Origin of the sequence: Streptomyces sp. NRRL F-2664 (assembly GCF_000719345.1) — a bacterium.
Lineage (GTDB): Bacteria > Actinomycetota > Actinomycetes > Streptomycetales > Streptomycetaceae > Streptomyces.
This window is the reverse complement of record NZ_JOFX01000030.1, coordinates 1-56,463: the sequence shown is the minus strand read 5'-3', so window position 1 is coordinate 56,463 and position 56,463 is coordinate 1. Positions and strand designations below refer to the sequence as shown.

At 71.1% G+C, this 56,463-nt stretch carries 50 protein-coding genes, 1 tRNA gene and 2 pseudogenes (1 of these 53 only partly in view); 32 read left to right on the top strand and 21 right to left on the bottom strand.

What is annotated here, in order from left to right; genetic code table 11:
- The 8 genes from IF89_RS0124275 to IF89_RS0124240 form a co-directional block, all read right to left on the bottom strand.
- Nucleotides 1-650 carry the 5' portion of an NAD(P)/FAD-dependent oxidoreductase gene (locus IF89_RS0124275; RefSeq protein WP_030771906.1) on the bottom strand. 562 nt of this gene lie to the left of the window's left edge, so the window shows 650 of its 1,212 coding nt (coding positions 1-650); the start codon lies at nt 648-650; its stop codon lies beyond the left edge, outside the window.
- Between the two features lie 135 nt (nt 651-785).
- Nucleotides 786-1,730: an RNA polymerase sigma factor SigJ gene (gene sigJ / locus IF89_RS0124270; RefSeq protein WP_030771903.1), complete on the bottom strand. Its 945-nt coding sequence runs from the start codon at nt 1,728-1,730 to the stop codon at nt 786-788.
- 60 nt (nt 1,731-1,790) lie between these two features.
- Nucleotides 1,791-2,126, bottom strand: coding sequence for a MerR family transcriptional regulator (locus tag IF89_RS0124265; RefSeq protein WP_030771900.1), 336 nt, complete (start codon nt 2,124-2,126; stop codon nt 1,791-1,793).
- A gap of 679 nt (nt 2,127-2,805) precedes the next feature.
- Nucleotides 2,806-3,204 (bottom strand): CBS domain-containing protein, encoded by a 399-nt coding sequence (locus IF89_RS0124260; RefSeq protein WP_420706960.1) that lies wholly within the window; start codon nt 3,202-3,204, stop codon nt 2,806-2,808.
- Nucleotides 3,205-3,255: 51 nt separating this feature from the next.
- A complete protein-coding gene (locus tag IF89_RS0124255; RefSeq protein ID WP_030771894.1) occupies nt 3,256-4,764 on the bottom strand; it encodes a DEAD/DEAH box helicase in 1,509 nt (502 codons plus the stop codon).
- A gap of 313 nt (nt 4,765-5,077) precedes the next feature.
- Complete coding sequence (locus IF89_RS0124250; RefSeq protein WP_030771891.1) at nt 5,078-5,281, bottom strand: cold-shock protein; 204 nt, start codon at nt 5,279-5,281, stop codon at nt 5,078-5,080.
- A gap of 562 nt (nt 5,282-5,843) precedes the next feature.
- A complete protein-coding gene (locus tag IF89_RS47085; RefSeq protein WP_051807525.1) occupies nt 5,844-7,340 on the bottom strand; it encodes a hypothetical protein in 1,497 nt (498 codons plus the stop codon).
- Nucleotides 7,341-7,436: 96 nt separating this feature from the next.
- Nucleotides 7,437-8,444: a helix-turn-helix domain-containing protein gene (locus IF89_RS0124240; protein WP_043194335.1), complete on the bottom strand. Its 1,008-nt coding sequence runs from the start codon at nt 8,442-8,444 to the stop codon at nt 7,437-7,439.
- 135 nt (nt 8,445-8,579) lie between these two features.
- Between IF89_RS0124240 and IF89_RS46100 the strand changes: the two genes are divergently transcribed.
- From IF89_RS46100 to IF89_RS0124185, 11 genes are all read left to right on the top strand, one after another.
- Entirely contained in the window at nt 8,580-8,723 is a 144-nt protein-coding gene (locus IF89_RS46100; protein ID WP_158717915.1) for a hypothetical protein, read from the top strand.
- Between the two features lie 56 nt (nt 8,724-8,779).
- Complete coding sequence (hemA, locus tag IF89_RS0124230) at nt 8,780-9,997, top strand: 5-aminolevulinate synthase (RefSeq protein ID WP_051807524.1); 1,218 nt, start codon at nt 8,780-8,782, stop codon at nt 9,995-9,997.
- A gap of 39 nt (nt 9,998-10,036) precedes the next feature.
- Nucleotides 10,037-10,891 carry a TauD/TfdA dioxygenase family protein gene (locus IF89_RS0124225; RefSeq protein WP_030771880.1) on the top strand — a complete coding sequence of 285 codons (855 nt, stop codon included), beginning with the start codon at nt 10,037-10,039 and terminating at the stop codon, nt 10,889-10,891.
- Entirely contained in the window at nt 10,879-11,838 is a 960-nt protein-coding gene (locus IF89_RS0124220) for a 3-oxoacyl-ACP synthase III family protein (RefSeq protein ID WP_030771877.1), read from the top strand. The genes IF89_RS0124225 and IF89_RS0124220 overlap by 13 nt, the downstream gene beginning before the upstream one ends.
- Nucleotides 11,835-13,034 (top strand): ATP-grasp domain-containing protein, encoded by a 1,200-nt coding sequence (locus tag IF89_RS0124215; protein ID WP_030771875.1) that lies wholly within the window; start codon nt 11,835-11,837, stop codon nt 13,032-13,034. The genes IF89_RS0124220 and IF89_RS0124215 overlap by 4 nt, the downstream gene beginning before the upstream one ends.
- Entirely contained in the window at nt 13,031-14,071 is a 1,041-nt protein-coding gene (locus tag IF89_RS47080; protein WP_051807532.1) for an MDR family NADP-dependent oxidoreductase, read from the top strand. Before IF89_RS0124215 ends, IF89_RS47080 begins: the two co-directional genes overlap by 4 nt.
- Nucleotides 14,072-14,086: 15 nt before the next feature.
- Nucleotides 14,087-14,665, top strand: coding sequence for a hypothetical protein (locus IF89_RS0124205; RefSeq protein WP_051807523.1), 579 nt, complete (start codon nt 14,087-14,089; stop codon nt 14,663-14,665).
- Nucleotides 14,665-15,960, top strand: a complete 1,296-nt coding sequence (locus IF89_RS0124200; RefSeq protein ID WP_234327854.1) for a PLP-dependent aminotransferase family protein — start codon at nt 14,665-14,667, stop codon at nt 15,958-15,960. Before IF89_RS0124205 ends, IF89_RS0124200 begins: the two co-directional genes overlap by 1 nt.
- 58 nt (nt 15,961-16,018) lie before the next feature.
- On the top strand, nt 16,019-17,845 hold the full coding sequence (locus IF89_RS0124195) for a phenylacetate--CoA ligase family protein (protein WP_030771863.1): 1,827 nt from the start codon (nt 16,019-16,021) through the stop codon (nt 17,843-17,845).
- Entirely contained in the window at nt 17,845-19,122 is a 1,278-nt protein-coding gene (locus IF89_RS0124190) for an MFS transporter (RefSeq protein WP_063831335.1), read from the top strand. The genes IF89_RS0124195 and IF89_RS0124190 overlap by 1 nt, the downstream gene beginning before the upstream one ends.
- A 200-nt stretch (nt 19,123-19,322) precedes the next feature.
- Nucleotides 19,323-19,799, top strand: coding sequence for a cupin domain-containing protein (locus IF89_RS0124185; protein ID WP_030771857.1), 477 nt, complete (start codon nt 19,323-19,325; stop codon nt 19,797-19,799).
- A 396-nt stretch (nt 19,800-20,195) separates the two neighbouring features.
- Here the strand turns inward: IF89_RS0124185 and IF89_RS38240 are convergent, their stop codons facing one another.
- From IF89_RS38240 to IF89_RS0124160, 4 genes are all read right to left on the bottom strand, one after another.
- Nucleotides 20,196-20,396: a hypothetical protein gene (locus tag IF89_RS38240; protein WP_234327853.1), complete on the bottom strand. Its 201-nt coding sequence runs from the start codon at nt 20,394-20,396 to the stop codon at nt 20,196-20,198.
- Between the two features lie 148 nt (nt 20,397-20,544).
- Complete coding sequence (locus IF89_RS0124170; protein ID WP_107047348.1) at nt 20,545-21,639, bottom strand: HTTM domain-containing protein; 1,095 nt, start codon at nt 21,637-21,639, stop codon at nt 20,545-20,547.
- Between the two features lie 58 nt (nt 21,640-21,697).
- Nucleotides 21,698-22,390 (bottom strand): DUF5819 family protein, encoded by a 693-nt coding sequence (locus tag IF89_RS0124165; protein WP_234327852.1) that lies wholly within the window; start codon nt 22,388-22,390, stop codon nt 21,698-21,700.
- A gap of 229 nt (nt 22,391-22,619) precedes the next feature.
- The gene (locus IF89_RS0124160; protein WP_030771848.1) at nt 22,620-23,873 is read right to left on the bottom strand and encodes an ice-binding family protein; all 1,254 of its coding nucleotides are present in this window, start codon (nt 23,871-23,873) and stop codon (nt 22,620-22,622) included.
- A 365-nt stretch (nt 23,874-24,238) separates the two neighbouring features.
- Here IF89_RS0124160 and IF89_RS0124155 point away from each other — a divergent pair, with 365 nt between their 5' ends.
- Nucleotides 24,239-25,156, top strand: a complete 918-nt coding sequence (locus IF89_RS0124155) for a helix-turn-helix domain-containing protein (protein ID WP_063831334.1) — start codon at nt 24,239-24,241, stop codon at nt 25,154-25,156.
- Nucleotides 25,157-25,902: 746 nt separating this feature from the next.
- Here the strand turns inward: IF89_RS0124155 and IF89_RS0124145 are convergent.
- Nucleotides 25,903-25,976, bottom strand: a tRNA-Gly gene (locus tag IF89_RS0124145).
- Nucleotides 25,977-26,154: 178 nt separating this feature from the next.
- Here IF89_RS0124145 and IF89_RS47810 point away from each other — a divergent pair.
- The 3 genes from IF89_RS47810 (at nt 26,155) to IF89_RS0124135 (ending at nt 27,580) form a co-directional block, all read left to right on the top strand.
- Entirely contained in the window at nt 26,155-26,367 is a 213-nt protein-coding gene (locus IF89_RS47810; protein WP_078628471.1) for a hypothetical protein, read from the top strand.
- 128 nt (nt 26,368-26,495) lie between these two features.
- Nucleotides 26,496-27,083 carry a dCTP deaminase gene (dcd, locus tag IF89_RS0124140; RefSeq protein WP_030771835.1) on the top strand — a complete coding sequence of 196 codons (588 nt, stop codon included), beginning with the start codon at nt 26,496-26,498 and terminating at the stop codon, nt 27,081-27,083.
- Nucleotides 27,080-27,580 carry a phosphoribosyltransferase gene (locus IF89_RS0124135; RefSeq protein ID WP_030771831.1) on the top strand — a complete coding sequence of 167 codons (501 nt, stop codon included), beginning with the start codon at nt 27,080-27,082 and terminating at the stop codon, nt 27,578-27,580. Before dcd ends, IF89_RS0124135 begins: the two co-directional genes overlap by 4 nt.
- Nucleotides 27,581-27,668: 88 nt before the next feature.
- On the opposite strand, the gene IF89_RS0124130 is transcribed toward IF89_RS0124135, so the two are convergent.
- From IF89_RS0124130 to IF89_RS0124120, 3 genes and pseudogenes are all read right to left on the bottom strand, one after another.
- The gene (locus tag IF89_RS0124130) at nt 27,669-28,592 is read right to left on the bottom strand and encodes a Yip1 family protein (protein WP_030771828.1); all 924 of its coding nucleotides are present in this window, start codon (nt 28,590-28,592) and stop codon (nt 27,669-27,671) included.
- 764 nt (nt 28,593-29,356) lie between these two features.
- Nucleotides 29,357-31,564 (bottom strand): annotated as a pseudogene (locus IF89_RS0124125) (4Fe-4S dicluster domain-containing protein); the annotation flags it as partial.
- A gap of 110 nt (nt 31,565-31,674) precedes the next feature.
- Nucleotides 31,675-32,211, bottom strand: coding sequence for a sugar transferase (locus IF89_RS0124120; RefSeq protein WP_030771822.1), 537 nt, complete (start codon nt 32,209-32,211; stop codon nt 31,675-31,677).
- 278 nt (nt 32,212-32,489) lie between these two features.
- Here IF89_RS0124120 and dnaK point away from each other — a divergent pair, with 278 nt between their 5' ends.
- From dnaK to IF89_RS0124100, 4 genes are read left to right on the top strand one after another with little or no spacing between them, the layout of a single operon-like run.
- Complete coding sequence (gene dnaK, locus IF89_RS0124115; RefSeq protein ID WP_030771819.1) at nt 32,490-34,337, top strand: molecular chaperone DnaK; 1,848 nt, start codon at nt 32,490-32,492, stop codon at nt 34,335-34,337.
- A complete protein-coding gene (gene grpE, locus IF89_RS0124110; RefSeq protein WP_030771817.1) occupies nt 34,337-34,996 on the top strand; it encodes a nucleotide exchange factor GrpE in 660 nt (219 codons plus the stop codon). Before dnaK ends, grpE begins: the two co-directional genes overlap by 1 nt.
- A gap of 39 nt (nt 34,997-35,035) precedes the next feature.
- Nucleotides 35,036-36,214 (top strand): molecular chaperone DnaJ, encoded by a 1,179-nt coding sequence (gene dnaJ, locus IF89_RS0124105; protein ID WP_030771815.1) that lies wholly within the window; start codon nt 35,036-35,038, stop codon nt 36,212-36,214.
- Between the two features lies 1 nt (nt 36,215).
- On the top strand, nt 36,216-36,686 hold the full coding sequence (locus tag IF89_RS0124100; RefSeq protein ID WP_030771814.1) for a heat shock protein transcriptional repressor HspR: 471 nt from the start codon (nt 36,216-36,218) through the stop codon (nt 36,684-36,686).
- Between the two features lie 94 nt (nt 36,687-36,780).
- On the opposite strand, the gene IF89_RS0124095 is transcribed toward IF89_RS0124100, so the two are convergent.
- On the bottom strand, nt 36,781-37,854 hold the full coding sequence (locus IF89_RS0124095) for a helix-turn-helix transcriptional regulator (RefSeq protein WP_078628470.1): 1,074 nt from the start codon (nt 37,852-37,854) through the stop codon (nt 36,781-36,783).
- Nucleotides 37,855-38,210: 356 nt separating this feature from the next.
- On the opposite strand from IF89_RS0124095, the gene IF89_RS0124085 reads away from it, so the two are divergent.
- Nucleotides 38,211-38,525 (top strand): hypothetical protein, encoded by a 315-nt coding sequence (locus IF89_RS0124085; protein WP_030026718.1) that lies wholly within the window; start codon nt 38,211-38,213, stop codon nt 38,523-38,525.
- A 133-nt stretch (nt 38,526-38,658) separates the two neighbouring features.
- Here IF89_RS0124085 and IF89_RS0124080 read toward each other — a convergent pair whose 3' ends face one another.
- The gene (locus tag IF89_RS0124080) at nt 38,659-39,072 is read right to left on the bottom strand and encodes a pyridoxamine 5'-phosphate oxidase family protein (protein ID WP_030771805.1); all 414 of its coding nucleotides are present in this window, start codon (nt 39,070-39,072) and stop codon (nt 38,659-38,661) included.
- A gap of 125 nt (nt 39,073-39,197) precedes the next feature.
- Here IF89_RS0124080 and clpB point away from each other — a divergent pair, with 125 nt between their 5' ends.
- Both clpB and IF89_RS0124070 read left to right on the top strand, forming a co-directional pair.
- Entirely contained in the window at nt 39,198-41,798 is a 2,601-nt protein-coding gene (gene clpB, locus IF89_RS0124075; protein ID WP_030771800.1) for an ATP-dependent chaperone ClpB, read from the top strand.
- 146 nt (nt 41,799-41,944) lie between these two features.
- A complete protein-coding gene (locus IF89_RS0124070) occupies nt 41,945-42,484 on the top strand; it encodes a YbjN domain-containing protein (RefSeq protein WP_030771797.1) in 540 nt (179 codons plus the stop codon).
- A 22-nt stretch (nt 42,485-42,506) separates the two neighbouring features.
- Here IF89_RS0124070 and IF89_RS0124065 read toward each other — a convergent pair whose 3' ends face one another.
- Complete coding sequence (locus IF89_RS0124065) at nt 42,507-43,655, bottom strand: glycosyltransferase family 39 protein (protein ID WP_078628469.1); 1,149 nt, start codon at nt 43,653-43,655, stop codon at nt 42,507-42,509.
- Nucleotides 43,656-43,873: 218 nt separating this feature from the next.
- Nucleotides 43,874-45,070, bottom strand: a complete 1,197-nt coding sequence (locus IF89_RS0124060) for a pyridoxal phosphate-dependent aminotransferase (RefSeq protein WP_420706959.1) — start codon at nt 45,068-45,070, stop codon at nt 43,874-43,876.
- A 686-nt stretch (nt 45,071-45,756) separates the two neighbouring features.
- On the opposite strand from IF89_RS0124060, the gene IF89_RS0124055 reads away from it, so the two are divergent.
- The 10 genes from IF89_RS0124055 (at nt 45,757) to IF89_RS0124010 (ending at nt 55,803) form a co-directional block, all read left to right on the top strand.
- Nucleotides 45,757-46,302, top strand: a complete 546-nt coding sequence (locus IF89_RS0124055) for a DUF2617 family protein (protein WP_030771788.1) — start codon at nt 45,757-45,759, stop codon at nt 46,300-46,302.
- Between the two features lie 134 nt (nt 46,303-46,436).
- On the top strand, nt 46,437-48,080 hold the full coding sequence (locus IF89_RS0124050; protein ID WP_030771786.1) for a polyamine aminopropyltransferase: 1,644 nt from the start codon (nt 46,437-46,439) through the stop codon (nt 48,078-48,080).
- Between the two features lie 32 nt (nt 48,081-48,112).
- Nucleotides 48,113-48,982 carry an SRPBCC family protein gene (locus IF89_RS0124045; protein ID WP_030771785.1) on the top strand — a complete coding sequence of 290 codons (870 nt, stop codon included), beginning with the start codon at nt 48,113-48,115 and terminating at the stop codon, nt 48,980-48,982.
- 49 nt (nt 48,983-49,031) lie between these two features.
- The gene (locus IF89_RS0124040) at nt 49,032-49,814 is read left to right on the top strand and encodes an aldose epimerase (protein ID WP_030771782.1); all 783 of its coding nucleotides are present in this window, start codon (nt 49,032-49,034) and stop codon (nt 49,812-49,814) included.
- A 21-nt stretch (nt 49,815-49,835) separates the two neighbouring features.
- Nucleotides 49,836-50,399: an orotate phosphoribosyltransferase gene (gene pyrE / locus IF89_RS0124035; protein WP_234327851.1), complete on the top strand. Its 564-nt coding sequence runs from the start codon at nt 49,836-49,838 to the stop codon at nt 50,397-50,399.
- Between the two features lie 238 nt (nt 50,400-50,637).
- Nucleotides 50,638-51,660 carry a class II fructose-bisphosphate aldolase gene (fbaA, locus tag IF89_RS0124030; RefSeq protein ID WP_030771777.1) on the top strand — a complete coding sequence of 341 codons (1,023 nt, stop codon included), beginning with the start codon at nt 50,638-50,640 and terminating at the stop codon, nt 51,658-51,660.
- Nucleotides 51,661-52,102: 442 nt separating this feature from the next.
- A complete protein-coding gene (locus IF89_RS0124025) occupies nt 52,103-52,516 on the top strand; it encodes a DUF3151 domain-containing protein (RefSeq protein WP_030771774.1) in 414 nt (137 codons plus the stop codon).
- A gap of 166 nt (nt 52,517-52,682) precedes the next feature.
- Nucleotides 52,683-53,528 carry a tryptophan 2,3-dioxygenase family protein gene (locus tag IF89_RS0124020; protein ID WP_030771768.1) on the top strand — a complete coding sequence of 282 codons (846 nt, stop codon included), beginning with the start codon at nt 52,683-52,685 and terminating at the stop codon, nt 53,526-53,528.
- Nucleotides 53,521-54,753, top strand: a complete 1,233-nt coding sequence (kynU, locus tag IF89_RS0124015) for a kynureninase (protein ID WP_030771766.1) — start codon at nt 53,521-53,523, stop codon at nt 54,751-54,753. The genes IF89_RS0124020 and kynU overlap by 8 nt, the downstream gene beginning before the upstream one ends.
- A gap of 171 nt (nt 54,754-54,924) precedes the next feature.
- On the top strand, nt 54,925-55,803 hold the full coding sequence (locus IF89_RS0124010; protein WP_030771763.1) for an alpha/beta hydrolase: 879 nt from the start codon (nt 54,925-54,927) through the stop codon (nt 55,801-55,803).
- Nucleotides 55,804-55,997: 194 nt separating this feature from the next.
- On the opposite strand, the pseudogene IF89_RS47805 reads toward IF89_RS0124010, so the two are convergent.
- Nucleotides 55,998-56,463 (bottom strand): annotated as a pseudogene (locus IF89_RS47805) (hypothetical protein); the annotation flags it as partial.

Sequence of the window (56,463 nt, the reverse complement as noted above, 5' to 3'; positions counted from 1 at the left end):
GCGTCGACCACGGCGTGCTCGTGGACCGTGACGCCGAGCCCGTCCACCGTCCTGCGCACGTGGGCGCGGCCCTTCTCCGACAGCCAGTCGCCGAGGCCGCCGCCCGCGGCCAGGGAGACGTCGAGGTCCGGGCGGGCCTCGGCGATCTCCGTCGCGGCCTCCAGCCCTGTCAGGCCGCCGCCGACCACGACCACGGGCCGGCCGGGTCCCAGGGCGGCGAGGCGGTCGCGCAGGCGGAGGGCGCCCGGGCGGCTGGAGACCTCGTGGGCGTGTTCGGCGGCACCGGGGACGCCCCCGTCGTGCCGGCCGCTGCCGAGGGCGTAGACCAGCGTGTCGTACTCCAGTTCCTCCGGCTCGGCGGCGTCCGCTGCGCCTGTGGCGGAGACCGACACCGTCCTGCGGTCCACGTCCACGGCGGTCACCTTCGCGAGCTTCACCGCCACCCCCGTCCCCGCGAACATCGCGTCCAACGGCCGGGGCCGGAGTTCCTGGCCGGCGGCCAGCTGGTGCAGCCGGACGCGCTCGACGAAGTCGGGCTCGGGGTTGACGAGGGTGATCCGGACGTCCTCGCGGTGCAGCCGCCTGGCGAGACGGCCGGCGGCTACGGCACCGGTGTATCCGGCTCCGAGGACGACGATGCGGTGCTCCATGTCCGTGCTCCTGTCTGGGCGGGTCCGCCGTGGGCCGGCGTGGTGTCGCACCTTGAACCGGGCAGCCCCGCGATTCCTGACAGGCTCCGTGTGTGACCTGCGTCACGCCGGCGCGTCGCGGCGTGACGCCGGGCCTCACAGGGTGTGGAGCGGGCCCTCCCCGTGGTCCGCGGCAGCCCACCGTTGGGTCGCGCGCACGAGCTTGTCGGGGTTGACCTGGCTGGTGACCGCCACGATGCCGTCCGCGGTGACGTCCAGGCAGGTGATCCCGACGAGCCGGCCGTCGACGACCGCGGCGATGGCGGGGCCGCCGTTGGCGGTCGTGGCGTAGATCTCGGGCGTGCCGCCGACGATGGCCCGCTTGGCCTTGCCGGGCTTGAACAGGCCGCGCAGGAACGTGGCGACCGCGAGGGCGCCCTCGAACGCCTTCGCGCGGGCCGGGACCTTGCCGCCGCCGTCGCCCACCGCGACGGCGTCCTGGGTGAGCAGCCGGACGAGGGGTTCGGTACGGCCGCTGGTCGCGGCGGCCAGGAACTCCTCGACGATCCGCCGGGCCGCGCCCCTGTCGATCTCGGTGCGCACCCGGCCGTCCGCGACGTGCTTCTTGGCCCGGTGGTGGATCTGCTGGCTGGCGGCCTCGCTGACGTCCAGGATCTCGGCGATCTCCCGGTGCGGGTAGTCGAAGGCCTCCCGCAGGACGTACACGGCACGCTCGTTGGGCGTCAGGCGCTCCAGCAGGACGAGGACGGCGTACGACACCGACTCGCGCTGGGCGGCCGTGTCGGCCGGCCCGAGCATCGGATCGCCTTCGAGCAGCGGCTCGGGAAGCCAGCGCCCCACGTACGTCTCCCGCCGGGCACGGGCCGAAGTCAGCTGGTTGAGGCAGTGGTTGGTCAACACCTTCGTCCACCAGGCCTCGGGCACCTCGATGTGCCCGCCGTCCGCCGCCTGCCAGCGCAGGAACGTCTCCTGCACCGCGTCCTCCGCATCGCCCGCCGACCCGAGCAGCCGGTACGCGATGGCCTCCAACCGAGGCCTGGCGGCCTCGAACCGGTCCACGTCCCCCATGAGCAGCGCCATGCCGCGATCCTAGGCGCCGCACTCCCCGGCGCCCATGGCCCGGGGACGGGCGCACTCGATTCAGGCCGAGGGCGGCGCGGACGACTCGGCGGCGCGGCGGTACTCGGCGTTGATGCGCTGTGCTTCTTCGAGCTGGTCCTCAAGGATGATGATGCGACAGGCGGCCTCGATGGGGGTGCCCTGGTCCACGAGCTCCCGAGCGCGGGCGGCGAGGCGCAACTGGTAGCGGGAGTAGCGGCGGTGGCCGCCCTCGGAGCGGAGCGGGGTGATCAGGCGGGCCTCTCCGAGGGCGCGGAGGAAGCCCTGGGTGGTACCGATCGTGTCTGCTGCCCGGCCCATGGTGTAGGCGGGGTAGTCGTCGTCGTCGAGACGGCCGAACGAGTCGTCTGCTGTCATTGCACCTCTCTCGCGGAACGCATGGAGGGGCCCTGATGCCGTACGGCACCAGGGCCCCGAAGGAACTACTACACCATCTGTCGGCCCTGATACTGCGCCGACCTCGTCTTTCCGCCGACCCGGCCGAGATGCTGCCGGGAGTGCGGGGATCGCGGTTGCTTGACCGGAGACCACCTCACTATCGATGTCCTGCGGTACCCGGGCTCAAGGCTTACGCCCGGGCGATCCTGATGGCGCTCGGCTCCTCCGTTCTTCCCTCGGTGATCAACTGCTCACTGCTGGTACTGCGTACTGCTCGCGGCGGCCCCTGATCACTTCGGGCCGCCCGGTCCGGTCGTCAGCCCCGTCGCCTTCCTTCACAACCTGGCTTCGGGACTCCACCACCGCACCGTTCTGCCTACTACAACTGCGGTTGTTACTGCCCGGCAGTTCGTCTCTGCCGGACCCTACGGTCTCTCTCGGTTACGAGAAAAACCATACCCACGCCACGTCCTGATGTCTACTACGGCCGCCATAGATTTTCTCCGTCGCCGACCAGAACCCATCCGCCGCGGTGGGCTCGGATCCGCGGAGCGCCCTCCATCGCAGGCCGGGTACGCGGGAGGGCCCGACCGGCGCGTGCCGGTCGGGCCCTCGTGCCGGCTCGGGCGCGACGCCCGGCCGAGCCCCTGCAGGTGGTTCAGCGCGTCAGCGCGAGGACGCCCAGAGCGCTGCCCTGTTCGTCGACAACCGGCACGGCAGCGAGCCTGCGGTAGCGCATGGCATGTTCGGCTTCGGCGATCGTGGTCACGGGCGAGGTGACCGGCCCGCGCTCGCCGAGTACGTCGCGCAGACGGACCCGGTCCGTGTACGCCGCGCTGTCCCGGACGGCGGCGAGCCGGCCCTGGGTGATCAGCCCGGTGCACAGGCCGTCCTCGTCGCGGACGAGCAGATGACCCGCGCGGGCGCCGGCCATCACGGCCAGGGCCACCTCGATCGTCATGTCGTCACCGAGCTGCGGACCGGCCGCCTCCATCGCGTCGCCCACCGTCCGGTGCACAGGGTCGGCGTTCACCGAGCGGGGCTGGATCGTGATCATCGTCAAGAGTGCCACCTGGGGAGAAGGGTCGGTTTCGGCGAACACGCGTTCTCAGGCCGCCGTGTCGGAGCCCTGTCGCCCGCTGGTGCGGGGGGTCCTAGGAGCCGGCCGGCGCCCGCCCTGGGGGCGCGAGCTGCGCCGGGGGCGTTCGGCGACGGGGGCGGTGATGACGACCGGGACGCCGGAGGGGGCCTGGGCGCCGGTGATCCGCTTCAGCGCCTCGTCGCCGGAGCGGACCTGGGTCGTCCGCGGTGTGATGCCGGCGGCCTGCATGAGACGCGTCATCCCGCGGCGCTGGTTCGGGGTGACGAGGGTGACCACGCTGCCGGACTCGCCGGCGCGGGCGGTCCGGCCGCCCCGGTGCAGGTAGTCCTTGGGGTCCGTCGGCGGGTCCACGTTCACGACGAGGTCGAGGCTGTCGACGTGGATGCCGCGTGCCGCCACGTTCGTCGCGACCAGCACGGTCACGTGCCCGGTCCTGAACCGGGCGAGGGTGCGGGTGCGCTGGGGCTGCGACTTCCCGCCGTGCAGGGCGGCGGCCCGGACGCCGCTGTCCAGCAGGTCCTGGGTCAGCCGGTCGACGGCGTGCTTGGTGTCCAGGAACATCATCACCCGGCCCTCGCGCGCCGCGATCTCCGTCGTCGTCCGGTGCTTGTCGGCGCCGTGGACGTGCAGTACGTGGTGATCCATCGTCGTCACCGCACCGGCCGAGGGGTCCACCGAGTGCACGACCGGGTCGGCCAGGTAACGGTGCACCAGCAGGTCGACGTTGCGGTCCAGGGTGGCGGAGAACAGCATCCGCTGCCCTTCGGGACGCACCTGGTCCAGGAGGGCGGTGACCTGCGGCATGAAGCCCATGTCGGCCATCTGGTCCGCTTCGTCCAGAACGGTGATCGCGACCTGGTCCAACCGGCAGTCGCCGCGGTCGACGAGGTCCTGCAACCGGCCCGGTGTGGCCACGACGACCTCCACGCCTGCGCGCAGGGCGCCGGCCTGCCTGCCGATCGGCATGCCGCCGACGACCGAGGTCAGACGCAGCTGCACGGCGCGGGCATAGGGGGTGAGGGCGTCGGTCACCTGTTGGGCCAGCTCGCGGGTGGGGACGAGGACCAGGGCCAGTGGCCGACGCGGCTCGGCGCGCTGTCCGGCGGTGCGGGCCAGCAGGGCGAGGCCGAAGGCCAGGGTCTTGCCGGAGCCGGTTCGGCCGCGGCCGAGGACGTCTCGGCCCGCAAGGGTGTTGGGCAGGGTGGCTCCCTGGATCGGGAACGGCACGCTCAGTCCCTCCGCACCGAGGGCAGCGAGCAGCTCGACCGGCATGGCGAGGTCGGCGAAGGACTCGACGGCGGGCAGCGCGGGTGTGGTGGTCTCCGGCGGGGCGAACTCGCCCTGCGCTGAGGCGGGTCGGAGGCCATGGCCGCCCGAGTGGCGTCGCGGACCTGTGGAACGGCCGGGGGCCGACGAGCCGAAACGGCTGCCCCCCTCCGGACCGGCGGCGGTCCCGAAGGCGGGGCCGCCGGTCCGGCTGCGGGAAGAGCGGGCGTTCGTACGTGTGCGGTTCATGCAGAACCTTCCTTGATGCGGATGCGGCACATATCAAGGAATTCCCGGATGAAAACGCGGTGCAGGGAATTACGAGAACAGGCCGAATGGAATGCGAAAAGCGACTCCGGCCCGCGGATATGCCGTGCGGGCGCATGTGCCGCGAGGGGGCGGCGCCATGCAGGCGCTGATCACGAAATCGATGGGGTGGAGGACCGGCGGACTGCGGCCCTGAAAAAATTGGTCACGCCGGCGCCGTCACACCGGGAAACGCGTGCAGCTGGGGCCCGCACCCCGAGGGATGCGGGCCCCAGCTACGCAATGCGCGTCGGAGTCAGGCGAGAACGATGTTCTCGGCCGTCGGGCCCTTCTGGCCCCGCGCGATGTCGAAAGTGACCTTCTGGCCTTCCCGCAACTCGCGGAAGCCGGGGGAGGCGATGTTCGAGAAGTGGGCGAAGACGTCGTCTCCACCGCCGTCCTGCTCGATGAAGCCGAATCCCTTGGCCGCGTTGAACCATTTCACGATGCCGGATGCCATGTGGTGTCTCCTCTTCGGGGCCGTACACCGGAATCCGTGCGTCACGGACACCGTGTCGCCGTGATGATGCCCCGCCGGGAAAACGACCCGGAGACAACGAGCGTTCGAATGTGGCGATGAGGCCGCTGGGAGCTCGAAGTTTTTGGGTGCCAAAACTGCAACCTGGAAACGACAGTAGCACGCTGCAGCGGATTGCGGGGGCGTCTCTTTTCGCCGGGCGCATGCAGGGCACTGATCTTTTTCACCCAGGCCACTGCGCGGGTCCTGCTCATGGGCTGTTTCGCCGCCACTGCCTGCACCGCAGAAAAAAATATCTGTGCAGCCCCTGGCGCCACTGACGACTGGCGCTGCGACCGTCTTGGTGGTGGAAAAGGAGCATCCGGACCCTCCCTGTGGGACATGTTTGCCCATGCGAATCCGGAGATACGTTTATTCCGTGCGGTTCGTGCGCGGAGCGTCGGGGCGGGGTGAACCGACGCCGCGGTCGCGGCCGGCCTGCCTTCTGCCACGGACGCCCAGCCCCGTGGGACATCCGGCGCGGCAGCTCTCCAGCTGCATCCGCCTACGGTTTCTCGGCGGCCTGGCGGAGCAGGGCGACCGGCTGGTCGACCGCCGTCGACCTGGTCTTCATCCCGTACGGTTCCTGCTCGTCCTCGCTGAGGACTTCCTGGCTGTCGGGGTCGCGGGCGATGTGGACCTGCATGGAGGGGATGGTGTCTCCGGGCGCGAACAGCTGTCCCTCGCGCCACTTCGGCATCACCCACCACATGGCTGCCCAGTCGGGTGCCTGGGTCATGTTCATGACCGCGCTGCTGCGATAGATCCTCGACCGGTAGCGGAAGAAGTCGTCGCCCGGGTGCGCGAGCCACGGAGGGGCGTCCCAAAGGTGCTTGCGATCTGCCGAGTCCCTGTCCCACGAGTACTCGATCGACTGCGGGTAGCTGTTGGCGAGCTTGCAGCGGTCGGCCCGGATGAACGAGATCGTCGCGGCCAGCTGGACGCGTCCCTGACCGGCGTCCTTCAGCGGCACTTCGATGACGGCCTGCTTCGAGAAGTCGTCGCCGGGGTCGAGGCGGCTCCCCGCGGAGGTGATCTGTCCTGCCGCGAGCAGGCGGGCCGGAGCATTGAAGTCCTCGTGGCGGTTGGTGTCCCAGCCGTCGCCCAGTTCGTCCCGCCATCGTGCCGGCCCGGTGCCCTCCGCACGGAAGGTGCTCGGCCAGATCGTGGCGGACCACTGGGTTCCGACGACGAAGATGCTGATGGCCCCCTCGTTGCGGAACGTGAGGTGCGCCGGGACGTACAGGCTGGTGCGGGCGGCGTTCAGGGTCGGTTTCCCGAAGGACACCATGAAGGGGACCTTGGGCGGGGCCACGTACGGGGTGTACATGGACGAGTACGCCACGCTGGCGGAACCGATGAGAGCCGACAGGGCGACTCCGGTCGCGAAACTCTTCGGATGCGGAACCCCCCGCCAGACCTTGTGCCGGCTCACTTCCCACAGGGCCCAGACGGACCACGCCACCAGGGCCACCCAGAGCGAGAACAGCCCGGCGCGATAACCGCCCTCCCACTGCAGGATCAGGAACATCAGGCTGGTCACGGCCACGATGACGACTCCCAGCAGCACGCACTGCCCCGCGTACCGGGTGGCCCGCTTGCCCCAGTAGTCGAAGACCGCCGCCGCCGCGACCGTCTCCACCAGCGCGGCAGCCAGGAACACCACGCCCATGACGCGCCCGCCGAAGGTCAGGGCCCTGAGGGTGTCCGTCAGCCCCACGCGGAAGAGCACAGCGGCGGACACCAGGAGGCCGAGCGTCATCAGACCGGCCTGGGCGCGCCTCCACCAGGGTCGGTCGGGCCACAGGGCGGGGTCGGCGCGCCAGCGGACCTGCCCCGGATTGCCGAGATCCGTGTCTTCGGGCACCCCGGCCCGCCGCAGCACCCTGCGGAGGTCCCGCGGTGACCAGGCCCGGCCCACGTCCTCCCCTCCGACGCTGACCTGGCGCAGCCCGCGGCTGTCGGGCGGGTGCACGATGACCTGCGGTCCGCTGGACGTCATGCCCTCAGGATCGACGTGGCACGGGCGGCCCGCAGTCGGCAGGGGCATCCGGGTGACCCTGCTCCGGCCGCCCCGCCGCCGACGCCCATGCCCCGTTCAGGGTCGCCGGGGCTCGGTGGCGGGTGTGTGCAGGTCCTCGTCCAGGAGACCGCTCCTCGCGATGAGGTACGCCAGCTGTGCGCGGCTGCGGCTGCCCAGTTGCTCCGAGGCCTTGCGGACGTGGGTGGCCACCGTACGGGCGCTCATGCCGAGGCGACCGGCGATGGTCTCGTCGGTGTAGCCGTTCACCATGAGGTGCAGGACGGCCCGGCGGGTCTCGTCGGTGAGCAGGGGCGGCCGGTGCTCGGTCGGCGTGTGCCGCAGGGGCGCGGCGCGCTCCCACGACTTGTCGAAGATGCCGACGAGGTAGCGGATCATTCCGGGGTGCTCGACGACCAGGGCGAGCTGCTGGCGCTCCGCGTCGGGGTCGGGCACGAAGGCGACCTTCCGGTCGCAGACGATCAGCCGGTCGAACACCTCGTCCAGGGTGCGTACTTCGGCACCCGCGACGGAGACGCCCTCGACGTAGGCGAGCGTCGGGGCGTGGGAGCGGACGGTGTGCTGGTAGATGGTCCGCTGTCGGATGCCGCGCTCCAGGGCGGCCACGTCGCTGGCGAGCGCCTTCTCCAGCAGTTGCGCCGGCCTGCCGCCGCCGGGCTGGGCGGTCAGGAGCTCCTCCTCACAGGACTGCACGACCGAGGCCAGCGTGGCGCTGATGGAGTCCGCGCCGCTGATCGCGCGGATGCCGCTGCCGCTGCCGCCGCCCGCGTGGGCGCGGTAGACCTCGTCCGCCCGGTGCATGGCGACACGGGCCGCCGCCAGGGCCCGCTGCCTCTCCTCGATGTCCGTCTCCAGCGGGCGCATCACGGCGTTGGCCGCGAGACCCGGGGGCAGGGGCACCAGATGGCCGTCGGGCAGTTCCCGCAGGAGACCCAGGTCAAGCAGGCAGGGCGGGCATTCCCGCCCCGGGAGGTCACCCCGGACGGCTGCCTCGTAGAAGGACAGCCCCTCGTCGCAGAGCTCGACGGGTGGAACACGTACCCCTCTGTCTGTTTTCGTGCACATTTGGCCATCCTTCAAGTCTCTGCATTGCGTGATCATGCTCCCGGATTTCCCTGTTCCCGGCGAGAAGACCGGCACATGATTCCTGTCACGGGCCACAGAAACCTGGCCCGGGCAGAACTCGATCAGGGGGAACCAATGTTCAAGACGACTCTTCGGCAGCTCTTCGGCGCACTCGCCGTGACCGTTCTCGCGACGCTCGGCGTCATCGCGGGCAACGAATCCGCGGAGCGGGAAGAGGTCGTCGTCATCGCCCTCAAGAGCGACTCGCAGTGGGGCTGACCGGGCAGGCTCCCCGCCCCCTCCCCGGATTGCGAAATTCTAGTTACAGGAGAGACATGTCCGCCCTTCCCGTTTCCGCCCGGCCGCTGCCCGTCCTCGACGGGCTCCAGGAGAGGCTGGAAGACCTGAAGAGCTCGGGTCTGTACCGAGAATTCACCCCCTGCTCGTACCTGGCGGACCAGCCCGGGCACGCGATGCACCAGGGGCGCCGCATCCAGGTCTGGTGCACCAACGACTACCTGGGCATGAGCCAGAACGCGCAGGTCATGGATGCGCAGATCGCCTCGACGCTGCGGCACGGCACCGGCAACGGCGGCTCCCGCAACATCGCGGGCACCAGCGAGGCCCATGTGGCGCTGGAGACCCGGCTGGCGGCCTGGCACGGCAAGGACCGTGCCCTGGTGTTCACCAGCGGATATGTCGCCAATGTCGAAACGCTGAGCACCCTGCTCGCGGCCGTACCGGACATGGTGGTCTTCTCGGACTCGCTCAACCACCGCTCATTGATCGAGGGAATCCGTACCTCCAAGAACCGGAGACACATATTCCCGCACAACGATGTCGAAGCGCTGGACGAAATGCTCGGCCAATATCCGGCGGAGCAGCCGAAGTTGATCGTCTTCGAATCCGTGTACTCGATGGACGGGGACATCGCGCCGATCACCGAAATCTGTGATCTGGCCGAACGCCACCATGCTCTGACGTATCTGGACGAGACGCACGCGATCGGCGTGAACGGACCCACCGGCGCCGGTATATGCGAGGAGATCGGAGAACACCGTCCGACCTTCGTCCAGGGCGTGTTCGGAAAAGCGGTCGGTACCACCGGCGGCTACGTCGCCGGCCCCGAGACCGCCCTGGACTACGTCCGCTCCCACGCGCCCGGATTCATCTTCACCACCACCATCCCCCGTTCGAGCCTCGACGCCACCCAGCGCAGCCTTGACGTCATCCAGGGCCCGGCCGGCGCCGAACTGCGCCTGAAACTGCGGGAGAACGCGGCGCTGATGCGCAGTCTCCTGCGCGAGGCGCGCATCGACTTCATCGACGCCCCCACCCACCTGGTCCCGGTGCTGGTCCCGGGCGGTGAGCGGGTCAAGAAGATCTCGCGCCGCCTCCTGGACGAGTACGGCGTCTACGTCCAGCCCATCAACTTCCCGTCCGTGGCGAAGGGGGGCGAGCGCTTCCGGGTCACGGTCGCGCCGTTCCGTACCCGTACGGAGATCGAGGGATTCGTCCGGGCCCTGCGCGCCTGCCTCGACGACATCCGATAGCGCAGCCCCACCACTTCACCGAATCAAGGAGATCCGCTCGTGCAGATCAAGGAAATCACCCCGTTCATCGGCTCGGAGCTGACCGGTGTCGGCTACGAGGAACTCCAGGACCCCGAGGTCTTCGCCCAGCTCGTCGACATCGTGCAGCGCCGCGAACTGGCCGTCGTCCGGGGCCTGGACATCACCCCCGAGCAGCAGATCGAGCTGGCCTCCCGAATCGGCCGGCCCGTGCCGTTCCTCATGGCCAAGTACCGGCACCCCGAGCACCCGGAGATCATGATCTCCTCCAACGCCATGAAGGCGAACCGTCCCGTCGGTGTCGCCCGGGTCGGCAACTTCTGGCACCAGGACTCCTCGTACATGAAGGATCCGGCGCCCTACACGATGCTGCACGGCGTCGACGTACCCGCCACCAGCGGCCACACGCTCTACGCCAGCGCCCTCGACGTCTACGACCGGCTGCCGCAGGAGTGGAAGGACAAGATCGCCGGCCGCACCGCCCTGCACACCGTCAGCAAGCGCCAGCGGATCTCCCCCGAGCACGTCGGGCTCTCCATCGCCGAGCTGAAGGCGCTGGTCGAGATGGAGTACCCGCCGACCGAGCACCCGCTGGTCAAGCACGACCCGGCCACCGGCCGTCCGTACCTCTACGGCGCCCCCGAGTACATGGACTCCGTCGTGGGCTTCGACGCCAACGAGAACGCGGAGTTCTTCGCCCTCATCGACCGGCTCATCCAGGACCCCGAGCACGTCTACACCCACCGCTGGACGACGAACGACCTGGTGGTGTGGAAGACGGCGACGACCTACCACGCGGCCACCGCGGTCGACCCCGGTGCCACGCGGACCGTGCACCGGGTGAGCATCGAAGAGGGCGAGAAGTGGGCGGCATAGCCGACTTCGACGTGGCCTTCCCCTCCGCGAGGGCCGACATCCGGGCCATGTCCGCGGCCTCGGGCGTCCCCCTCGCGGACCTGGCGCGGATCACCCACTGCGCAACCTTCCCGGTGCTCGCGGAGGGCGAGAACGCCTGGGAGCTCGCCCTCGCCGCCGCCCGGACGGTCCTGGACCGCAGTGCGGTGGCCCCCGACCGGATCCGGCAGGTGGTCTACGCCGGGTCCGGCGCCTGGGACCGGCCCTTCTGGTCGCCCGCGGCGAAGGTGGCGCACGCCCTCGGCATCGAGGACGCCCACTGCTTCGAGGTGGCCAACTTCTGCAACGCGGGCATGACCGCCATCCGGCTCCTGTCCACCGCGGGAGCCCTGGACGAGAACACGTACGCGCTGGTCCTCGTCGGGGACCGGCTGAGCCGGATGGTTGACTACCGTGACCCCGATTCCAAGGCTCTGTTCAACCTCGGTGATGCGGCTGCGGCGGTGCTGCTGGGCGGCGGTCCGAGCCGTTTCCGTGTCGTCCACTCGGCGATGCGCACCGATGGCAGCTGGGCCGACTACTACGCCGGTGAGCTGACGGACGGACGCGTGCTGATCCGGCGCGCCGAGCACCGCAGGGGCCTCGCAGACGCCTACGTACGGCACTTCACCGCCCTGGTGGACGAGACGGTGGCCGCACTCGGCATCACGCCGGGGGACATCGCCCACTTCCTGATCAACCACGGCGACCGTGACATGCACCAGCGGCTGTTGGCCCGCCTGGGCATCCCGGCCGGCCGGAGCGTCTTCAACTACGACCGGCTGGCCCACATGGGCGGAGCGGACACCCTCATCGCGCTGAAAGACCTCGAACGCGGGGACCGGCTGCGGCACGGCGACCTCATCATGCTCGCCACCAGCGCGATGGGCTTCAGCTGGGGCATTACGACCTTGGAGTATCTCGGATGAAGATCCTCGTCATTCACCAGGTTCCGTACCGGAAGATCGGCTACGACCGCGGCCTGGACCACGACCGCCACGAGGTGACCTACATCGGGCACCCGCACCGGATGGCAGACCTCCCCGACGGCCTGCCCGCGCGGCGGATCACCCTCGACCCGGACGAGGACCTGGTCGCCGGGATCCTCGCCCGCACCTCGCCCGCCGACGGCTACGAGAAGGTGCTCTCGCTCTCGGAGTTCGGCATCGTCGAAGCCTGCCACGTACGCCGCCACCTCGGCATCGAGGGCCCGGACCTCGCCGCCGTCGAGCGGGTGCGGGACAAGGTGCGGATGAAGGAAGCGCTGGCGGGCTCGGGGCTGCGCCACCCCCGGTTCGCCGCCGGGCCCGCGCCGGACGGCACCCTGCCGTGGACCGGGCGCACGGTCCTCAAGCCGCGCCAGGGCGCGTCCAGCGAGGACGTCACGGTCCACGCGACCGCCCGTGAGGCGCTCGACGCCCACGGGCGGCTGACCGACCCCGGGGAGTTCCAGCTGGAGGAGCACATCGACGGCGACATCCTGCACGCCGACGGGCTGGTGGACGGCGGCCGGCTGGTCGAGCTCGCGGTCAGCCGGTACGTCAACAAGCCGGTCGAGTACGCGCACGGAACCCCGCTCGGCTCGCACCAGGAGCCGTGCACGCCCGCCCAGCGCACCCTCGCCGAGCAGGTGGTGAAGGTCCTCGGCATCGAGGAGGGCTGCATCCACCTGGAGTTCTTCGAGACGGCCACCGGCGAACTGGTCTTCCTGGAGGTGGCCAACCGGATGGGCGGCGCGGCCGTGGTCTCCACGCACGAGCTGCACACCGGGGTGCACCTGCCCTCGCACGAGATCGCCGTCCGGCTCGGCCTGGACCGGCCGCCGGCCGGCCCGCCCAGCGGCCGTCACCACGGCTGGCTCGCCTTCCCCGGCCACCACCTGGCGGCCGACGAGGTGCGGGCGGTCGACGTACCCGAGTGGATCAGGACCCATCCGTGCCTGGACGTCCTCCACGTCCTCGCGCCGGACCAGGAGACCCCGCGCCACATCACCTACCAGGAGTGGGAGGTTCCGGTGTTCATCGAGGCATCGCACACCGACGCGGACGAGCTGCGCCGGTTCCTGGAGGAGTGCACCCGCGCGGTCTCGGTCCGCACCGCCCCGGCCCGGCAGGTGGCGGCATGAGCGCCCCGGTCCGCACCACACGGCTGATCACGCAGCGTCGCCGGCCCCGGGGCATGCCCGTACCCGAGGACTTCGCCGAGGCGGAGCTGCCCCTGGCGGCGCCGGCCGAGGGCCAGGCGGTGGTGGAGAACCTGTGGCTCTCCGTGGATCCGTACATGCGTGAGGCCATGGACGCGGAGTGGGAGCTCGGCGCTCCGCTGGAGGGCCGTTCGATCGGCCGGGTCGTGGAGTCGCGCAGCGCCGGACTGCCCGTCGGGGCCGTGGTGTTCCACCGGGAGGGCTGGCGGACCCACGCCGTGGTGTCCGAAGCCGAGGCGCGCGTCCTGCCCCGGTACGAGGGCGTCGCCACCGAGTCCTTCCTCGGGCTGCTCGGTGGTACGGGCCTGACAGCGTATGTCGCGCTGACCCGTGTCGCCCGGTTGCGGGCCGGTGAGACGGTGTACGTCTCGGCAGCCGCCGGCGGCGTCGGGACGGCGGCCGGCCGGCTGGCCAAGCTGCTGGGGGCCGGCCGGATCGTCGGCAGCGCCGGTTCCCCGGCGAAGGTCCGGCTGCTCACCGAGGAACTCGGCTACGACGCGGCCTTCGACCACCGCGCCGGACCTTCCCTGTCCGAGCAGCTGGCCCGGGTGGCGCCCGACGGCATCGACGTCTACCTCGACAACGTGGGCGGCGACCACCTGGAGGCGGCGATCGGGGCGATGCGCGAGGACGGGCGGATCGCCTGGTGCGGAGCCATCGCGCAGTACAACACGGGATGCGCCCCGGCGGCCCCGCGCAATCTCTTCGACCTCGTGGAGAAGAGCATCCGGCTGGAGGGCTTCCTCGTCTCCCGTCACCGCGACGCGCAAGCAGAGCTGGAGGACTTCCTGGTCCCGCACCTGCGTTCGGGTCGGATCACCGACCGGCTCAGCGTGACCGAAGGCTTCGAGCGGACCGTCGACGCCTTCCTCGGGATGCTGCGCGGCGAGAACACCGGCAAGGCGGTCGTACGGCTGGGCCCGGCCGACCCGGAGCCGGCTCCCGACCACACCCCCTGAGCGAGCGAGGGTTCCATGGCACACGTCCGCACCGGACTGCACATCAGCATCGTGACGCTCGGTTCCGCCCAACGGGTCTGCGCCATCTGGAGCGTACGGGGGACCGCCGCCGAGGAACATGCGTGCGAGTTCCCGGGAGCCCTGCTGCTGCCGCGGAAAGGGGCGGAGCAGGACTGGGCCGTCGAGACGGCACTGGCGGCGGTCCTTGAGCAGTGCCCCGCAGACGGTCCCGTCTGCGTGAACCTCACCACCACGGCCGGCGGCATCGAGGCGGAGGGGCTGCGGACCGGGCTGTGCGCCTCCGATCTGCTGAACCTGGCCCGTACGGCACTCGGCGAGGACCAGCGGGAATGGGCCGAGCTGGCCCGGGCCGACCCGGCGGCCTTCCACGCCACGGCCGCGCAGCCGTACACGCTGCGGCAGCAGGCGGCGTGCCTGATCACCCGGGGCCCGAACGGTCCGCACAAGGACGTCACGCTGCTGCACGCACGGCAGGACACGGTCCTGCGCGACTACACGGTGGGGCTGCTGGCGTCGGCCGGGGCCACCGACGCCACCGAGACCGCCCGCCCTTCCCACCCCAGGAGACCCTGATGCGCCTGCCCATGGAACTCGAACCGGCACCGACCGCGCCGGCGGACCCGCCGACCCGGGCGGCGGAGCCGGGGACGCGGGGTCGCTGCCCCGGTCCGGTCGCGTGGGAGCGCTACTTCTCCCGCAGTGCCCACGCCATGGTGCCCTCCGAGGTCCGCTCCCTCTTCTCCGTGGCCGCCCTCCCCGGCATCGTCTCGCTGGCGGGCGGCATGCCGGACGTCTCCGCCCTCCCGCCGGAGACCATGGCCGGGATCCTCGCCGATGTGGTGCGCGAGCACGGCCCGACGGCACTCCAGTACGGGTCGGCGCAGGGCGACCCCGGACTGCGGGACAGCATCTGCTCCGTGATGGCGGCCGAGGGGATCTCCGCCCGCCCGGAGGACGTCATGGTCACCGTGGGCTCCCAGCAGGCCCTGGACCTGCTGGCCCGGGTCCTGCTCGACCCGGGGGACACGGTGGTGACCGAGGGCCCCACGTACGTCACCGCCCTCGGTACCTTCAAGGCGGCCGGCGCCCGGGTCGTGCAGGTCGCCATGGACCGCGCCGGGGTGATCCCGGACGAACTGGCGGCGGCCTTCCACCGGTTGACGGCCGAGGGGCGGCCCGCGAAGTTCTTCTACACCGTCCCCACCTTCCAGAACCCCACCGGCGCCACCGTCCCGGCGGGCCGCCGCGCCCACATCCTGGAGGTCTGCCGCAGGGCCGGGGTCCTCGTGGTGGAGGACAACCCGTACGGCCTGCTGCACTACGACGCCGCTCCCACCCGGGCCCTGTGCGCCGACGACCCCGACCGGGTGGTCTACCTCGGATCCTTCTCCAAGACACTGGCACCGGGCCTGCGGGTGGGCTGGGTGCACGCACCGGCCGCCCTGACCGCCAAGCTCGTGCTCGCCGCGGAGAGCGCCATGCTCTCCCACTCGGCACTCGCCCAGCTCACCGTGGACCGCTACCTGCGCACCGAGCCGTGGCAGGAACGTCTCGGCGGGTTCCGCGCGGGCTACCGCACCCGGCGGGACGCCATGCTCCGCGCACTCTCCCTCTCGATGCCCGCCGGGGTGTCGTGGACCGTCCCGGACGGCGGGTTCTTCGTCTGGGTGACGCTCCCCGAGGGCCTGGACTCCCGCGAACTGCTGCCCCACGCGCTGGCGGCGGGCGTCGCGTTCGTCCCGGGCACCGGCTTCTACACGGACGGCCGCGGCACCCGGCACCTGCGGCTGTCCTTCTCGTACCCGTCGGCGGAGCTGATCGACGAAGGCGTACGCCGGCTGGCCGCGGTGATCGCCGCACAGCTGTGAAGGACGCGACCGCGCCGAGCGGTACGGCAGTCACCCACCCCTATGACGAGGACATCTCATGAGGCACTACCCCACCGACCTCCTGCTGGCCGTCGAACACGTCGAGCGCGCCCTCACCTCCGGCGCCCTCGCCCCGCTCGACGCGGCCTTGCGACAGGCCGGCGTGGCGGATCCGCTGCGCCGGTTCGACAGCCGGCGGCTCTTCGAAGGGCTGGACCGGCTCCTCGGCGGCGTCAGCCAGTACCCCTGGCAGCCGCTGGCCGACAGCGACGACGTCCTGGAGCTGTCCCCGGTGGGCACCGTCGTCCTCGACGACCGGCTGGCCGAGGCGACCCTGCGCGGTCTGCTGCTCGCATGGGCCCTGGGCAACCGGGTCACCGTACGGTCGGCACGGCCCCAGCTGTGGGAAGAGGTGATGTCGGCGCTGCGGGAGGCCGGGGTACCGCTGCCGACGGGGCAGGTGACCGGGCCCGGCGCGGACGCGCCCGGGCAGCCGTTGGAGGTCCCCGCGCTGCCGGCCGACGCGGACCTCGCCGTCGACTGCGGGGCGGGCTGGGCGTACGGGCTCTTCCAGCGCCGGCACCTGGCGGGCGTGTCCCTGGCCCGCATCCGCAGCGAGGACGGCGACCGGCGGAGCGGGCGGCTCGCGGCGCGCCTGCGGTACCTCGTGGCCCGCGCCCGGCGCACCCCGTACTACGGGGACCTGCCCGACATCACCGAGGACGCCGGTCTCGCCGGGCTCCCCATACTGGAGAAGTCCGAGCTGGAGGCACACTCGCTGCCCGCGAGCCGCGACCTGAGCAGTGGGGATCCGGCCACCGGGGAGGTGCTGCGCTCCGGCGCGACCAGCGGCGAGCCGCGCTACATCGTCTACTCGCGCTCCGACTGGGAGAACATGGTCCGTGAGGCCATCCCCATGCTGTACGCGCTCGGGCTCGCGCCGGGCGACCGCGTCATCAACACGCTGTTCGGCGGCGGCATGTACGGCGGGCTGACCACGACCTTCAGCGAGCTGTCCCGGATGCCCGTCGAGTCGTACTCGACCGCGCAGTTCGTGACCGTGGACGACCTGCTGATGCTCACCGGGCGCTTCGACGCCAATGTGATCCTCGGCATGCCCGCCCTCATCCTGCCGCTGCTGCGCGACGCCAAGAAGCGCCGCCCCGGGCTGCGCGTCGAGAAGGTGATCTACGGCGGCACCCCGATGACCGAGACCGACAAGACCTGGCTGCGCCAGGAGCTGGGGGCCCGTGTGGTGTCCAGCATCCTCGCCGCGAACGACGGCGCGCAGCTCGGGTACCAGTGCGGCTTCCTCGGCGGCACCGTGCACCACGTCAACGACGACTACAACCTCATCGAGGTCGTGGACGAGGCCGGCCGACCGGTCGTGGACGGCGTCACGGGTCACCTTCTCGTCACGGGCCTGCAGAAGTTCGAGGGCCCCCTGATCCGCTACCGCATCGGCGACATGGGGCGCACCTACGAGCACCACTGCGCCTGCGGGGTGTCGGGACGGGTGCTGGAGTACCTGGGCCGTTCCGACGGACTGGTCCGCTTCAAGGGTGAAACGGTTCTCTATGGCGAGGTCCTCGACGCGCTCGCCGCCTTCGAGGTCTCGCAGCTCCAGATCGAGGTGGCCACCGAGGGCAGCCGGGAGATCCTGACCATCCGCACCGAAGCCCCCTGCCCGCCGGAGGCCGAGGCCGTACGCGAGCTGCTCGTCAAGGAGTTCCCGGTGCTGGGCGGTTTCCAGGACTTCGATGCGGCGCTGGACGCGTACGAGCTCAGGATCGTCTGCACGGCAGAGGGCGAGCTGCCGCGCAACTCCGTCAGCGGCAAGGTCAAGAACGTCATCGACCGCCGCTTGGACGGGGTGGCGCTCTGATGCTCAGGAACGACCGGGTCGCGCGCACCATGCTGGGTGCGATCACCCTCTCCAGCATCGGCGTCGGCATCCACACGCTGGCCATGGGGCAGTTGCTCTACGACCGTACCGGCAGCCCGGCCGCCTTCGCGTTCGTACTGACCCTCCAGGGCGTGGCGGCCCTGTGCGTCCTGCCGGTGTGCGGACCGCTGGTCGACGCCCTCAACTCCAAGCTGGTGTACGCGCTGTGCGGGCTGGGCCGGGCCGGCACCGTCCTGCTGATCGTGGGCGTCGCGGCCCTGATACCGGGCACCGCCGCGGTGCCCTGGATCGTGGCGGCGTCCGCGCTGCTGGCCGTCTTCGACAACGTCGAGCGGTCGGCACTGTTCAAGCTGACCGCGCACCATGTGGACCGGGCCCACGCCACCCGCTTCAACAGCATGATCGGTGTGGCCTTCCAGGCCGGAGCGCTGACCGGGATGGCTCTCCTCGGGCTGATCCTGACCTGGGGCACCGCCGAACACGCCCTGGTGATCGACATCCTGATGTCACTGTGCTGCGCCGTGGCGGTGAGTCGGATCCGCCTGACGGTGGACGAGGGCAATCCGCCCCTGTCGGCGCGCCTGCTGTCCCGGGCCGTGGCGGGGACGGTGGGCGAGTGGCGGGGGATGCTGGTCCGCTACCGCGGCGACCGGACCGTCTTCCTCGTGATCGTCCTGTGCGGTGGTGACTTCGTCTTCGCCCAGGGCCTGAGCACCCTCGTCATCCCCCTGACCGCCGAGTTCCACGGGGGCCGGGGCTGGTACGTGGCGGCGCTGGAGGCCACGTTCGCGGCCGGAATGATCAGCGCCTCGTTCCTGACCCGGTACCTGGTCTCGCAGCGCCTGCTGCCGGTGTGGCTGCTCGGCCAGGCCGCGGCGGCTGCCCTGCTGGCGCTGAGCGGGACGGGCGCGGTGCACTTCGCCGCCTTCTTCCTGGCGGGCTTCGCCAATCTCAACAGCCTCACCTGGCTGCTGACCTCGCTCCAGCAGTACGCGGCCGAGGGCGACAAGGCCAAGATGGCGTCCCTGCGGCTGCTCGCCATCGGCCTGGGCACGGCGGTCCTCATGCCGGTCGTGGGCCACTTCGCCGCTGCCTCGCTCGGCGCCGGGTTCTGGAGCGTGGCGGCGACCATGACGCTCTTCGCGCTGGGCGGCTCCGTGGTGGCGCGCCACCACCGGCCGCGGACGACTCCCGGGACGGGGGCGGGAGCCGTACGGGCGGAGGCCAGACCCTCGGCCGAGGCCGCGGCAGCCTGACCCCTGCGCCGTACCGGCCCGCCGTACCGACCGGCCCGGGTCGCCGACCTGGGCAGTCGCGGCGTCCGTCCGCGTCCCGGCGTCACTCGTATGCGGTAGCGGCTCGTGCCATGGCGGTCAGAACGGCCGGCGACTGGGAAGGCTGACACGGGCCGGCGCAGATTCGCCGCCGTACCGCCGCAGTCGACCGGGAGAGACGGATGACCATCAAGGACGTCGGGCCGGACCCGCAGAGCTTCGATCTGGAGAAGGCGACGCTCGAGAACACGGACTACCGCGCGGTCGCCTGGTCCGGGAAGTACCTCCAGCTGACCCTCATGTCCATCCCGGTGGGTGAGGACATCGGCTTGGAGGCGCACCCGGAGACCGACCAGTTCCTCCGTCTCGACGCAGGCCGGGGCCGCGTCCAGATGGGCCGGGAGAAGGACCGGCTCGACTTCGACCGGGAGGTCGAGGACGGCTGGGCCGTCTTCGTACCGGCCGGCACCTGGCACAACGTGACCAACATCGGTGACGAGCCGCTGCAGCTCTACGCCGTGTACGCGCCGGTCCACCACGCCCCGGGCAAGATCCATGCGACAGCCGCCGACGCGGAGCGCGACGAGGACTCGGGCGGCGACGAGCCGGCCAGCTGGTCGGTCCAGCCCGCCCAGCAGCCGCCGGACGAGCACGCCTGACCGGCGATGGCGTAGCCCGTCACCCACCCGCACGGTGGGTATTCCACCGAGGGGGACGACGGCTGGCTCGGGTGGTCGGGCCAACGAGGTTACGGAAGGCCGACGGGTCCTTCATCCGGTCGCCGCGCCGGACTCCGTCCGAGCCGCCTGCCGCATGCCGGCGGGCGCGGTGCCGCGCCGGCTCGGGCGCCCGGTCGAGGAACACCCCGAGCAGTTCCTCCCCGAAGATCTCCGAGCCCCGGCGCTCAGGTCTCGTCGGAGTGGGCGCCGGCGCCGAAGGGGGACAGGCCGGCGGCCAGCCGCACGTGGGCGGGGCCGGCGGGTGGTGCCGTGTCCACAGTGAGGTGGAGGCGGGTGTCGCCGGCAGGCCAACCGTGTGGGCCAGTGGTGCGCCGGTCAGAGCCCCTCGTCGTGCAAGTCCTCCTCGCGCAGCAGGTCGTCCTTGCGGCGGCGCGAGGTCTCCTCGGGGCCGGGCTTGTGTCCCTTCTCGCGGGACGACCTGCCCGGCTGGGGCTGCGCGGGGTCTCCCGGTCGATGGTGTTCCTGCGCTTCACGGCCCTTGCCCGGCTGCTGACGCTTGTCCTGCCTACCATCCATGACGGTGACTCCTCTTCATGCGTGGGGTACGGATTCCTCTCGGATCACGCTGACACGCACTGCGACGGTCCGCATCATGTCGAACGCGAAGCGGGGCACGCGCATGACGCTCCTCCCCAGCGTGGCAGCGTCCGAGGCGGCCGTCCCTTCAGTGCCGGGGAGGGACGCAGTCCCCACCCGGCCCCACCGGCCGTCGGGATGTGGGCGGGTGCTTCCCGGTCGGGCTGTCCGGCCCGGACGGCCCGGACTGAGCGGGCACGAGTGCGGGTTCTCCCCGTACCGGAGCCCGCGTCCTTCCTGAGCCCGGCGGCCGGGAGGTCCGCGAAAACAGACACCTCAGGGACCGGTAGAAGCGGTCCGGAAGGAACACGGCATCCGCGACGACCATCACTCCGGAGAAGACCGGAAGCCCCAAGAGGACTGCGATTCCGAGGTGCAGGCTCACCAGCATGATCAGGACCGGGTATTTGAGCCTGCCGAACAGGACGAACGGGAACGCGACCTGCAGCAGCACCGTCAGGTAGCCGGCGATGGCGACCGCGACCGGGTGTTCGTCCAGCAAGAGGGACAGCGCGGGCCATGGTCGGAAGAGGTCGAGGTTCAGCACGTAGTGGAGGGCGGTCCCGTTCCCCCAGGAGCCGCCCTGCACCTTGTACAGGCCCGCGGATCCGTAGAGGAAACAGACCTGGGCGGCGATGACGAGCATGCCGCAGTTGTGCAGCACGGTGCTCGCGGTCTCGCGGAACTCGCGGAACTCGCGGAACCGGCGCCGGCTGCCGTCCCCCGCCGCTCTCGCCTTCCTGCGTGCGTCCAGGGACCAGCGGCGGCCGCAGGCGGTGAAGACGAGGTACACGGCCATGAGGAGGAAGAGGTTGTCGCCTCCGTCCGTCATGAAGACCGCTCGGGCGTGGAACGACGCCACGATGATCGCGAACAGCACGGACATCACTCTGGTCCGCCAACCCAGCATGAACAGTGCGGACGTCACGACAGCCGACGCGTAGCAGGCCTCGAAGTACGTCCGGCTGTCTGACAGGGTGAGGATGCTGAACCACTCGGTCTGGTCGAACAGCTGCCGCGCCAGCGCGGGCGTCCACGGCGAGCCCGGACCCCAGATCTCGTCGCGATGCGGAAACTCGCGCAGCAGGAAGACGAGGTAGAGCAGCCCGTATCCGATGCGCAGGACCGCCGCGGCGTACAGGGAGACCGGCCGTTCGACCAGCAGGGCAAGGAGCCTGCCCATGCGATCGAACCGGCGCCGCCCCGCCGGTCGGGCGGGCACGGCTGCTGCCGGTGCCGGCTCAGTCTGTTCCATGGGGGGCCACCTTCCACCAGGGCAGGTAACGGGTGTCGATGGGAGCGGTGGGGCGGATGGCGCCCGATGCCTCCGGAGCAGCGACGGGGAGCGTGATCACCCGCAGCTGGATGGAGTCGAAGGAATCGCGCCGATGAGCGGCGACGCGGCCCGCCGCGATGTTGCGCAGGTACGCCTGCATCATCACGGCCCGCTCCGAATGCGGCTCGTCGTCACCGCCGAACGCTTCGAGGTAGGAACTCCAGGCCCGACGCAGCGTGTTCTGCGCCGTGTGGCTGGGGAAGGGGTGGTGCTCGACGGCGGAGGCGTCCACGGCGCTCAGGTCGAACCAGCCGCTCACCCGCACGCTGCCGTCAGGGGCGGTGCGGCTGGTCCTCACCGAAATCTGCCGGTTCACCGACTCCGGATCCGGGGCGAAGAGGCGCCAGTTCTGCTCGAAGAACGGATAGACCCATGCGTTGATCGGCCCGCTGTACAGCTGTGAGACGGCGTTCGCCGGCGCCACGTGCAGGAAGACCACGAGAATGTGGATCAGCGTCGTCGCCAGACACAGGACGATGAAGGCTCCTGCTCCCACTCCCAGCGGGCGGCGCGGCCCGGAATCACCCGAGTGCGACTCCGGAGCGCCGTCGGAGCCCCCCGTCGCCGGCCCGGCCCCTGCGTACTCCGTTTCCTGCACGTCCGCTGACGTGACGCCACCCGGCTGCACGACCCCACCCGGCCTTCCCATCCCGACTGCTCATGTGCCCGCTCCTTCTGGCTTGCGCCAGCGGCGCGCGCCGGACCGAGGACGATCCGCCGCGCGCCGCCCGTGCTCCTCGTGCGCCGTGCGTGACTGCCTGGGCATTCAGACTGCCGGAGTTACGCGCGACCCACCGTTCTCCCTCCACCCCGCGTGCGGAGCGGTGTCACCCGTTCCAGCCGTCGGACTGATCGCCGTCCCCGTGGCCGGGCTCGGGCTGACCGTGGCCGGGTCCTTCGTGATTCCCGTGACCGGGTCCTTCGTGGTTCCCGTGGTCAGGACCCTCTGGGTGCCCGTCGTCGGGCCCGCCGTGATCCCCGTGGCCGGGCTTGCCGGGCGGCTTGGGAAGGTCGGGCGGCTTGGGAATGCCGCCGGTCGCGCCACCGTTGATCCCGCCGGTCGCGCCACCGTTGATCCCGCCGGTCGTCGCGCCCGTTACGCCACTTGTGGTGGTACCCGCAATGAGGCCGCCGCCCGTCGTCACTCCGCCGAGCACGCCGCCGAGCAGGCCGCCATTGGCGCCGCCCGTCGTCGCCCCGCCGAGTACGCCGCCGAGGAGGCCGCCCGTGGTGGTGCCGCCCGTCGTGGGGCTACCCGTGGTGGCGCCGCCCGTGGTGGTGCCGGCGATGACGCCGCCCGTGACCAGACCGCCCGTGGTTCCACCGGTGGTGCCGGCGGCACACGATCCACGGTTGATCACGTTGGTGTCCATCGTCACCGCGCCGTTGCGCGCCAGTGCCCGTCCGTCGATGTCCGCGCCCGTGGTCAGAGAGATGGAGGTCAGGGCCATGATGGTGCCGATGAAGTCCGTCTCGGTGCCGAGCGTGGCCGAACTGCCGATCTGCCAGAACACGTTGCAGGGCGATCCCCCGTTGATGAGGGACACGCTGCTGGAGCTCGCCGTCGTCAGACTCGAACCGACCTGGAACACCCACACGGCGTTGGGATCACCCTGGGCGTCCAGCGTGAGGGTGCCGGTGAGTCCGAGAGTGGACGGGGCGGTGTACACACCCGGAACGAGCGTCAGGCCTCCGGCGTCCGGGGGAAGAATCGCGTCCGTGGACTGTCCAGCGGCGTTGTTGTACGCCACGACCAGGTCGTTCTTGGCCTGGAGTCCCACAGGGTCGACCGGGCCGGAATGAATGGTGCCGTTCACGATGCCGGGCGGGAATCCGCTGATGGCCGTTCCCGGACTCACTCCGAGGTCGCCGGTGATGACCGTGGGGCCGGTATTGGTGATCTCCGAGCCGGCCAGCACGGCAAAGCTGGCGGCTGTGCCCAGAGGTACGGGTGTTGCAATGGCATGTGCCCGGGTCGGCGTCACCGCAACAACGGCAGAGGCAATCACCGCGGCGAGTGCCGTCGCGATCCAGGCCGGTGTCGTGCGTCTTGGCGCAGAGCCGGAGATCTTCAGCGTCATCAAGGGCAAACTCCCGTGAGTGGATGGTGGCGTATTTGACGGCCTCGGCCGCACAGGATCGCCTCGCTGTCGCTGGCATATTACGCAGAAACCTGCAAGGGGCTGGGATTTGCTTGCCATTTCCGTGTCGCGGGCCATTTGCGACGCGGCCGGTAATACAAATAGTGAATGACTTAATCGGCCTTGTGGGGGAAGTGGATATTTCTGTGCATCCTCGGTCCGGGTCGCGAGAATCCATGAGGCGGTGGCGGAACCGAACCGGGTCGAAGGCAGGGCGCGACACGGCCCAAGACGGATCCAACTCCCCCTGGGGCATGGCAGTCTGCCGTGCGGAACAAGGTTCTCGGAGCGGAGGAGCGCACCCCGTGGGCGTCGACATCAATCCCACCATCAGCAGGCGCAGGTTGGGGGCGGAGCTACGCCGGCTCCGGGAGGCCGGCGGTATGACGACGCAGCAGGTGGCGGAACGGCTCCTGATCTCGCAGCCCAAGATCAGCCTCCTCGAGAACGGCCGCCGTCTCATCAAGCCCCGCGACGTGCGCGACCTCTGCCTGCTGTACGGAGTCCGTGATCAGCAGCTCGTCGACGACCTGATGCGGCTGGCCCGGGAATCGGGCCGACTCGGCTGGTGGAACACCTACGGGGACATCCCGTACGGCGCCTACATCGGTCTGGAGGCCGGGGCTTGCGCGAGCCGCACCTACGAGCCCCTGGTGATCCCGGGCCTGCTGCAGACCCCCGCCTACGCCCGGGCGGTCATCGCAGGAACGATCCCTCACGCCGCCGGCGACCAGGTCGCCACACGCCTCAAGGTACGGCTGCGACGTCAGGAACGGCTGGCTGCCCCCGACAACCCGCTGCGCTTATGGGCCGTACTGGACGAAGCGGCGCTGTGGCGCGTCGTGGGCAGCCGCGAGATCATGCGTGAACAGCTGGAGCATCTGAACAGCCTCGGTGCCCAGCCGCACATCACCGTGCAGGTTCTCCCTTACGAGGTGGGGGCGCACCCGGGCGTCTCCGGACAGTTCTCCCTGCTCGAATTCCCCGACGCGACCGATGTGAGTGTGGTGTATCTGGAGAGGTTCACCAGCGACCTCTATCTGGAGAAACGATCCGATGTGCGGCTCTACGGCGACCTGTATGCGCATTTGCAGGCCCAGGCGTTGAGTCCGGACAGTAGCCGGCAGTTCATCGCCGAAACCGTAAAGGCATATGTCGGCACGGAATTCCCGGCGACGCCTGAAGAGCAGGCAGCATGCCTTCCGCGATCGCGGTCGCGATGACGAGCCGGATCGCGCGCCGAGCCGGCTGGTGGTCACGGCACAGGATGGCGGACGTGGAAGTCGAGGGCGGGCCGGGAGAAGCGGCCGTTGGTGAGCATGACCAGGACGTCGCCGCCGTGTACCTGGCGGCCGGTGCCGTTGAGGACCTGGAGGTCAGGGGTGCCGACCGCAGACCCTTGCCGGCCGGCCCGAGGTCCCGTACGGCGAACTCGAAGTCGTTGTGGTGGAGACTGTCGAGGTATTCGACGGCGTAGCGCAGGCCCTGGGCCCGGACCTGGCCCCCTCGGGTGGTCTCCTGGCGTCGCCGCAGCCACAGCGCGCCCGCGGCACGCCACAGCTCCTCCGAGCCGGTGGCCTTCGGCGCCGCGATGTGCTGGTGCGCCTGCGTCTCTTCGCGGGTGGGCGGGGGCTCACCCCTGAGCCTGCTCCGGCCCCCGGCAGGGAGCCGGACGTGGCCTTTGGCCCGAGTGCCGCCTACCCGGAAACTCCGGGCGAGCTCGCCTGCGCTTCGGTAGGGAGCGCCGTCGGGGCCTCGGGAGGTGCAGGAGGAGCGTTTCACTCCCGCCACACCGGCCGGCTAGCCGGGAAAGTTGGGAGTGCGTTCAACGTTGCGACCGGTCGCATGAGGGCGCGCCGAGACCCTTCGTGCAGGACGTTTCACGAGGTGGAGCACCCGGAGGGCATGGCGCAGGCTGAGAGGTCTGGACAACGAACAAGCCCCAGGTCGCTGACCTGGGGCTTTGCTGTGGAGCGGATGACGGGAATCGAACCCGCGCTATAAGCTTGGGAAGCTCATGTTCTACCATTAAACTACATCCGCGCAGAGGGCCAGTTGCCTGGATCCCTACCGTTGCACACTCTACCTCATGATCGACCCCCGGTGTACGAGCCGCGGGGTCGTCGGTGTCTTTCGCGTACACCGGGGCATGAGAGGGCGGGAGTTGGGCGTACCGTGGGTGCGGAGCGCGGCGGCTGGAGCGGGTGCGGATCATCCCCTAATGTGGCGATTCATCGCAGTACGGCTCGTTGGGGAAAGGGACTCGATGGAGCACACCGTCGTCCGTTGTGCCGAAGGGCACGTTTTCAGTACCGCCTCCTTCCCGCTGCAGCACCTCGGTGCCGGCCGGATCGGGCCAGGACGGCTCCTGCGGTGTCCGCGGTGCGCGCGGCTGCGGCAGGCCGTGCCTGTCGGCGGAGCGCCCAAGCGCTGACCGCCGACCGCTGACGGATGGCCGCCGGGCGATGGGCGCCGAGCGCTGATCGCCGCACGTACGGCCGGGCGCGCGGGCGTGCCCCTCTCGATTGGGGGTGGCCCGCGCGCTCTGCGTATCCTCGGGACGTGCTTCTCTCTGACAAAGACATCCGGGCCGAGATCGACAGCGGACGGGTGCGCATCGACCCGTTCGACGAGGCGATGGTGCAGCCCTCCAGCATCGATGTGCGTCTCGACCGCTTCTTCCGGGTGTTCGAGAATCACCGCTACGCCCACATCGACCCCGCCGTCGAGCAGCCCGACCTGACCCGGATGGTCGAGCCCGAGGGGGACGAGGCGTTCATCCTGCACCCCGGTGAGTTCGTCCTCGCGTCGACCTACGAGGTCATCACGCTGCCCGACGACATCGCCTCCCGTCTGGAGGGCAAGTCGAGCCTGGGCCGTCTGGGTCTCGTGACGCACTCGACCGCCGGGTTCATCGACCCCGGTTTCTCGGGGCACGTGACCCTTGAGCTGTCGAACCTGGCCACGCTGCCGATCAAGCTCTGGCCGGGCATGAAGATCGGGCAGCTGTGCATGTTCCGGCTCAGCTCGCCCGCGGAGTTCCCGTACGGCAGTGAACGGTACGGCTCCAGGTACCAGGGCCAGCGCGGGCCGACCGCCTCGCGCTCCTTCCAGAACTTCCACCGCACCCAGGTGAGGCACGAGGCATGAGCGACGCAGTACGCGAGAACCTGACCTACGACGGCTTCGGAGCCGCCGTGCGCGAGCTGGCGCAGACCATCGCCGACGACGGCTACGAGCCCGACATCATCCTGAGCATCGCCCGCGGCGGTGTGTTCGTCGCCGGCGGCCTGGCCTACGCGCTGGACTGCAAGAACATCCACCTGGTGAACGTGGAGTTCTACACCGGCGTCGGCACCACGCTGGAGATGCCGGTCATGCTGGCGCCCGTGCCCGAGGCGATCGACTTCACCGACAAGAAGGTCCTCATCGCCGACGACGTCGCCGACACCGGCAAGACGCTGAAGCTGGTGCACGACTTCTGCCTCGGCCACGTCGCCGAAGTGCGCTCCGCCGTCATCTACGAGAAGTCCCACTCCCTCGTGAAGTGCGAGTACGTGTGGAAGAAGACCGACGAGTGGATCAACTTCCCGTGGTCGGTCGAGCCGCCCGTCGTCCAGCGCGAGGGCCAGGTCCTCGACGCCTGACCGGCGCGTTCACGTCGTGACGCGGAAGGGGCCCCCGGCGACAGCCGGGGGCCCCTTCCGCATGTGCGTGCAGGTCCGCGCAGGTGCGTCAGATGGTGCCCAGCTTGATGATCGACAGCAGTGCGATCAGCTGGATCGCCGAGGCGCCCAGCGCCTTCGGCCACGGCAGGTCGTGCGACTTGCTGACCAGCGAGGTGAAAAGCGCGCCCGCGGCGACCCAGGTGGCCCAGCCGAGCACCTGCACGACCATGTTGTCGCCGCCGAGGAACACGGCGAAGAGCAGGCGCGGGGCGTCCGTGACGGACATGACCAGCATCGACAGGCCCACGGTGGGCTGCCAGCTGCCGTCGCCGCCCATCTGGCGGGCCAGGGTGTGGGTGACCGCGCCGAGGAGCAGGCCGCAGATGACGAAGGCCACACCGGCGGACAGCACGATCGGGACGGCCTGCGACAGGGTCGCGTTGATCACGTCCTGGCGGGCGTCGTCGAGCCCGAAGACCGCGAGGAGGCCGTAGAGGAAGGTCACGATCAGCGCCGGACCCCAGACGGGGTAGTCGCGCATCTGCAGGAAGGTCTGCCCCGGCCGCGTCACGATGCCGCGGAGGAGCTCCTTCCACGGCAGCCGCGGACCGGCCGGGGCCGCCGCGGCAGCGCCCGCGTGGTAGGTCGCGCCCTGGCTGTACGGGTCCTCGCCGACGGCGAAGACCTGCGTGTGGCCGGGGTTGTCGTTGTTGTAGTTGCCGCCGCCGTAGTTGCCGCCGTCCCCGTGGCCGTACGGGGGCTGCTGCGCGTGCGGGTGCTGCTGACCGTACGGGTCGAAGTACTCCGGTTCGCCGTGGCCGCCGGCGTTCGGCTGCGGCCACTGCTGCTGCGGTGGCGGACCGCCGACGGGCGGGTACGGCGGACCGCCGTACGGCGGCGGTTGCTGCTGACCGTACGACTGCTGCTGCTGCGGGGGTTGTTGCGGAGCGCGGTTGTCGTCCCGGCCGCGTCCGATCCTGAATCCAGCCACGTGATCGAACGTACCTGGTCCGGCGGGCTCCGGTGGCCGGGCAGCCGGAAGAGGCGGTGTTTGCGGCTGACCTGTGACATCCCTTAGGGGATCCCCGGGGGGTTGTCCCCACCTCACGGGACGGCAGGGACGGACGACCGTTCTGCACAGTTCCGTGGCCTTCTGTGGTTTTTTATCGCTTTGTCGACAGAATGCGCCCAGGTCGGGCCTGTGGCCCCCGCCCTCCGGGCAAGGCCCGGGCCGACGGGAAACGCCGGAACGGCCGGCCCCCGAGTGGGGACCGGCCGTTCCGGTATGTGCTACTTGGCGTCCTCGGCCTTCGCCTTCGGCTCGGCGTCGGCGTCAGCCGGGGCCTCCGCCGCGGGCTCGGACTCCTGCTCGGCGTCGACCGCCGACTCCGACTCCGCCGCGGGCGCGCTTGCCGCCCCGGTCTCGGGCTCGCCCTTGGTTTCGGCGTCCGCCTTCGCCGCAGGGGCGGCTTCGGCTTCGGTCTTCGCCTCCGCGGCGGCCTCGACCTCGGAGTCGGTGGCTGCCTTCGCCTCGCCGTCGGTCTTCGCCGCCGTCTCGGCCTCCGCCTCGGCCTCGGCCTTTGCCTCAGCGTCCGCCTGGGCCTTTGCCTTCGCCTCAGCCTCCGCCTTCGCCGCAGCCGCCGCTTCCGCCTCGGCCTTCGCCTTCGCTTCCTCGGCCGCCTTGGCCGCGGCCGCGGCCGCCGCTTCGGCTTCCGCCTCAGCCGCCAGCGCGGCCAGCTCGGCCTCCGTCGGGCCCGGGGCCTTGACCGACTCCAGCAGCAGCTGGGCCACGTCCACGACCTGCACGGACTCCTTCGCCTGGCCCTCGTTCTTCTTGCCGTTGACCGAGTCGGTCAGCATGACCAGGCAGAACGGGCACGCGGTCGAGACGATGTCGGGGTTCAGGGACAGGGCCTCGTCGACGCGCTCGTTGTTGATGCGCTTGCCGATCCGCTCCTCCATCCACATCCGCGCGCCACCGGCGCCACAGCAGAAGCCCCGCTCCTTGTGGCGGTGCATCTCCTGCTGCCGCAGCCCCGGCACGGCGGACATGATCTCGCGCGGCGGCGTGTAGACCTTGTTGTGCCGGCCCAGGTAGCACGGGTCGTGGTACGTGATCAGGCCGTCGACCGGCGTCACCGGCGTCAGCCGGCCCTCGTCGATCAGGTGCTGGAGCAGCTGCGTGTGGTGGATGACCTCGTACTCGCCGCCCAGCTGCGGGTACTCGTTCGCGATGGTGTTGAAGCAGTGCGGGCAGGTCGAGACGATCCGCTTCGCCGACTTCGGCTTCTTCGTCGACGGGTCGTCGTCGTCCTCGCCGAACGCCATGTTCAGCATGGCCACGTTCTCCTGGCCCAGCTGCTGGAACAGCGGCTCGTTGCCCAGGCGGCGCGGCGAGTCACCGGTGCACTTCTCGTCGCCGCCCATGATCGCGAACTTGACGCCCGCGATGTTCAGCAGCTCCGCGAAGGCCTTCGTGGTCTTCTTGGCCCGATCCTCCAGCGCGCCGGCGCAGCCGACCCAGTAGAGGTAGTCGAACTCGGAGAGGTCCTCCGCGTCCTTGCCGATGATCGGGACCTCGAAGTCCACCTCCTTCGTCCACTCGACGCGCTGCTTCTTCGCCAGGCCCCAGGGGTTGCCCTTCTTCTCCAGGTTCTTGAGCATCGTGCCCGCCTCGGACGGGAACGCGGACTCGATCATCACCTGGTAGCGGCGCATGTCGACGATGTGGTCGATGTGCTCGATGTCGACCGGGCACTGCTCCACGCACGCACCGCAGGTGGTGCAGGACCACAGCACGTCCGGGTCGATGACGCCGTTCTCCTCGACCGTGCCGATCAGCGGGCGCTCGGCCTCGGCGAGCGCGGCCGCCGGCACGCCGGCGAGCTGCTCGGCCGACGCCTTCTCCTCGCCCTCCATCGTCTTGCCGCCGCCGGCCAGCAGGTACGGGGCCTTGGCGTGCGCGTGGTCGCGCAGCGACATGATCAGGAGCTTCGGGGACAGCGGCTTGCCCGTGTTCCAGGCGGGGCACTGCGACTGGCAGCGGCCGCACTCGGTGCACGTGGAGAAGTCGAGGATGCCCTTCCAGGAGAACTGCTCGACCTGCGAGACGCCGAAGTTGTCGTCCTCGCCCGGGTCCTCGAAGTCGATCTCCTTGCCGCCGCTGGTCATCGGCTGGAGCGCGCCCAGCGCGGACGCGCCGTCGGCGTTCCGCTTGAACCAGATGTTCGGGAAGCCCAGGAAGCGGTGCCAGGCGACACCCATGTTGGTGTTCAGGGAGACCACGATCATCCAGATCAGCGAGGTGCCGATCTTGATCATCGCGGTGAAGTAGATGGCGTTCTGCAGGGCGCTCGCCGACAGCCCGTCGAAGACCGTGACCAGGGGGTACGAGATGGCGTACGCCGGCTCCCAGCTGTCCACGTGGTGGATGGCGCCCTCAAGGCCGCGCAGGCACAGGATCGCGAGGCCGATGGTGAGGATGATGTATTCGACGAAGTACGCCTGCCAGGCCTTGGAGCCGGCGAAGCGCGACTTGCGGCCGGCCCGGGAGGGCAGGCTGAGCAGGCGGATCGCGATCAGGATGAGGATGCCGACGACCGTCATCAGGCCGATGAACTCGATGTAGAGCTCGAACGGCAGGAAGCCGCCCAGCACCGGCAGCGTCCAGTCGGCCTGGAAGAGCTGGCCGTAGGCCTGCGCGAGGGTCGGCGGGAGCGTCAGGAAGCCGATCGCGACGAACCAGTGGGCGAAGCCGACGATGCCCCAGCGGTTCATGCGGCTGTGGCCGAGGAACTCCCGGACGAGAGTGATCGTCCGGGCCTTCGGGTCGTCCGTGCGGCTGCCTGCCGGCACGGGCTGACCGATCTTCACGAAGCGGTAGATCTGCGCCACGGCTCGTGCGAGCAGCGCGACGCCGACCACGGTCAGGACCAGCGACACGATGATCGCGGCGAGTTGCATGGGAGGGCTCCTCGGGCGGCACTTACTAAGCGGTAACTTATGAAGTCAAGGCTTGAGGTTACCCATTCCCGACGCCGCAATGTAGCGGAGCGTGCGGTGATCTGTGTCGCTCAGGCGAGCCTTTGTCGGTAGGCCGCCCGCGGGGTCCGCGCCAGGATCGCCAGGTCCATCCCCAGCCAGTGGTTCTCCACATAATGCCGGTCGAGCAACCCCATCTCCTCCCAGGGTAGGTCGGAGCGAGCACTCACCTGCCACAAACCCGTCATTCCGGGACGTACGAGGAGCCGGTCGGGGCGGTCCGTACCGGCCTCCGGGCGCGGGCCGACCAGCGACATCTCGCCGCGGACCACGTTCAGCAGCTGGGGGAGCGCGTCGAGGGCGCACCGCTCCACGAGGGCCCCCGCCCGCCCCGCCGCGGCGGTGTCGAAGCGCCAGGTCCGAAACGGCCGCCCGGCCAGGCCCGTCGCGGCCGCCCGTACGAAGGGGCGCCGGCGGGTGGCCGCGAACAGCAGGGCGGCGGCGGCCGCGAGGGGCAGGGTGAGGGCTGCGAGCAGGAGGGCTGCCCCGACGAGGTCCAGCACCCGCTTCGCCGGTGGGGCGGCCGGCACCCGGACCCGCAGGCGGGGGGCGGTGAGCGTGAGGGGCATGCCAGCACGCTGCCGCATCGCTCCGGCGGCGGTGCGGTGGCGCGCGGCCCGGGTGCCCCGTTCGGCCGTCGGGGCCGCCCTCGGAGGACGCCCCGCGCGGCATGCCCTCAGGAGCGCCGTCAGGCACTCCGCCCCGATGCCGCGCCGGGGCGAGGGCCTATGGGTTGCGCGTAAGACCCACCTAAAGGTTGAGTCGACCCGGCTCAGTTCTGTTGACGCGCGCGCACCGATGCGGCATGGTTGAGTCTGTTCCACTCAAGTCAGCTGGAGGAATCGAAATGGCACGTGCGGTCGGCATCGACCTGGGCACCACTAACTCCGTCGTCAGCGTTCTGGAAGGCGGCGAGCCCACCGTCATCACCAACGCCGAGGGCGCCAGGACCACGCCGTCCGTCGTCGCCTTCGCCAAGAACGGCGAGGTCCTCGTCGGCGAGGTCGCCAAGCGCCAGGCGGTCACGAACGTGGACCGGACCATCCGCTCCGTCAAGCGCCACATGGGCACTGACTGGAAGATCAACCTGGATGGCAAGGACTTCAACCCGCAGCAGATGAGCGCCTTCATCCTGCAGAAGCTGAAGCGCGACGCCGAGGCCTACCTGGGTGAGAAGGTCACGGACGCGGTCATCACCGTCCCGGCCTACTTCAACGACTCCGAGCGCCAGGCGACGAAGGAGGCGGGCGAGATCGCCGGCCTGAACGTCCTGCGCATCGTCAACGAGCCGACCGCCGCCGCCCTGGCCTACGGTCTCGACAAGGACGACCAGACCATTCTCGTCTTCGACCTCGGTGGCGGCACCTTCGACGTGTCGCTCCTGGAGATCGGCGACGGCGTCGTCGAGGTCAAGGCCACCAACGGTGACAACCACCTCGGTGGTGACGACTGGGACCAGCGCGTCGTCGACTACCTGGTGAAGCAGTTCCAGAACGGCCACGGCGTCGACCTGTCCAAGGACAAGATGGCGCTCCAGCGCCTGCGCGAGGCCGCCGAGAAGGCGAAGATCGAGCTGTCCTCCTCCACGGAGACCACGATCAACCTGCCGTACATCACGGCGTCCGCCGAGGGCCCGCTGCACCTGGACGAGAAGCTCACGCGCTCGCAGTTCCAGCAGCTCACCGCGGACCTGCTCGACCGCTGCAAGACCCCGTTCCACAACGTGATCAAGGACGCCGGCATCCAGCTGTCCGAGATCGACCACGTGGTCCTGGTCGGCGGCTCCACCCGCATGCCGGCCGTCGCCGAGCTCGTCAAGGAGCTCACCGGCGGTCAGGACGCCAACAAGGGCGTCAACCCGGACGAGGTCGTCGCCATCGGCGCCACCCTCCAGGCCGGTGTCCTCAAGGGTGAGGTCAAGGACGTCCTGCTCCTCGACGTGACCCCGCTGTCCCTCGGCATCGAGACCAAGGGCGGCATCATGACCAAGCTCATCGAGCGCAACACCACGATCCCGACCAAGCGGTCCGAGATCTTCACGACGGCCGAGGACAACCAGCCGTCGGTGCAGATCCAGGTCTACCAGGGCGAGCGCGAGATCGCGGCGTACAACAAGAAGCTCGGCATGTTCGAGCTGACCGGCCTGCCGCCGGCCCCGCGTGGCGTCCCGCAGATCGAGGTCTCCTTCGACATCGACGCGAACGGCATCATGCACGTGACCGCGAAGGACCTCGGCACGGGCAAGGAGCAGAAGATGACCGTCACCGGCGGCTCCTCGCTCGGCAAGGACGAGGTCGACCGCATGCGCCAGGAGGCGGAGCAGTACGCGGAGGAGGACCTGCGCCGCAAGGAGGCCGCCGAGTCCCGCAACCAGGGCGAGCAGCTCGTCTACCAGACGGAGAAGTTCGTCAAGGACAACGAGGACAAGGTCCCGGCCGAGGTCAAGACCGAGGTCGAGGCCGCCGTCGCCGAGCTGAAGGAGAAGCTCAAGGGCGAGGACACCGGCGAGATCCGCACCGCGACCGAGAAGCTCGCCGCGGTCAGCCAGAAGCTCGGCCAGGCGATCTACGCCGACGCGCAGGCCGCGCAGGGCGCCGCCGGTGCCGCCGGTGACGCGGGCCAGGCCAAGGCCGACGACGACGTCGTCGACGCCGAGATCGTCGACGACGAGAAGCCGAAGGGTGGCGCTGCCTGATGTCGGAGGAGACCCCGGGCTTCGACGAGAAGCCCGAAGTCCCCGCCGACGCCGCTCAGGACGACGCCGAGCCGAAGGCCGCCGACTCCGCCGACACGGCGGAGGGGGCGGCCCCGGCCGGGGACAGCGCACAGGATGTGGCCCTGCTGGCGCAGCTGGACCAGGCCCGTACCGCGCTCGGCGAGCGCACCGCGGACCTCCAGCGGCTCCAGGCGGAGTACCAGAACTACCGCCGCCGGGTGGAGCGGGACCGGGTCACCGTCAAGGAGATCGCGGTCGCGTCCCTTCTGACGGAGCTCCTGCCGACGCTCGACGACATCGGCCGGGCGCGCGAGCACGGTGAGCTGGTCGGCGGCTTCAAGTCGGTGGCCGAATCGCTGGAGACGGTCGCCGCCAAGATGGGCCTGCAGCAGTTCGGCAAGGAGGGCGAGCCCTTCGACCCGACGGTCCACGAGGCCCTGATGCACTCGTACGCGCCGGACGTCACGGAGACGACCTGCGTGGCGATCCTGCAGCCCGGGTACCGGATCGGCGAGCGTACGATCCGTCCCGCACGGGTCGCGGTGGCCGAGCCCCAGCCGGGCGCGGCCCCCAAGTCCGAGTCCGCGGAGGGCGACAAGCCGTCCGGCGAGGACGCGGATGCAGCCGACCAGGGCTGACGCAGTACACGTAGAGGCACGGGAGGAGGGACACCGGGGATGAGCACGAAGGACTTCGTCGAGAAGGACTACTACAAGGTTCTCGGTGTCCCGAAGGACGCGACCGAGGCCGAGATCAAGAAGGCGTACCGGAAGCTCGCGCGCGAGTTCCACCCGGACGCCAACAAGGGCGACGCCTCCGCCGAGGCGCGCTTCAAGGAGATCTCCGAGGCGAACGACGTCCTCGGCGACGCCAAGAAGCGCAAGGAGTACGACGAGGCGCGCGCGCTGTTCGGCAACGGCGGCTTCCGCCCGGGGCCGGGCGGCGGCGGATCGTTCAACTTCGACCTGGGCGACCTCTTCGGGGGCACCCAGCAGGGCGGTCAGGCCGGCGGCTTCGGCGGCGGCCTGGGCGACGTCTTCGGCGGGCTCTTCAACCGCGGGACCGGCCCGGGTGCGGGAGGCCGCACCCAGCCGCGCCGCGGCCAGGACGTGGAGTCGGAGGTGACCCTCTCCTTCACGGAGGCGGTGGACGGGGCCACGGTCCCGCTCCGGATGTCCTCCCAGGCCCCCTGCAAGGCCTGCTCGGGAACCGGCGACAAGAACGGCACGCCCCGGGTGTGCCCGACCTGCGTCGGCACCGGCCAGGTCTCGCGGGGCAGCGGCGGCGGCTTCTCGCTGACCGACCCCTGCGCGGACTGCAAGGGCCGCGGCCTGATCGCGGAGACACCCTGCGAGGTCTGCAAGGGCAGCGGTCGGGCCCGCAGTTCCCGCACCATGCAGGTCAGGATCCCGGCGGGGGTCTCGGACGGCCAGCGGATCCGGCTGCGCGGCAAGGGCGCCCCGGGCGAGCGCGGCGGCCCCGCCGGTGACCTCTACGTGGTCGTGCACGTCGGGACCCACCCGGTGTTCGGCCGCAAGGACGACAACCTGACGGTGACCGTCCCGGTGACGTTCGCGGAGGCGGCGCTGGGCGCCGAGATCAAGGTCCCCACCTTGAACGGGCCTTCGGTGACGCTGAAACTGCCCCCGGGCACCCCGAACGGGCGTACGATGCGGGCCCGCGGCAAGGGGGCGGTCCGCAAGGACGGCACCCGCGGGGACCTGCTGGTCACCGTGGAGGTCGCGGTTCCGACCGAGCTGTCCGACAAGGCACGCGAGGCACTGGAGATGTACCGCGAGGCGACGGAGTCGCAGGACCCGCGCTCCGCGCTGTTCGAGTCCGCGAAGGGAGCATGACATGGACGGCCGCCGACGACAGCCCCGTCCGGGAAGCGGTGCCTACCAGCTCACCGACGAGACCCCGGTCTACGTGATCTCGGTGGCCGCCCAGCTCTCCGGCCTGCATCCGCAGACCCTGCGCCAGTACGACCGCCTGGGCCTGGTTTCCCCGGACCGCACGGCCGGCCGCGGACGGCGTTATTCGGCCAGGGACATCGAGCTGCTCCGCACGGTGCAGGCGCTGTCCCAGGACGAGGGCATCAATCTGGCGGGCATCAAGCGGATCATCGAACTGGAGAACCAGGTGGCCGCGCTCCAGCAGCGCGTCGCCGAGCTCTCGGCCGCGGTGGACGGCGCCGCCGCCACGCTGCGGGCCCGCGAGGCCCAGGTGCACGCCTCGTACCGGCGCGACCTGGTCCCGTACCAGCCCCCGCAGCCGGGCAGCGCCCTGGTCGTCTGGCGCCCGAGCCCCAAGCGGCCCAAGGACTGACCGGTCGGACGCGCCGTCCTGGGACGCCCGGACGCACGCAGGCCCTCGGGCCCCGCCCCCCTCGGGCGGGGCCCGAGGGCTTTCTCCGGTCCTTCTAGAGCCCTTCCGCGTCCAAATGGGGGTCGTGGCCCGCGCCGGCGTGTTCGCAGTCCTGGGGGGCCGTGGGGCGGCCCAGGATGCCCGACTGGGCGATGAGGTAGCCGAGCTGGGCGCGGCTGCCGCTGCCGAGGGTGCTGGCGAGTTTGGCGATGTGGGCGCGGCAGGTGCGCACGTTCATGCCGAGGCGGCGGGCGATGGCCTCGTCCACGTGCCCCTCGACCAGGAGCTGGGCGATGGTGCGCTGCACGCCGGTGACGCCGCCGGGCGTGCTGCGGTACGTCACCTCCTCGGTGAGCGGCACGGCGCGGTGCCACAGCTGCTCGAAGACCTTGATGAGGTAGTCGACGAGGCCGGGGTGGCGCAGTTCCAGCGCGACCCGCCGGTCGTCGCTCACCGGGATGAAGGCGACGGTGCGGTCGAAGATGATGAGGCGCTCTATCAGCTCTTCGAGCGTGCGGATCTCGACCTTGCCGGTGGAGATCCGGTCCACGTAGGCGAGCGTGCCCTGGCTGTGCCGTGCGGTGTGCTGGTAGAGGGTCCGTATGCTGACCCCGCGGTCGATCAGCGGCTGGTCGCGCTCCAGGGCCTGGGTGAGGGCCTCGGAGGGCCGCGCTCCGCCCGGCTGGACCGTCAGCACCTCGGTGTGGCATTCGGCCGTCGCGAGGTTCAAAGCGGCGTTGATCCGTTCGAAACCCTCCAGCACCGTGATGGCATGGGTGTTGGCCGGGCTCTGTGCGCTGATGGCCAGGAAAGGCTCGAAAGTGTCGGTGAGATCTACAGCGCTGCGTCGGCGATCCTGGATCTCGCGTTCAATCGGGTGGAGCCGTTGCGCCAACGCCACGGCCGGGGGAACCGGGCGGAGCTGGTTCGCGTCATCCGGGTCGGGCTGCAGAAGGGCGAGTTCCAGCAGGCAGGGGGCGTTCTGGATCTCTCCCCGGGCGATCCGGCCGGTGCTCAGGGCAGCCGCATAGAGCCGGGTTCCCTCGGCGCACATGGACGTGACGGGGTGGGGATGTGTCGCCTTTGTCTGGTTTCGCGTCAAATCTCCACCCCCCAGGGTCCTGAACATGCAAGAACATGATGCATCGTCCCTGTGGCATTGACGTGCCTGAATGAGCCATCGTCTGACACGCGGGGGAGAGGATTCCATCAAGTGAGGACGAAGCCGACCATGTACAAGAGAATGCTTCGCTCGGTGCTTGCCATAGGTTTCTCCGCCGTTGCGGTTTTTGGGGCAGTCAGCGCCGTCGAAAGTGACGCGGGGAGCGCTAGGGACGGTCAGGGTACGAGCCTGACGAGCACGGAGTTCGACACCGGTTGGACCACGGCGCCCGTGGGCAAGTACGCGGACACCGGATGGACCGCCGCCGAGCTCGGCGGCAAGGACGACACGGGCTGGACCGTGGCTCCTGCGACGGTGTCGGCATGACCCCCGACGACCGCGGCTTCCGCCGCGAGATGGCGTCCGCATACCGCTCCGGCTGGCAGTTCATCGACCTCGCCACGGCCATCCCCCACCCCGGCGATTCGTTGATGGTCACCCTGTTCGGCCAACCGATCGTCATCGTGCGCGAGGAGGACGAGGACGTACGTGCCTACCGCTGCCTGCGCCGCCCGCGCGGCGCGCCGCAGCCCGTCCGCTGCGAGGTGCGCTACGGAATGGTCTTCGTCAATCTCGACCAGCGGGACCACCAGCTCTTCGAACCCGACATCACCACCGCCACCCCCCGCAGTGCCTGAAGCGATTCCCCCGTCGTTCCAGATCGCTCAGGTGCTACCCCCACACAACGGCGCCGTCGTGGACCTGACCACGATGGCGCCGTTGTGATGCCCGCGTCCATGCGGGAACCGGTCAAGATGAAGCCTCAACGGCTCATGCCCGCCCCATGGCCCGGTCCAGGGTGATCTCCACGACCACGCGGTCCGGGTTCGGCGACGGCGTCCGCCCGTACCGCTCCGCGTAGCGCGCCACCGCGTCGGCGACCGACGCCTCGTCCGTGCGGATCACCGCACGGCCCTCCAGCGTGGCCCAGCGGCGCCCCTCCATCTGGCAGACCGCCACCCGCGCCCCGCCGCCGGGCCCGGCCTGGGCCGCCAGGACGTTGCGCACCTTCCTGCTGTGCCTGTTGCTGATCACCCGGGCCAGGCCGGCCTCCGGGTCGTACGTCACGCCCACCGGGACCACGTGCGGGGTCCCGTCGGGGCGCGGCGTGGTCAGCGTGCAGACGTGCCGCTCCCGCCAGAAGGCGAGGTACTCGGGCGTCGGGTTGAGTACGTCATGGGACATGGGCCGAGGGTACGGGCAAGCGGTCCCCGCAGCTGCCTTGAGTGGAATAGACTCAACTTTGCATACGCTGACTCTGTCAGAACCGGAAGCAGACCCGGTGCATCCCTCGGAGAGGAGAAGGCGCAGTGGACGCCGAGCTGACCAACAAGAGCCGGGACGCCCTGAACGCGGCCACCGGCAGGGCCGTCAAGGACGGGCACGCGGACCTGACCCCCGCGCACCTGCTGCTGGCGCTGCTCGCCGGCGAGGACAACGAGAACGTCATCGACCTGCTGATCGCCACGGACGCCGACCAGGCCGCCGTGCGCGGCGGAGCCGAACGGCTCCTCGCCGCGCTGCCCAGCGTCACCGGCTCCACCGTCGCGCCCCCGCAGCCCACCCGCGACCTGCTCGCCGTGCTCGCCGAGGCCGACGGCGAGGCCGGCAAGCTCGGCGACGACTACCTCTCCACCGAACACCTCCTCATCGCGATCGCCGCCAAGGGCGGCGCGGCCGGCGAGGTCCTTTCCGCCCAGGGCGCGACGGCGAAGAAGCTGCTCGACGCCTTCCAGAACGCACGAGGAGCACGGCGGGTGACCACCCCCGACCCCGAGGGCCAGTACAAGGCCCTGGAGAAGTTCGGCACCGACTTCACGGCGGCCGCCCGCGACGGCAAGCTCGACCCCGTCATCGGCCGCGACCACGAGATCCGGCGCGTCGTGCAGGTACTCTCGCGTCGCACGAAGAACAACCCGGTGCTCATCGGCGAGCCCGGCGTCGGCAAGACGGCCGTCGTCGAGGGCCTGGCCCAGCGCATCGTCAAGGGCGACGTGCCCGAGTCCCTCAAGAACAAGCGGCTGGTCTCCCTCGACCTCGGCGCGATGGTCGCCGGCGCCAAGTACCGCGGCGAGTTCGAGGAGCGGCTGAAGACCGTCCTCGCCGAGATCAAGTCCAGCGAGGGCCAGATCATCACCTTCATCGACGAGCTGCACACGGTCGTCGGCGCGGGCGCCGGCGGCGACTCCGCGATGGACGCCGGCAACATGCTCAAGCCCATGCTGGCCCGCGGCGAGCTCCGCATGGTCGGCGCGACCACCCTCGACGAGTACCGCGAGCGCATCGAGAAGGACCCGGCACTGGAGCGGCGCTTCCAGCAGGTACTGGTCGCCGAGCCGTCCGTCGAGGACACCATCGCGATCCTGCGCGGGCTCAAGGGCCGCTACGAGGCCCACCACAAGGTGGTCATCAACGACAGCGCGCTGGTCGCCGCCGCTACCCTCTCCGACCGGTACATCACCTCCCGCTTCCTGCCCGACAAGGCCATCGACCTCGTCGACGAGGCCGCCTCCCGGCTGCGCATGGAGATCGACTCCTCCCCCGTGGAGATCGACGAGCTCCAGCGCTCCGTGGACCGCCTGCGGATGGAGGAGCTGGCGCTCAACAACGAGTCCGACCCGGCCTCGCGCGAGCGCCTGGAGAAGCTGCGCAAGGACCTCGCGGACCGCGAGGAGGAGCTGCGCGGCCTGACCGCCCGATGGGAGAAGGAGAAGCAGTCCCTCAACCGGGTCGGCGAGCTCAAGGAGCGTCTGGACGACCTGCGCGGCCAGGCCGAGCGGGCCCAGCGAGACGGCGACTTCGACGCCGCCTCCAAGCTGCTCTACGGGGAGATCCCGGCCCTGGAGCGCGAGCTGGCGGAGGCCACCGAGGAGGAGGCCGAGGCCTCCAAGGCCGGCGCGTCGAAGAACACGATGGTCAAGGACGAGGTCGGCCCGGACGACATCGCCGACGTGGTGGGTGCCTGGACCGGCATCCCCGCCGGCCGCCTCCTGGAGGGCGAGACCCAGAAGCTGCTGCGCATGGAGGACGAGCTGGGCCGGCGCCTGATCGGCCAGACCGAGGCCGTGCGGGCCGTCTCCGACGCGGTGCGGCGCACCCGGGCCGGCATCGCCGACCCGGACCGGCCGACCGGCTCCTTCCTCTTCCTCGGCCCCACGGGTGTCGGCAAGACGGAGCTGGCCAAGGCGCTCGCCGACTTCCTCTTCGACGACGAGCGCGCCATGGTCCGCATCGACATGTCGGAGTACTCCGAGAAGCACAGCGTGGCCCGGCTCGTCGGAGCCCCGCCCGGCTACGTCGGCTACGAGGAGGGCGGCCAGCTCACCGAGGCCGTCCGCCGCCGCCCGTACAGCGTGGTGCTCCTCGACGAGGTGGAGAAGGCCCACCCCGAGGTCTTCGACATCCTGCTCCAGGTCCTCGACGACGGCCGGCTCACGGACGGCCAGGGCCGCACGGTCGACTTCCGCAACACCATCCTGATCCTGACCTCCAACCTGGGCAGCCAGTTCCTGATGGACCGGGCCACCCCCGCCGACCAGAAGAAGCAGCAGGTCCTCGACGTGGTCCGGGCGAGCTTCAAGCCGGAGTTCCTCAACCGCCTGGACGACCTGGTGGTCTTCTCCGCGCTGAGCCGGGAGGAGCTGGCGCACATCGCCGAGCTGCAGATCGGCCGCCTCGCCCGGCGCCTGGCCGAGCGGCGGCTCACCCTCGACGTCACCCCCGAGGCGCTGGCCTGGGTGGCGGACAAGGGCAACGACCCGGCCTACGGCGCCCGGCCGCTGCGCCGCCTGATCCAGACGGCGATCGGCGACCGCCTGGCCAAGGAGATCCTCTCCGGCGGGGTGCGCGACGGCGACACCGTGCGCGTCGACGTGGCGGGCGAGGAACTGCTGGTGGGCAAGGCCCTCTGACCGGCGCGTCCGCACAGCACCCCGCGCACGGGACCGTACGCGGGGTGCACTCCTGTCCGCCCGCAGCGGATCCGTGACCGTCGGGCTGGACATGGGGTGGGCGGGATGGGGGAGGATGCAAGTATCCGCACGAAGGGAAGTACACGGTGAGCATCGACCCGGCCTCGATTCCGAACTTCGGAGGGCAGCAGCCCGATCCGCAGGCCACAGGACCGGCGGGCCCCGTCGTCCCCGACCAGGATCTGGTCAAGCAGCTGCTGGAGCAGATGGAGCTCAAGTACGTCGTCGACGACGAGGGCGACCTCGCGGCGCCGTGGGAGGAGTTCCGCACGTACTTCATGTTCCGCGGCGAAGCGGAGCAGCAGGTCTTCTCGGTGCGGACCTTCTACGACCGTCCGCACAAGATCGACGAGAAGCCGCAGCTCCTCGAGTCGATCGACGACTGGAACCGTCGCACCCTGTGGCCCAAGGTCTACAGCCACACGCACGACGACGGCTCCGTCCGGCTGATCGGCGAGGCGCAGATGCTGATCGGCACCGGCGTCAACCTGGAGCACTTCGTGTCCTCCACGGTCAGCTGGGTCCGCGCCTCCATCGAGTTCGACAAGTGGCTCACGGAGCAGCTCGGACTGGAGAAGGACATCGACTCCGCCGACGGCGAGGGCGAGGACGGCGGGGAGAACTGACCCCCCGACCCCCGTCTCCGCGTCACAGGGGCATGGTGGCGAACACCAGGAGGTAGACCCCGTAGGCGCAACTTAGCCCGGCCAGCCCCGCGGTCACCACGACCGCGGAGCGCGGCCGGGCTCGTGCCATCAGGGCGGCCAACGGCAGCAGCAGCGGGAACGCCGGCAGCAGGAACCGCGGCTTCGACTCGAAGTAGCCGGCTCCGCCCACCGAGATCACCAGCAGGACCGCGGTGTAGACGAGCAGCGGCAGCGGCGGCCGGCGCACCAGCAGCAGCACCGCCAGCAGCAGGGCCGCGCCCAGGAGGACGGCGGTGACGGCGGTCGCCAGAGCCACGGGGCCGCCGCTCAGCACCCGCCATACCGCGGACAGCGCATAGCCGCCGCCGTCGAAGCGCGAGCCCCACTGCCGCTGCACGGTGAAGTACCCGGCCGGGTCGTGGCGGCGCACCCCGACGGCCGCCACGTACGCCAGCCAGCCCGCGGGCGCCAGCAGCCCGGCCGCCCACACCGCGGGCGCGCGGGATCTTCGGACGAGCAGCGCGTGCAGGGCCGTCACGGACACGGCCGCGGCGACGGCGATCCCGGTCGGCCGGCTCAGCCCCGCGAAGAGGGCCAGCGAGCCGGCGAGCAGCCAGCGCTCGCGCAGCAGCGCGTACAGCGACCAGGCGGAGAGGGCCACCAGCAGCGGCTCGGTGTAGGCCAGGGTGAGCACCACCGCGTGCGGGGCCACCGCCCACAGCGCGACGAGCAGCAGTGCGACGCGCCGCCCCGCCACCAGCTCCCCCACCCGGTACACGCCGACGGCCGCCACCGCCGCCGCGGTCCAGGACACCAGCAGCGCACCCCACTCGGCGCCGCCGGCCAGGCGCACCAGCACCGGGTACAGCGGGAAGAAGGCGTGGTCGCTCTGCACCAGCCCGGTGGCGGGCCATATCTGCGTGCGGCCGTAGCCGTGCCGGGCGATGGCGAGGTACCAGACGGAGTCCCAGGAGTGGCCCAGCACCCGTACGGGGCTGCGCCCGGCCCACCACGCGGCGAGGGCCAGCACGGCCGCTCCGGCCACGCGGACGGCGGCGAAGACGCCGAGCGCGAGTGCGGCCGTGGGCACGACGACGGCCCTGACGTCCCGCGGCCGCACGAAAACAGACGTACTGCCCGTCGCCGTCATCTACCCCGACTTCCTGCGCTGCGTGAGGACGCCCATCCGGACCCGGAGGAGCCTCGGGCACCCTAAGCGCCCCCGCGGCCCACCGGGCGGGAATGGCCCGGAACCTCCGGTGACATCGCGCACCCCGGCGGCAGGCGGTGCGGCGGGCAGCGCCGGTTCGGAGCCTGCGCAGCCGGTCCACGGCCTGCCCTATGCCCCCACCTCCATCCGGCTCGCCCTCAGCGGGCCAGCCGACCGAGGCGCTCAACGGCCTCCTGCAACACAGCCGTCCGCTTGCAGAACGCCCAGCGGACCTGCGCGGCCCCCGCTGCCTTGTCGTCGTAGAAGACCTGGTTGGGGATGGCCACGACCCCGCAGCGCTCGGGCAGGGCCCGGCAGAAGGCCAGGCCGTCCTTCTCGCCGAGGGGAGTGATGTCGGTGGTGACGAAGTAGGTGCCCTGCGGGCGGAACACCTCGAAGCCGGCGGACGCGAGGCCGTCGGCGAGGAGGTCGCGCTTGGCGGCGAGGTCGGCGCGGAACGACTCGTAGAAGGAGTCCGGCAGGTCCAGGGCCTCGGCGACGGCGTACTGGAAGGGGCCCGAGGCGACGTAGGTGAGGTACTGCTTCACCGAGCGGACCGCGGCGACGAGCTCCGGCGCGGCGGTGAGCCAGCCGACCTTCCAACCGGTGAAGGAGAACGTCTTTCCCGCGCTGCTGATGGTGACCGTCCGCTCCCGCATGCCGGGGAACCCCGCCAGCGGGGTGTGGGAGCCCTCGAAGACCAGGTGCTCGTACACCTCGTCCGTGACGACCAGCAGGTTCCGCTCGACCGCCAGCTCGGCGATCGCCGCGAGCTCGTCCGGGCCGAGTACGGTGCCGGTCGGGTTGTGCGGGGTGTTCAGCAGGAGCAGCCGGGTGCGGGGGGTGACCGCGGCACGCAGCTCGTCCAGGTCGAGGACGAAGGCCCCGGCGTGCGGGCGGAGGGTGACGGGGACGCGTGTGGCACCGGCCATCGCGATGCAGGCCGCGTAGGAGTCGTAGAACGGCTCCAGTGCGACGACCTCGTCGCCCGGCTCCAGGAGGGCGAGGAGGGAGGCGGCGATCGCCTCGGTGGCACCCGCGGTGACCAGGACCTCGGTGTCGGGGTCGTGGCGCAGGCCGTAGAAGCGCTGCTGGTGGGAGACGATCGCGGTGCGCAGCTCCGGGACGCCGGGACCGGGCGGGTACTGGTTGCCGAGCCCCGTGAGGACCGCGCGGGAGGCCGCCTCGGCGATCTGCGCCGGGCCGTCGGTGTCGGGGAAGCCCTGGCCGAGATTGATCGACCCGGTGCGCGCGGCCAGCGCCGACATCTCCGCGAAGATCGTCGTGCCGAAGGGTGCCAGGCGGCGGTTGAGGAAGGGGCGGTCGCTGCTCACGGGTGCGCTCATGGGCGTCATCCTGCGGGCAACCTCTGGACTTGCTCAAGTGCGCTTTGGGCCGTGCGGGCCGAGGGGATCCTTCCTGCACGCGGGACGCGGGGATCCCGCTCCCCGGGAGATCCGGGGCGTGAGAGAGGGGCGGACATGGAGTTCGTCTTGGTAGTGCTCGTGCTGTGTCTGGGGATCGCCTTCCTGTGGAGCCGGCTCGTCCGTCCCAGGGCCGTGCCCGCTGCGCGCACGCGCCGGCAGCGCCGTCGCAAGGGCAGCTGGTGGGCGGGCAACGGCAGCTCGGGGGGCTCGGGCTCGTCGTCCTCGTGCGGTGCGTCGTCCTCCTGCGGCTCGTCATCGTCCTGCGGGGGCGGGGGGTGCGGCGGCAGCTGACGGGGGGCGGGCGGCGCCGTCCCGACGCGGGCGTCCGAGGGTGCGTTTCCCGTCGGGCGCCCTGCGCGTTGTCCATGCATGCCGACGCGCGGGACGCAACCGGTTGAACACGTGAACTGCCGAGCCCCCGGGGGGATGTAAACCCCTTCAAGTTGGGTAAAAACGCTGTGAGTGCCGTGCCTTTCATGATTCCCTCGGTTGAGTAGACCAGTCCTCGGACCTCCCTGGACTTCCTGTGGACCCGTGCCGGTGTCCCCCCACCCGTGCTTGCTACCGCTGGCGGGTTCCGGCCCATCTCCCTCGCGCGTTTGCGGAGCCGACTCATGCTCACGACCCTCCAGACCTCATACACCGACACGCGTGCCGCCGATCTCGCCTGGGCCCTGGGACGGGACCGGCTGCCCGCCCTGGCCGTGCTGAACCTCGAACTCTCCGGGGCGAAGGTCGAGTTGCGCCTGCTCGGGGCCTCCCACCAGGTGCTGCTGGAGGAGAAGGACGTGCTCTGCTCGGAGACGGTCGCCTGCATGCCCGGCAGCAGTACGCCGCTGCCGCTCGGCGTGGCGAAGCGGGTGGGCGACTGGGAGTACGAGTTCGCCGCGCGCGTCGAGACCCTGTCGCGCGGGTCCTTCGCAGGGCGCGCGCAGGAGTTGCTGGCACTGGTGGCGGACCACCCGAACGGGCTAGCGGGTACGTTTCCCGGAAGCCCGCACGCCTTCACCGCCATGCTCGCGCAGCGCTACGAGGGGCAGGTGCGGTGGCGCACCTGGCACGCGTACCCGCAGGAGGGGCAGTTGGTCGCCACCCGGACGCGGATCGGGGTGCGGACGGGCGCCCCGGCGCCGCCCGTGCCATCGCCCGCGCTGCTCTAGGCCGTCCGGGCGAGGGGGCTGCCACGGCCGCCGGGTGATGCGCTGTCCGGTTGCGCCAACTGGGCGATTGGGTGCGCCACTTGCACCCATGTGGGTGACCGGGTGCGGGTGGGTGGTGACGTACGGTTCGCTGCATGATCGACCGTTCCGTCCCGCGCCGGGTCCTCCCGGCTCCGGAGCCGGGAGGCGCCGAGACCGTCGCGGCGGCCCTGCCCGTACGGCCCCGGACCGGCCGACTCCTGGTCCTGGCCACCGTGTTCGTCTGCGCCGCCTGCGGGCTCGTGTACGAGCTGGAGCTCCTCGCCCTGGGCACCTACCTCATCGGCGACTCCGTCACCCAGGCGTCGGTCGTGCTGTCCGTCATGGTCTTCGCCATGGGCGTCGGCTCCCTGCTCGCCAAACACCTCCGTCACCGGCCCGCGCTCGGCTTCGGCGTCATCGAGGCCGGGCTCGCCCTCCTCGGCGGCCTCTCCGCCATGGCCCTCTACGCGAGCTTCGCCTGGCTGGGGGAGTCCCGGCCCGCACTGGTCGCGTTCTCCTTCGCCATCGGCATGCTCATCGGCGCGGAGATCCCGCTGCTGATGGTCCTCATCCAGCGCATCCGCCGACAGGACGCGGGCGGCGCCGTCGCGGACCTGTTCGCCGCCGATTACGTGGGCGCCCTCGTCGGCGGCCTCGCCTTTCCCTTCCTGCTGCTGCCGATGCTCGGCCAGCTCACCGGCGCCATGTTCACCGGCACCGTCAACGCCGTCGTCGGCGGCGGCCTCGTCCTGTGGCTGTTCCGCCACGACCTCAGCCGGCGCTGCCGCTGGCTCCTCGTCGGCGCGAACCTGGCCGTCCTCGTGGTGCTGGCCTCGGCGACCGTCCTCGCGGACGACTTCGAGCGCGTCGCCCGGCGGGCCGTCTACGGCTCCGAGGTGCGGGTCGCCGTCCAGACCGGGGTGCAGGAGCTGGTCCTCACCGGCCCCGCGACCGGCTCCCCGCGCTCCCTCGACCTCTACCTCGACGGACGGCTGCGGGTCAGCGGCTACGACGAGTACCGCTACCACGAGGCCCTCGTCCACCCCGCGATGACCGGCCCGCACGCCCGCGTCCTCGTCCTCGGCGGCGGCGACGGGCTCGCCGCCCGCGAAGTCCTGCGCTATCCGGACGTCGCCTCCGTCACCGTCGTCGAACTCGACCCGGGCGTGGTCCGCCTCGCCCGCACCGATCCGATGCTCTCGGCGCTCAACGCCGGCGTGTACGCCGATCCGCGCCTGGCGGTCGTCACGCAGGACGCCTTCCACTGGCTGCGCGGACCCGCCGCGAACGACCGCTTCGACGTGATCGTCTCCGACCTCCCCGATCCGGGCATCACCCCCAGCACGAAGCTGTACTCGCAGGAGTTCTACGGACTGGCCGCGCGGGCCCTGGCCCCCGGCGGCCGGATGGCCGTGCACGCCGGACCGCCGACCACGCGCCCGCGCACCTACTGGACCGTCGACTCCACGCTGCGCGCGGCCGGGCTGCGCACCGCCCCCTACAGCGCGGGCGGCCGCCTCACCGGCTTCGCCGCCGGACCCGACCGCACCCCGCTCGGGGGCACCGGCGCGCCGCCGCAGGACTGGGGGTTCGTGCTGGCCGCCCGCGACCAGGAGCCCCGACTGCACGTGGACCATCAGACGCCCGTACTGCGCTCGCTGTCGGCCGGTTCCCTCCAGGACGGGGCCCGCGACGCCGAACGCACCCGTGTGAGCGGACTTCCGCCGTCGACGCTGCCGCACCCGCGGTATTCGTGACCCGGTGCGGTCCAGGCCGTAGGCTCGACCGCATGGAGCATCAGGTGTTCGTCCCGGTACCGGCAGACGACCTCCGCGCCGTGCTGCGCGACCCCGCCCGGGTGGCCCGGTGCGTACCGGGCCTCCAGCAGGACGCCGACACCGGCGTCGGGCCGCTCTGCGGACGGCTCAAGGTGCGGGTCGGCGGGAGCACCGTGACCTACCGGGGGTCCGCAGCCGTCACCGAGCAGGATCCCGGCCACTTCACCGTCGAGGGCGAGGGCACGGAGGTCCGGGGCAGTGGCACCGTGAAGTTCTCCCTCGACCTGAGGCTGACCCCGGCCCCGGACGGGACCTGGCTGGACGTCGCCGCCCGTGCCACCGCCGACGGACGCGCCGCCTCCTTCGCCCCCGACGCCGCGGCCACGGCCCTGCGCCGGCTGCTCGACCGGGCGGCCGGGCAACTGGCCGCCGGGCAGCCGGCCGGCGGGTCCGTGCTCGGCGACCCCGTCGCGGAGGCCGAGGCCGAGGCGGGGGACGAGGACGGGGTCGCCGACGGTCCGGAGGCGTCCGGCGGCGATGTCCCCGGGGTCAGTGCGTCCGTCTTCGACGCCGAGGTGCCGCCGCCGTCCCTGGACCCCTCCTCGGACCCTTCTTCGGACCCCTTCCTGGCGGGCGGCTTCGAGGACCTCGACGCGGCCGGTGCCGTGCGGCCTCCGGCCGAGGCCGCCCACGCCCGCCGCACCATGATCGGCCGCAGTGCCGAGGAGGTGGACCACGCGCCCCCGCGCGGCCGGTACGCCCCCGTCCCCGCACCGACCGCCACCGCTACCGGCGACAGCCTGCGCTGGATCGCCCCGGCGGCGGCGCTCGCACTCGCCTCGGCCGTCGTCATCGGCCGGGCCCTGCGCCGCCGCCGCTGACCTGGCCCTCCACCGCGTGGGCCACGGCGGAACCCCTAGGGTCGACTGCATGAGTACGCAACTGAGCGTCGGCGGCACCGAGGTGACTGTCGACCAGGAGAACGGCTGCCGGATCAGCAGTCTGCGCATCGACGGGACCGAGGTGCTGCGCCAGGGCCCGCGGTACGGATCCTTCCCGATGGTCCCGTGGTGCGGCCGCATGAAGGACGGCCGGTTCTACGACGGTGCGAACGTGCACCAGATGCCCCTGGACCATCCGCCGCACGCCCTCCACGGCTTCGGCCGCGATGCGGCGTGGCGGCCGGCCGGCGCCACCGCCACCGAGGCCGCCTTCACGTACGACCTCGCCGAGCCCTGGCCGAGCCCCGGTCGGGTCACCCAGGTCGTCACGCTCGCCGAGGACTCGCTGACCCTCACCCTGGGCGTCGAGACCTACGGCAACTCCTTCCCGGCCCAGGCCGGCTGGCACCCCTGGTTCCTGCGCAACCTCGGCGGTCAGGACATGCAGATCTCCTTCGACCCCGCCTGGCAGGAGGAGCGCGGCGCCGACCACCTCCCCACCGGCCGGCGCATCGACCCGCGGCCGGGCCCCTGGGACGACTGCTTCGGCATGCCCGGCGGGGTGGACGTCACCCTCACCTGGCCCGGCGCCCTGGAGCTGCGCGTCACCAGCCGGTCCGAATGGGTGGTCCTCTACGACGAGCAGGCCGAGGCAGTCTGCGTCGAACCGCAGTCGGGCCCGCCGAACGGGATCAACACCGCTCCGCGCCTGGTCACCCCCGTCGACCCGCTGGAGGTCTCGACGACCTGGTCGTGGCGTCGGCTCGGCTAGCCCGCAATTAAGCTCGTCGGCATGAGTGACGTCAACGAAGTCATGCCGTCGGGCACGCGCGATGCGCTTCTGCAGCAGATCAAGGACAAGGCCGTCGTGCACGGCAAGGTGACCCTCTCCTCCGGTCGGGAGGCCGACTACTACATCGACCTCCGTCGGATCACCCTCGACGGCGAGGCGGCCCCGCTGGTCGGCCAGGTCATGCTCGACCTCACCGCAGAGCTCGACTTCGACTGCGTCGGCGGCCTGACCCTCGGCGCCGACCCGGTCGCCACCTCGATGCTGCACGCCTCCGCCGCGCGCGGGCAGCGCCTGGACGCCTTCGTCGTCCGCAAGGCGCAGAAGGCGCACGGGATGCAGCGCCGCATCGAGGGCACCGACGTGCAGGGCAAGCGCTGCCTCGTCGTCGAGGACACCTCGACCACCGGCGGGTCCCCGCTGACCGCCGTCGAGGCCGTCCGCGAGGCCGGCGGCGAGGTCGTCGCGGTCGCCACGATCGTCGACCGCGGCGCGGCCGACGCCATCGCCGAGGCGGGTCTGCCCTACCTCACCGGCTACCGCCTTGAGGACCTCGGCCTGTCCTGACCGGCCACTGCGTCGGTTGGGGACAAAGGTCCCGGACCGCCCCTGAGGCAGGCCTGACCTGGTGTTTCCCTGCGGCCCGGGATGTTTCACGTGAAACATCCCGGGCCGTTCGCCCATCACGTGAGACCGGCGGGCTGGACCCTTGCGCGGAGTCTGGAAAGATAGGCGCGACGATGACGTCGCCCCCAGGTCAGGGCCCGCAATAAGCACACTCCCCGCACATCCAAGGAGCGGACAGATGCCCATCGCAACCCCCGAGGTCTACAACGAGATGCTCGACCGGGCGAAGGCAGGCAAGTTCGCCTACCCGGCCATCAATGTGACCTCGTCCCAGACCCTGCACGCCGCGCTGCGGGGCTTCGCGGAGGCCGAGAGCGACGGCATCATCCAGATCTCCACCGGTGGTGCGGAGTTCCTGGGTGGCCAGCACAACAAGGACATGGTCACCGGCGCCGTCGCCCTGGCCGAGTTCGCGCACATCGTCGCCGCCAAGTACGACATCACCGTCGCCCTCCACACGGACCACTGCCCCAAGGACAAGCTGGACGGCTACGTACGTCCGCTCCTGGACATCTCCGCCGAGCGCGTCTCCCGCGGTCTGAACCCGCTCTTCCAGTCGCACATGTGGGACGGCTCCGCCGAGACCCTGGCCGACAACCTGGCCATCGGCCAGGAGCTGCTCGCCAAGGCCGTCGCGGCGAAGATCATCCTTGAGGTCGAGATCACCCCGACCGGCGGCGAGGAGGACGGTGTCAGCCACGAGATCAACGACGAGCTGTACACCACGGTCGAGGACGCGATCCGTACCGCCGAGGCCCTGGGCCTGGGGGAGAAGGGCCGTTACCTGCTGGCCGCCTCCTTCGGCAACGTCCACGGCGTCTACAAGCCGGGCAACGTCGTCCTGCGCCCCGAGCTGCTCAAGGACCTCCAGGCCGGTGTGGCGGAGAAGTTCGGCAAGGCCTCGCCGTTCGACTTCGTCTTCCACGGCGGTTCGGGCTCCACGGCCGAGGAGATCGCCACCGCGCTGGAGAACGGCGTCGTGAAGATGAACCTGGACACCGACACCCAGTACGCCTTCACCCGCCCGGTCGTCGACCACATGTTCACCAACTACGCCGGCGTCCTGAAGGTCGACGGCGAGGTGGGCACCAAGTCGAAGTACGACCCGCGCACCTGGGGCAAGGCCGCCGAGGCGGGTATGGCCGCGCGCGTCGCCGAGGCGTGCGCGAACCTGCGCTCCAGCGGCACCAAGCTGAAGTAACCGTCCTGCCGCGGTCGCGGCACCGGACGCACAGGAGGGCCCGGGCCCCGTCCCAGGACGGGGCCCGGGCCCTGCGCCGTCACCACCCGGTCTCTGCTCCCTCGGGCCCACCCGCCCGGACCGACCGGCGCCGCAGGGTCACTGCAAGATCGCCGGCCGGCGCCCCGAACGCCCAGGGCCTGTCCGGCCCACCCCAGCCGCCGCGCGACCTCGCGGAAGACACCGAGGCCCGTTTCCCTGCGGACCCTGCCGCAGGCAGCACTCGCGCCCGATCGCCGGACGGCGCGTCCCGCCGCCCACGCCTGGGCCGTGCCGCAGGCACGGTCGGCGCGGACCGGCGCACGCCGGCGGCGAGGCCGCAGGGCACGGGGCGCGGGCGGGCGGGCCGTGCCCCGAGGCACGGTGGGGTTTTGCGGATCACCGCACCCGGCAGACTGGGGGCATGTCCATTCACCAGAACCTGCTCGGGGGCCCCGCCCCCACCCACCTGCCCGACGAGCCCGGCCGCGAGGCCATCGCCGCCGGCACCCCGGCCGTCGAGGTGGCCGCCGCGCACCCCACCTCCTCCCTCGCCTGGGCGGTCCTCGCCGACGAGGCGTTCGCCGCCGGCAGCACGGTCGAGTCGTACGCCTACGCCCGCACGGGCTACCACCGCGGCCTCGACGCCCTGCGCCGCGCCGGGTGGAAGGGCCACGGCCCGGTCCCGTGGGAGCACGAGCCGAACCGCGGCTTCCTGCGCGCCCTGCACGCCTTGGCCCGCGCGGCCGAGGCGATCGGCGAGAAGGAGGAGTACGAACGCTGCACCACCTTCCTGCGCGACTCCTCCCCGACGGCCGCGGACACGCTGAGCGCCTGAGGCCGTACGGCGGGGAGTGATACGCGGACATATCGTGTGGTCTGTGTCACTCCCCGCTGGAGCGACGCCACGGCGGCGTCCTATGATGCGGGCAGGGGACCGGGGCTCCACTCACCTCACGGAAGGAGCGGACCGCTACCCGGAAGCACGTGTCGAGGAGACAGCGATGTCGAACACCCTTGATGCCTCCGGAGTCGGCGGGGACACCCCGAACCTCGACTTCGACGGCACGACCCCGTACGAGGACTACGTCCAGGCGGACGTCCTCACCCACCTCCAGCAGCTCCGCTCGGACGACCCGGGCGAGATGGTCTTCCTGGTCACGACCCAGGTCATGGAGCTGTGGTTCACGGTCATCGTCCACGAGTGGGAAACCGCCGCGAAGGCCCTGCGCGAGGACCGCATCCCGGTCGCGATGGACGCGCTGAAACGTTCCCTTCGTGAGCTGGAGGCCCTCAACTCCTCCTGGCGCCCGCTCGCCCAGCTCACCCCGGCGCAGTTCAACTCCTACCGCGGTGCCCTCGGCGAGGGTTCCGGTTTCCAGTCGGCGATGTACCGCCGGATGGAGTTCCTGCTCGGCGAGAAGTCCGCCTCCATGCTCGTCCCGCACCGCGGCGCCCCGCGCGTCCACGCGGAGCTGGAGAAGGCCCTCCAGGAGCCCAGCCTCTACGACGAGGTGCTGCGCCTCCTGGCCCGCCGCGGGCTGCCGGTCCCCGCGTCCGTCCTGGAGCGCGACCTGTCGCAGCGCTACGAGGCCTCGCCCGAGGTCGAAGCCGTCTGGACCGGCCTGTACGCCGCCCCCGAGGAGAACCAGGACCTCCACCGCCTCGGCGAGGTGCTCACCGATGTCGCCGAACTGGTCTGGCGCTGGCGCAACGACCACCTGGTCGCCACCCGCCGGGCGATGGGCGCGAAGACCGGTACGGGCGGCTCCGCCGGCGTGGCCTGGCTGGAGAAGCGTGCGACGAAGAACGTCTTCCCCGAGCTCTGGACGGCGCGCAGCCATGTCTGAGACCTCCCCGGCCACCACCCGGACCTCCCCGGACCGCGCCGCCGAACTGCGCGACCGCGCGGCCGCGCTGGACGCCGCCGACGAGCTCGCGAAGCTGCGGGAGCGCTTCACCCTGCCCGACGGCGTCGTCTACCTGGACGGCAACTCCCTCGGCGCCCTCCCGGCCGGTGTCGCCGCCACCACCGCGGACGTCGTCGCCCGGCAGTGGGGCGAGCTGCTCATCCGCTCGTGGGACGAGAGCGGCTGGTGGACCGCGCCCGAGCGCATAGGCGACCGGATCGCCCCGCTGGTCGGCGCGGCCGCCGGCCAGGTGGTCGTGGGCGACTCCACCAGCGTCAACCTGTTCAAGGCCCTGGTCGGCGGCGCCCGCCTCGCGGCTCCCGGCCGGACCAGGCTGCTGGTCGACTCCGCCACCTTCCCCACCGACGGCTACATCGCCCAGTCGGCCGCCCGGTTGTCGGGCCTGACCGTCGTCCCGGTCGACCCCGCGCGGGCGGCGGAGGAGATGGACGCGGACACCGCCGTGGTGCTGCTCAACCACGTCGACTACCGCAGCGGCCGGCTGCACGACCTGCCGGCCCTCACCGCGGCGGCCCGCGCCGCCGGTGCGGTCGTGGTGTGGGACCTGTGCCACTCCGCGGGCGCCCTGCCCGTGGGCCTCGACGAGCACGGCGTCGACCTCGCGGTCGGCTGCACGTACAAGTACCTCAACGGGGGCCCCGGCGCTCCCGCGTACCTGTACATAGCCGCCCGACACCAGGACGCCTTCGACTCCCCCCTCCCCGGCTGGAACGGCCACGCGGACCCCTTCGCGATGACCCCGGCCTACGAGGCGGCGCCGGGCGCGACCCGAGGCCGCGTCGGCACCCCGGACATCCTGTCCATGCTGGCACTGGAGGCGGCGCTCGACGCCTGGGACGGCGTCGGCATCGAGGCGGTGCGCGCGAAATCCCTCGCCCTGACCGACTTCTTCCTCGAATGCGTGGCGGCCTACGTCCCGCAGGGCCGGGTCGAGTCGGTGACCCCGGCCGAGCACGAGCGCCGCGGCAGCCAGGTCTCCCTGCGGACCGAGAACGCCCGCGAGGTCATGGGGGAACTCATCTCCCGCGGCGTCATCGGCGACTTCCGCGCGCCCGACGTCCTGCGCTTCGGCTTCACCCCGCTCTACGTCGGTTTCGCCGACGCGGAGCGCGCGGCGCGCACGCTGGGTCACATTTTCGGGTGACCCCGTAGGGAAACGTCACATCGCGGGGCGGGCGGGGCCATGGCTCCGCCCGCCCCGTCGTATTCCGGCCCCCGCACGGAACCGGCTGTTCCAGACTGATACGGTCCCGCTCTGCCGGAGCACCGGAACATCTGTCCCCGCTGTCCCACGCGTTACCGAGAGGTTGAGCCGATGACGGACCCCGCCGCCGTGGAACGGGACGCCGCCGAGGCCGCCTCGGCCTTCGCCCATCCGGTGGTCGCGCCGGACGCGACGGCCGCGTACGGGCAACACCCCGACCACGTCGTCGACTTCTACGCCCCCCGGGGCGAGCCCGGCGGCCCGGTCCCGCTGGTGGTGGTCCTGCACGGCGGTGCATGGCGGGCCCCGTACGACCGGCAGCACATCACCCCGTTCGCGGACTTCCTGGCCCGGCGCGGTTTCGCGGTGGCCAACGTCGAGTACCGGCGCGGAAGTTCCCTGCCCCACCAGAACGCCGACGGTCCGGTCGCCGGCCGCTGGCCGGACACCTTCGACGACGTCGCCGCCGCGATGGACGCCCTGCCGGGCCTCGCCGCGGCGGCCCTGCCGCAGGCCGACCTCCGGCGCGTGGTCGTCACCGGCCACTCGGCCGGCGGCCACCTCGCGCTGTGGGCGGCGGCCCGGCACGTGCTCCCGCCCGACTCCCCGTGGCGGCTGCCCGAGGCGCCGATGCTGCGCGGGGTGGTGGCGCTCGCGCCGATCGCGGACTTCGCGGTGGCGGAGGAACTGGGCGTGTGCGGCGGGGCGAGCGCGCAGCTGCTGGGCGGGCCGGACCACTGGGACGAGCGGCTGCCCTCGGCGGACCCGGCGTCGCTGCTGCCGACGGGCATCGCCACGGCGGTGGTCCAGGGCCGGGACGACATCGTGGTACCGCAGCAGGTGGCCGAGGCCTACGTCGCGGCGGCCGCGAAGGCGGGCGAGATGGTCGGCCTGACCCTGCTGGACGGGGTCGGCCACTTCCCCCTGATCGACCCGTCGGCGGATGCCTGCGCCGTGGTCGCGGAGGAGATCGCCCAGCTGGCCTGGTGACCCGTGCGCGATCACCGGCCGGTGAGGGCGGGCACGGGACGTCCTCCCCCGGAACCAGGGCTGGGCGGACGCCGACCTGATCCATGACTTCTACGGCATCCACGAGACGGACTGACCTGCCGTTCGGCCCACGACGACGAGGGCCCCGCCCGATCGCAGGATCGGGCGGGGCCCTCGTGCGTTCTCCGGCGGCCTCAGGAGGTGAAGTAGCCGTTCAGGTCGGCGATCACGTCGGTGGAGCCTGAGTTGTTGGAGAAGGTCACCCGGCCGTCCACCACGGGGACGACGACCAGGTTGGCGACGGTCTGCCCGCGCGTGTAGTTGAGGTTGGAGACGCCCGGCCGTGCCGTCCCGTGCGGGTGGACGATCAGGTGGCTCGCCTCGCTCGGGTTGGTGACCGTGACGTTCAGAACGACAGCGGTCACGCCCTCGGCGGGCACCCCCGAGACACCGGCGACCTGGAGGCTCACCAAGCCGCCCGGGCCCACGGCTCCGGCGCGGGCGCCGGTGCCGTCGCGGGTGTCGAGGAGCCGCACGGGGCCGGCCGCGGAGAAGGCGGAGCCGGTGGCCGCGTAGTAGCCGGTGACGTCGGCGATCAGGTCCACCGATCCGGAGTTGTTGCGGAGGTCGACCTTGCCGTTCACGACCGGCACCGTCACC

Bases quoted from the DNA above. Each gene is read 5' to 3' on its own strand.
- IF89_RS0124065 (WP_078628469.1), bottom strand. From the start codon at position 43,655: ATGACGGCGACGGGCAGTACGTCTGTTTTCGTGCGGCCGCGGGACGTC.
- IF89_RS0124080 (WP_030771805.1), bottom strand. From the start codon at position 39,072: ATGTCCCATGACGTACTCAACCCGACGCCCGAGTACCTCGCCTTCTGG.
- IF89_RS0124260 (WP_420706960.1), bottom strand. From the start codon at position 3,204: ATGATCACGATCCAGCCCCGCTCGGTGAACGCCGACCCTGTGCACCGG.
- IF89_RS0124050 (WP_030771786.1), top strand. From the start codon at position 46,437: ATGATCGACCGTTCCGTCCCGCGCCGGGTCCTCCCGGCTCCGGAGCCG.
- IF89_RS47080 (WP_051807532.1), top strand. From the start codon at position 13,031: ATGAGCGCCCCGGTCCGCACCACACGGCTGATCACGCAGCGTCGCCGG.
- IF89_RS0124040 (WP_030771782.1), top strand. From the start codon at position 49,032: ATGAGTACGCAACTGAGCGTCGGCGGCACCGAGGTGACTGTCGACCAG.
- IF89_RS0124195 (WP_030771863.1), top strand. From the start codon at position 16,019: ATGAGGCACTACCCCACCGACCTCCTGCTGGCCGTCGAACACGTCGAG.
- dnaJ (WP_030771815.1), top strand. From the start codon at position 35,036: ATGAGCACGAAGGACTTCGTCGAGAAGGACTACTACAAGGTTCTCGGT.
- IF89_RS0124185 (WP_030771857.1), top strand. From the start codon at position 19,323: ATGACCATCAAGGACGTCGGGCCGGACCCGCAGAGCTTCGATCTGGAG.
- IF89_RS0124205 (WP_051807523.1), top strand. From the start codon at position 14,087: ATGGCACACGTCCGCACCGGACTGCACATCAGCATCGTGACGCTCGGT.
- grpE (WP_030771817.1), top strand. From the start codon at position 34,337: ATGTCGGAGGAGACCCCGGGCTTCGACGAGAAGCCCGAAGTCCCCGCC.
- hemA (WP_051807524.1), top strand. From the start codon at position 8,780: ATGTCCGCCCTTCCCGTTTCCGCCCGGCCGCTGCCCGTCCTCGACGGG.
- IF89_RS0124170 (WP_107047348.1), bottom strand. From the start codon at position 21,639: ATGGGCAGGCTCCTTGCCCTGCTGGTCGAACGGCCGGTCTCCCTGTAC.
- IF89_RS0124055 (WP_030771788.1), top strand. From the start codon at position 45,757: ATGCTCACGACCCTCCAGACCTCATACACCGACACGCGTGCCGCCGAT.
- IF89_RS38240 (WP_234327853.1), bottom strand. From the start codon at position 20,396: ATGGATGGTAGGCAGGACAAGCGTCAGCAGCCGGGCAAGGGCCGTGAA.
- IF89_RS0124010 (WP_030771763.1), top strand. From the start codon at position 54,925: ATGACGGACCCCGCCGCCGTGGAACGGGACGCCGCCGAGGCCGCCTCG.
- IF89_RS0124255 (WP_030771894.1), bottom strand. From the start codon at position 4,764: ATGAACCGCACACGTACGAACGCCCGCTCTTCCCGCAGCCGGACCGGC.
- IF89_RS0124085 (WP_030026718.1), top strand. From the start codon at position 38,211: ATGACCCCCGACGACCGCGGCTTCCGCCGCGAGATGGCGTCCGCATAC.
- IF89_RS0124190 (WP_063831335.1), top strand. From the start codon at position 17,845: ATGCTCAGGAACGACCGGGTCGCGCGCACCATGCTGGGTGCGATCACC.
- IF89_RS0124215 (WP_030771875.1), top strand. From the start codon at position 11,835: ATGAAGATCCTCGTCATTCACCAGGTTCCGTACCGGAAGATCGGCTAC.
- IF89_RS46100 (WP_158717915.1), top strand. From the start codon at position 8,580: ATGTTCAAGACGACTCTTCGGCAGCTCTTCGGCGCACTCGCCGTGACC.
- IF89_RS0124020 (WP_030771768.1), top strand. From the start codon at position 52,683: ATGTCGAACACCCTTGATGCCTCCGGAGTCGGCGGGGACACCCCGAAC.
- IF89_RS0124135 (WP_030771831.1), top strand. From the start codon at position 27,080: ATGAGCGACGCAGTACGCGAGAACCTGACCTACGACGGCTTCGGAGCC.
- IF89_RS0124095 (WP_078628470.1), bottom strand. From the start codon at position 37,854: ATGTTCAGGACCCTGGGGGGTGGAGATTTGACGCGAAACCAGACAAAG.
- IF89_RS0124240 (WP_043194335.1), bottom strand. From the start codon at position 8,444: ATGTGCACGAAAACAGACAGAGGGGTACGTGTTCCACCCGTCGAGCTC.
- IF89_RS47810 (WP_078628471.1), top strand. From the start codon at position 26,155: ATGTGGCGATTCATCGCAGTACGGCTCGTTGGGGAAAGGGACTCGATG.
- IF89_RS0124060 (WP_420706959.1), bottom strand. From the start codon at position 45,070: ATGACGCCCATGAGCGCACCCGTGAGCAGCGACCGCCCCTTCCTCAAC.
- kynU (WP_030771766.1), top strand. From the start codon at position 53,521: ATGTCTGAGACCTCCCCGGCCACCACCCGGACCTCCCCGGACCGCGCC.
- IF89_RS0124265 (WP_030771900.1), bottom strand. From the start codon at position 2,126: ATGACAGCAGACGACTCGTTCGGCCGTCTCGACGACGACGACTACCCC.
- IF89_RS0124100 (WP_030771814.1), top strand. From the start codon at position 36,216: ATGGACGGCCGCCGACGACAGCCCCGTCCGGGAAGCGGTGCCTACCAG.
- dnaK (WP_030771819.1), top strand. From the start codon at position 32,490: ATGGCACGTGCGGTCGGCATCGACCTGGGCACCACTAACTCCGTCGTC.
- IF89_RS47085 (WP_051807525.1), bottom strand. From the start codon at position 7,340: ATGACGTCCAGCGGACCGCAGGTCATCGTGCACCCGCCCGACAGCCGC.
- sigJ (WP_030771903.1), bottom strand. From the start codon at position 1,730: ATGGCGCTGCTCATGGGGGACGTGGACCGGTTCGAGGCCGCCAGGCCT.
- fbaA (WP_030771777.1), top strand. From the start codon at position 50,638: ATGCCCATCGCAACCCCCGAGGTCTACAACGAGATGCTCGACCGGGCG.
- IF89_RS0124025 (WP_030771774.1), top strand. From the start codon at position 52,103: ATGTCCATTCACCAGAACCTGCTCGGGGGCCCCGCCCCCACCCACCTG.
- IF89_RS0124120 (WP_030771822.1), bottom strand. From the start codon at position 32,211: ATGCCCCTCACGCTCACCGCCCCCCGCCTGCGGGTCCGGGTGCCGGCC.
- pyrE (WP_234327851.1), top strand. From the start codon at position 49,836: ATGAGTGACGTCAACGAAGTCATGCCGTCGGGCACGCGCGATGCGCTT.
- IF89_RS0124045 (WP_030771785.1), top strand. From the start codon at position 48,113: ATGGAGCATCAGGTGTTCGTCCCGGTACCGGCAGACGACCTCCGCGCC.
- IF89_RS0124200 (WP_234327854.1), top strand. From the start codon at position 14,665: ATGCGCCTGCCCATGGAACTCGAACCGGCACCGACCGCGCCGGCGGAC.
- IF89_RS0124160 (WP_030771848.1), bottom strand. From the start codon at position 23,873: ATGACGCTGAAGATCTCCGGCTCTGCGCCAAGACGCACGACACCGGCC.
- IF89_RS0124250 (WP_030771891.1), bottom strand. From the start codon at position 5,281: ATGGCATCCGGCATCGTGAAATGGTTCAACGCGGCCAAGGGATTCGGC.